Source organism: Pedococcus sp. P2_E5, from assembly GCF_056403895.1.
This window is the reverse complement of record NZ_JBFUEP010000027.1, coordinates 1-56952: the sequence shown is the minus strand read 5'-3', so window position 1 is coordinate 56952 and position 56952 is coordinate 1. Positions and strand designations below refer to the sequence as shown.

Here is a 56952-nt window from a genome sequence, read left to right as displayed (position 1 = left end):
CACCCGCACCGGCCTGTCCTCCAACCCGGTGCGACTCATCCTGCTCCTCAACGTCGCGATGTGGACGACGACCGTGGTCTTCCCAATGCGCAACTCGATCATCTGGCTGGCCGTCGGGATGGTCGTCTACATGGCACTGATCCCGTACGTCGAGGCCTCCGAGCAGACGGTGCTCCAGAAGGTCGTCCCCTACGAGCGGCAGGGGCGGGTCTTCGGGTTCGCCCAGAGCGTGGAGCAGTCCGCCTCGCCGCTGACGGCGTTCCTGATCAGCCCGCTGGCCCAGTTCGCCTTCATCCCGTTCATGACCGACGGGGTCGGAGCGGACTGGATCGGTTCGTGGTTCGGCACCGGGCCGACGCGCGGCATCGCCCTGGTCTTCGTCCTCGCCGGACTGCTGGGCCTGGCGCTGACGACCTACGCGCTCACCAGCCGCTTCTACCGCCAGCTGCGCGACCGGTATGCCGCGGCGCCGGCAGCCGTGCCACAGCAGGCTCCGGCGCCCTGAGTTTGAAGGATCCGCAGGACCAGGGCCCCGACGATCCTTCAGACTCGCGCGGTCAGGCGGTGCCGCCGCCGACGTCCCCGTGCGGGACGGGCTGACCCAGGCGGCCGGCCTGGTAGTCCTCGAAGGCCCTGCGGACCTCGGCCTCGGTGTTCATGACGAACGGGCCGGCCCACGCGACGGGTTCGCGGATCGGGAGGCCACCGAGCACGACGACGTCCAGTCCCGCGGCATACCGCTCCTGCTGGGTGCGGGCCGAGGACAGCTGGATCGCGTCGCCGGGTCCGAAGACGGCGAGCTGGCCGGGGCCGACCGGCGTCTGGTCGGGGCCCACGAAGCCGTCACCGCTCATGACGTAGACGAGGGCGTTGAAGTCCCGCCGCCACGGGAGGGACAGCTCGCCGCCGGGAGCCACGGTCGCGTGGACCATCGCCATGGGGGTGTGGGTGGAGCCGGGACCCTGCACTCCGCCGACCTCGCCGGCGATGACGCGCAGCAGCGAGCCGCCGTCCGCGGAGGTGAGCAGGCCCACCTCACTGGAGCGGAGGTCTTGGTAGGCCGGTGCCTTGAGCTTGTCGACCTTCGGCAGGTTGACCCACAGCTGGAACCCGTGGAAGAGGCCACCGCTGACCACGAGGTGCTCGGGCGGGGCCTCGATGTGCAGGATCCCGGATCCGGCGGTCATCCACTGGGTGTCGCCGTCGGTGATCGTGCCGCCGCCGCCGAACGAGTCGTGGTGGTCGAAGATGCCGTCGATGATGTAGGTGACCGTCTCGAAGCCACGGTGCGGGTGCCAGGGAGTTCCCTTGGGCTCGCCGGGCGCGTACTCGACCGCACCCATCTCGTCCATGTGGATGAACGGGTCGAGGTCGCGCAGGTCGACGCCGGCGAAAGCGCGCTTGACCGGGAATCCCTCCCCTTCGAGTCCGCTGGGGGCGCTGGTCACGGACCGGACGCGGCGCTGCTCGGCGATGGCGCCGGGCGCGGGGACGCGCGGCAGGACCGTGAGGTCGGCGACGGAGACAGCAGGCATGGTCACTCCCGATCTAGTTCGAATTTCAACTATCCCGTAGAACCAGCGCGGGCGTCAACCCATTCCCCCCACCGGTCGCCGACGACGAAGCCCGGCCGCAGGCGTGCTGCTGACCGGGCCTCGGGTGTCGTCAGACCTGCGGGCGACGGTCCCCGCGGTCGGCCTCCCCGCGGTCGGCCTCCTCGCGCTCGGCCTCCTCGCGCTCGGCCACCTCGCGGTCGGCCTCCTCGCGCTCGCCGATGCGGTCCTCGTCGGCCGCGTCGCGACGGGCGTCCCCCCGGCCGTCGCCACCGTCCGCCCGGCCGTCGCCAGCTCGGTCAGCCTCCACCGTCTCGGTCTCCGTCTCGGCTTTCCCCTCGGACACGTCGACGTCGGGGTCGCGCTCGTCCGCCCGCCGAAGCTGTTCGTCGCGGTTCTCGCGCGCCGCCTCGGCATCCTCGGCCCGTCGCTGGGCCTCCGACTCGAGCTGGACCGCCCGGGCCTGCTGCTCCTGCGCCTCGGCCCTGGCCTTCTGGGCCTGCGCCTGGGCCTCGGCGGCCGCGGCGTCCCGCTCGCGGTGGTCGCGGTCGTGCTGCCCCGCCTCGGTCCGCAGTTCCGCCGCTTCTTCGCGACGGGTTTCGAGCTGGCGGCTCCTGTTCATCATGACGAGCCAGGCGACGACAGCCACGACGACGACGATGACGATGATCCAGACGATGGGTTTCATGAGCCCTCCTGGGTTGGGCCGGAACGGGGTCCCCGGCACTGGCAACCTAGGGCAGGTCCGCTGCCACGTCCACCTCGCGCCCGCGCGTTTGCGCAGGTCAGCGCGCTGGAGGAGGTCTCAGCTCCGGTGTCGACCCTCCGTCGGGGCGGGGTCGGAACCGCCCTGACCACGCGGCTGGGTGGCCCGAGCAGTGGCATCGAGGACGTCGGTGAGGAACCGCAACACGAGCTCCTGGTCCGCCCGGCTGTACGCACCGATCGCGGCCTGCATCTCCCCCGCCAGCGGACCGAACACCTGGCGACCGACCGCCATCGCGTTGTCGGTCATCTCGATCGCCACCCGCCGACGGTCGCTGCTGGCGTGGGTGCGTTGCACGTGGCCGACGCCCTCGAGCCGGGTCAGGAGGGCCGAGGTCGCCGGAGCGCTGAGGTTGAGCGCGGCGGCCAGCTCGGTCGGCGTCAGGTGGACCCCCGCGCGCCCGGCCTCCATGACGTGCCCGAGCGCCACCAGGTCGGTCCGGTGCATCCCGACGGCGCCGCCATGGACATCGATGTAGCGGTCCATCGCGGTGGTGAAGGATCGGAGGGCGTCGATGATCGCCGAGGACACGGCGTCGCCGGCCGGGCCTCGCTCACGAGGACGCGGGTACCCGGGGTGGCGAGTGCTCATGGGGTGAGTGTAGTGTTTCCATCGTGGAACTATTCCAAGATGGACAGGATCGCCACCACGCCGCGTCCCGCGGCCTCGACCACGGCCTGTTCGGGCCGCTCGGGCGCGCGCTCGGACGGTTGAACGGACCGCGCTCGAAGTGGGTGGTCGTCGCGCTGGCCATCGTCGTGTCGGGAGCGGCCTTCGCGTTCGCCGGGGAGCCGGCGCCGGTCGCCACCACGGCTGCGTCGCTGCCGTCGAGCGCCGAGGCCGCCCGCGCCGCCGCTTTGCGCGAGAGCCTGCCGTCGAGCGGCGTCGCGTCCGCCGTCGTCGTCTACACGAGGCCTGGCGGCACTCTGAGCCAGGCCGATGCGCAGGCCCTCCAGGGGTCCCGAGCACGTGTCGTCGACGCCGTCACCCCATGGGCGCCGAACGCGCCGACCGGTGCCGGCGAAGGTGCCGGAGCAGGTTCCGGTGCAGCTGCGACTGCGCCCCAGCTCTCGCCGGACCGGTCTACCGCGCTGGTCGTGGTGCCGCTGCGCGCCGACCTGGCGGATGCCGAAGTGTCCGAAGCCGTGGCTGCCCTGCGGTCGGCGGTGGCGGCCGACCTGCCCGACGGGGTCACCGCCGTCGTCACCGGAGGTCCGGCCTTCGCCGCCGACATCGGCGCCGTCTTCGACGGTGCGGACATCCGACTCCTCGGGGCGACCGCAGCGGTGGTGGCCATCCTGCTGCTGCTCACCTACCGCAGCCCATGGCTGTGGCTCGTGCCGCTGACCGTGGTCGGCACCGGCGACCAGGTCGCGAGCAAGGTAATCGCCCTGCTGAGCCGAACCACCGACCTGCGCGCCGACGGCGCCGTCACCGGTATCACCTCCGTGCTGGTGTTCGGGGCCGGGACCAACTACGCCCTGCTGCTCATCGCCCGCTACCGCGAGGAGCTGCGCCGCACCGAGGACCGCCACGAGGCCATGCGTGCGGCCTTGCGCTCCGCCGCGCCGGCGATCCTCGCCAGCGGTGGCACCGTGATCCTCGCGCTCCTCAGCCTCGGCCTCGCCGACGACCCGTTCGCCCGGTCCCTCGGGTATGCCGGTGCCGTGGGCATCGCCATCGCCCTCACCTATGCACTCCTCGCCCTCCCGGCGACCATGGTGCTGTTCGGGCGCCGACTCTTTTGGCCGTTCGTGCCGCGGGTCGGCACGCTCGACCCCAGTCACGCGGGAGTGTGGAAGCGGCTCGGGGAGGCGGTGACCCGTCGACCGGTCGTCGTGGGCGTCGCCTCGGTCGCTGTGCTGGTGACCCTGGCGTTGGGCGGCACCAGCCTGTCGATCGGCCAGTCACCCCAGGAGCAGTTCCTCGACAAGCCCGAGGCCGTGGTGGGCCAGGAGCAGCTGGCGCGGGCCTTCCCAGCCGGCACGAGCGAGCCGGCTGTCGTCATCGCCGACCGGGCCGCCACCGACGCCGTGGTCAGCGCCGCCAGGACCGTGCCGGGAGTCCAGGACGTCCGCACCGCCGGCGGCGACTCCCGGCTGGTCCAGCTCGACGTGGTGCTGACCGCAGACCCGGGCACCACCGCTGCCTTCGACCAGGTGGGGGCCCTGCGTGCTGCGGTCCACGCCGTCCCGCGTGCCGACGCCGTGGTCGGCGGCGCGGACGCGGAGGCACTCGACGCCCGCACGACGACCGAAGGAGACCGGCTGCTGCTGTTCCCACTCATCCTCGGGATCGTCCTGGTCGTCCTGTTGCTGCTCCTGCGGTCGGTCGTGGCCGCCCTGGTGCTGGTGACGACGGTCGTGGCCACCTATGTCGCGAGCATGGGCGCGAGCTGGTTCGCCTTCCAGCACGTCCTGGGCTTCCCGCCGCTCGACGTCAGCACCCCCCTGTTGGCCTTCCTCTTCCTCGTGGCGCTGGGCGTGGACTACAACATCTTCCTGGCCACACGGGCTCGCGAGGAGGCCGCCGGAGGCGTGAGCGCGCGCGAGTCGATCGTTGCGGCCCTGGCCGTCACCGGCGGTGTGATCACCAGCGCGGGCGTCCTGCTCGCCGCCGTCTTCGCCGTGCTGGGCGTGCTGCCCCTGGTGCAGCTGGCTCAGATCGGCGTCATCGTCGGCTTCGGCGTCCTGCTCGACACCCTGCTCGTCCGATCGGTGCTGGTCCCGGCTGTCGTGAGCCTCCTCGGCGAGCGGTTCTGGTGGCCGAGCCACCCCTTGGCCGCACACCGCCGACCCGCCCTGTTGGAACCAGAACTGCCGGATCTCCGGTAGTTCCACTTCCAACAGAGGGGGAAGGTCAGGTCGAGAGGCCGAGGTCGGCGACGGACTTCTCGCGCATCTCGACCTTGCGCACCTTGCCGGTCACGGTCATCGGGAACTCGTCGACGATCGTGACGTAGCGCGGGATCTTGTAGTGCGCGAGCTTGCCGGTCGCAAAGGCCCGCACCGCGGCGGCATCGAGCGGCTCGGCGCCCTCCTTCATGCGGATCCACGCGCACAGCTCCTCGCCGTACTTCTCGTCAGGCACCCCGATCACCTGGGCATCGAGGATGTCGGGGTGGGTGTAGAGGAACTCCTCGATCTCGCGGGGGTAGACGTTCTCCCCACCGCGGATGACCATGTCCTTGATCCGGCCGGTGATCTGCACGTAGCCGTCGTCGTCCATCACCGCGATGTCCCCGGTGTGCATCCACCCGTCGACCAGCACCTCGTCGGTCTTGTCCTGCTGCTCCCAGTAGCCGAGCATCACCGAGTAGCCCTTGGTGCAGAACTCGCCGGCCTCACCACGCGGCAGCGTCTCCCCGGTCGCCGGCTCGACCACCTTGATCTCCAGGTGCGGTCCGACGCGGCCGACCGTGCCGACCTTCTGCTCGAACGTGTCGTCGGTGCGGTTCTGGGTCGACACCGGCGACGTCTCGGTCATCCCGTAGGCGATCGTCACCTCCGTGATCCCGGCGTCGATGAGCTTGGTCATCATCGTTGCAGGACACGGCGATCCAGCCATGATCCCGGTCCTCACCGAGGAGAGGTCGTATGCCGCGAAGTCGGGGAGCGACCACTCCGCGATGAACATCGTGGGCACGCCGTAGAGCGAGGTGCACTTCTCGTCGGCGGTCGCCCTGAGCGTCGCGGCAGGGTCGAACCCGGGGGCAGGGATAACCATCGCGGCGCCGTGGGTGGTGCACGCGAGGTTGCCCATGACCATGCCGAAGCAGTGGTAGAACGGCACCGGGATGCAGACCCGGTCGGCCTCGGTGTAGCGGCACAGCTCGCCCACGAAGAACCCGTTGTTGAGGATGTTGCGGTGCGACAGGGTGGCACCCTTGGGGAAGCCGGTGGTGCCCGACGTGTACTGGATGTTGATCGCGTCGTGCGGGTCCAGGCTCGACTGCACCTGCGCGACCTGCTCCGACGTGACCTCGTCGGACCGGGCCAGCAGGGCATCCCACGATGCCTGTCCGAAGACGTAGGAGTCACGCACGCCCGGGCAGCTCCCGCGCACCTCCTCGAGCATCGCGACGTAGTCGCTGGTCTTGAACGACTCGGCGAGGAAGACCGCCGAGATGCCGGCCTGCTTCAGGACGAACTCCAGCTCGTGCGTCCGGTAGCTGGGGTTGATGTTGACCAGGATCGCGCCGATCGTGGCCGTGGCGTACTGCACCACCGTCCACTGCGCGCAGTTCGGCGCCCAGATGCCGACCCTCTCGCCCTTGTTTACCCCGGTGGCGAGCAGCGCACGGGCGAGCCGGTCCACCTCGGCCGCGAAATCGGCATACGTCCAGCGGATCCCCTGGGCCACGTCCACCAGGGCGTCGCGCTCACCGAACCGGGCCACGGTCGCAGCCAGGTTGTCGGGGATCGTCTGCTCGAGCAGCGGGACGTCGGTCTCGCCCACGGTGTGCGACAGCGTTGTCATGCCTGTCATCCCACCGCGCACACCGACATCCCACAACCCCGTGCGTCCGTTCGTCGGCGAACGGCGGGGTCGGCCAACAGAAGCCGGTGTCGACGCGCGGTCGGCTGCGGGTACCGTCCGTCGGGACATGAGCGCAACCATCCAGGCCACCAACCTCGCCGCCGGGCACGGCGCTCGAGCGCTCTTCGCGGGGCTCGACCTCATCGTGGCGTCCGGGGACGTCATCGGTCTGGTCGGCGCGAACGGCGCGGGCAAGTCGACGCTGCTGCGGCTGCTCGCCGGCGACCTGGAGCCCGAGGAGGGCTCGGTCGCACTGACCCCCGCGAGCGCGACCGTCGGGCACCTGCCCCAGGAACCGGAGCGCCGACCCGGCGAGACCGTGGCCGGGTTCATCGCGCGCCGCACCGGCGTGAGCCACGCCGAGGACACCATGAACGCCGCCGCCGAGGCGCTCGCCGACCCGGCGCCGGGCGCCGACGACCGGTATGCCGCGGCGCTGGAGACGTGGTTGGCGCTGGGTGGCGCGGACCTCGAGCAGCGCGCCGCCACCACTGTCGCCTCGCTGGGCCTGGGGGTCGACCTCGAGATGCCGATGACCGCCCTGTCCGGCGGGCAGGCGGCCAGGGCGGGGCTGGCGGCACTGCTGCTCTCGCGCTACGACGTGCTCCTGCTGGACGAACCGACCAACGACCTCGACCTCGACGGGCTCGAGCGGCTGGAGCAGTTCGTCGCCGGCCTGCGCAGCCCGGCCGTCATCATCAGCCATGACCGGGAGTTCCTGGCCCGCACCGTCACCCGCGTCGTCGAGCTCGACCTGGCACAGCAGCAGGTGGGGGTCTACGAGGGTGGCTACGACAGCTACCTCGCCGAGCGGGAGGTCGCGCGACGGCACGCGCGCGAGGAGTACGAGGAGTACGCCGACACCCGGGGACGGCTGCAGCAGCGCGCGGTGACCCAGCGCAACTGGATGGCGGTCGGGGTCCGCAACGCCCGTCGCAAGGCCACCGACAACGACAAGTTCATCCCGGCCTTTCGCGCCGAGTCGGCGGAGAAGCAGGCCGCCAAGGCCAGGCAGACCGAGCGGATGATCGAGCGCCTCGAGGTGGTCGAGGAGCCGCGCAAGGAGTGGGACCTGCGCATGACCATCGCCGCTGCGCCCCGCTCCGGATCGATCGTGGCATCGGCAGCGGGTGCGGTCGTGCGACGAGGCGACTTCACGCTCGGGCCGATCGACGTCCAGGTGGACTGGGCCGACCGGATCGTCGTCACGGGCGCCAACGGCTCGGGCAAGACGACGCTGCTCGGGGTCCTGTTGGGCACGATCCCCGTCGATGCGGGAACCGCCGGCCTCGGGTCGTCGGTGAGGGTCGGCGAGGTGGACCAGGCACGCGGGCTCTTCCTCGGGCCGCAGCCGCTGGCCCGGGCGTTCGCGGACGCCCTCCCGACCTGGCCCGACGCCGACGTCCGCACGCTGCTCGCGAAGTTCGGGCTGGGCGCCGAGCACGTGCACCGACCGGCCGACTCGCTGTCACCGGGCGAGCGCACCCGGGCAGCGTTGGCACTGCTGCAGGCCCGCGAGGTCAACCTGCTGGTCCTCGACGAACCCACCAACCACCTCGACCTGCCCGCCATCGAACAGCTGGAACAGGCCCTCGACTCGTTCGGCGGGACCGTCCTGCTCGTCACCCACGACCGCCGGATGTTGGCTGACGTCACCGCCACTCGTCGCTGGCACGTCGAGGACGGCCGCATCCGCGAGCGCTAGGCGAGCGTCGCGGCATACGGTCAGTCGCTCAGCTGAGGAACAGGTCGGGCGCCAGGCCCTCGTCCTTGCCCGTCATCGAGTACGCCGCGAAGTCGGCGACGCCGCGCGCCCGCAGCAGGTCCTCGTCGATGATCGTCTGCCCGTTGAGGCCCTGGCCCTCGGTGGTGAGGATCTCCCAGGCGGCGTCCGCCACGATGTCGGGCTTGCGGCTGACCTTGACCATCTGGTCGCCGCCGGGGAGGTTGCCGATCGCGTCGGTCGCGACCAGGGTCGCCGGCCACAGACAGGTGGACGAGACGCCCTTCTGGCCCAGCTCGTGGGCGAAGCCCAGCGCTGCGAGCGTCATCCCATACTTCGCCATCGTGTATGCCGGGTGGCCGGCGAACCAGCGCGGGTCCAGGTTGATGGGCGGTGACAGGGTCAGGACCTTGGGGTCCGGCGAGGCCAGCAGGTGAGGGAGAGCCGCCTTGGTCAGCATGAAGGTGCCCCGGACGTTGACGTCCTGCATGAGGTCGTAGCGCTTGGGGTCGAGCGTGGCGGTGGGGCTGAGGTTGAGCACGCTCGCGTTGTTGACGACGATGTCGATCCCGCCGAACGCGGCTGCCGTCTGCTCGACGGCCGCCGCGAGGGTCTCGTCGTCGCGCACGTCGCCCACCACCGCGAGCGCCTTGCCGCCAGCCGCCTCGATCGCCTCGGCCGCCGTGTGGATGGTGCCGACGAGACGCGGGTCCGCCTTGTCGGTCTTGGCGATGAGCGTGATGTTCGCCCCGTCGCGGGCGGCCCGCACGGCGATCGCGAGGCCGATGCCACGGCTGCCGCCGGACATGATGATGGTCTTGCCGGAGAGCGTCGTCATGGTTGCGAGCCTAGTTACCGCGCGGTAGCCCCGGTACCGGGAAGCCCCGTGGCCCTCGTCACGGTGAGCAGACCCCGGCTGTCCTAGCTCGTGATGTCCTTGCCCGCGAACCGGGCCCAGGCTGCCAGCCAGAACACCACGGCATACCCGGCGGCGGTGAAGAGGCCGCGGCCGATCTCGCCACCGGCCATCGGGTCGCGCAGGAGGTCGCCGAACGCCAGCCAGTGGTCGACCAGCAACCACGGGTGCAGCCAGCCCAGCTGCGGCACCGCGTCGAGGATCCACGACACGATCGTGAACACCATCAGCGCGATCGCGGCCGCGATCGGCACCTCGGTCAGGGTCGAGATGAACAGGCCCACGGCGGCAAGTCCGGCGAGCCCGGCGGCGAGGTAGAGCATGACGAGCACCACGCGCCATACCGCTGCGCCGAAACCGATCTGCGTGCCCGACAGGGTGGTCAGCGGGCCGGTGCCGAAGAGCGCGATGCCGATCACTGCGCCGGGCAGGGCCACGGCGGCGATGCCCCACACGGCGCCGATGCACAGCGACGCGAACTTCACGAGGAGCAGGCGGGTGCGGTTCACCGGGACCGTGAGGAGGTAGCGCAGGGTGCCGAGGTTGGCCTCGCCCGCGATCGCGTCACCCGACAGCATCGACATGGCCAAGGGCAGGAACATCCCCATCTCGACACTCAGCGCCGCGAGGGGGACGAACAGGCCGTTGGCGGTGATCGACGAGAGGAAGTCGGGACCTTCTCCCGGCTGCGGCGCCGACACCTTGACGGCGATCGCCATGATGACGGGCACCGCGGCGAGAACGACGAGGCCGGCCTGGTTGCGGCGGCGGCCCGCGATGATGCGCAGCTCGGAGCGCAGCAGCCGCGTCGACAGTCGTCGTCCCCTCGGACGGGTGGGCACGTTGGCCGCGGCGGCGCCGACGCCCGCCACCTGCGCCTCAGCCGCTGACATCGAAGCCCTCCCCCGTGAGCGACACGAACAGGTCCTCGAGGCTCGGGGAGCTCGCGGTGAACGAGCGCACCCCGACACCGGCGCGAACGAGAGCGGCGACGATGGCCTCGGGTTCGAGCTCGCCCGGTATGCCGCGCACCTCACCCACGTGCGTGGTGACCGACTGGACGCCGAGACCGGTCAGCACCGCTGCGGCCTCCTCCGGCTGGGCGGTCACGAGGTGCAGCGTCACGATGCCCCCGCCACGCACCTCCGACGTGGTGCCCTGTGCGACCAGCCGCCCCTCGCGCATCACCCCCAGGTGGCTGCAGATCTGCTCGACCTCGGCCAGCAGGTGGCTGGAGACGAACACCGTCGTGCCGTCGGAGGCCAGGGACCCGATGAGCGAGCGCACCTCACGGGTGCCCTGCGGGTCCAGTCCGTTGGTGGGCTCGTCGAGCACGAGGAGGTCGCGAGGCGCGAGCAGCGCGGCGGCGATGGCCAGCCGCTGGCGCATGCCGAGCGAGTAGGCGCGGTAGCGCTTGCCGGCCGCGGCGGTCAGGCCCACCCGGTCGAGGGCGGTGCCGATGCGGGCCCGGGTCGTGCGGGGATCGGCCAGGACGTCGGCGGCGTCGAGCCGCACGAGGTTCGCCCACCCCGACAGGTAGGGGTGGAAGGCGGGGCCCTCGACGAGCGAGCCGACCCGGTGCAGGGCGATCGTGGCCTGCTGCGGGATGGCCATGCCCAGCAGGCTCCGGCTGCCCGCGGTGGGCTCGACCAGCCCGAGCAGCATCCGGATGGTCGTCGTCTTGCCGGAGCCGTTGGGCCCGAGGAAGCCGTAGACCGCACCGTGGGGGACGCGCAGGTCGACGTCGTCGACCGCGACCTGGGAGCCGAACCGCTTGGTCAGGCCTCGCGTCGAGATCGCGAGGCCCGTCTCGGGTGGGGCGCCCGGACCCGTGGAGGCCGTCGTCGCGGGCCGGGGCGAGCGGGTCGGTCGCCCCGCGGGCGCAGCCTGCTCGCCCGCCGCGGTGAGCTGGGTCATTTCGCCGCCAGCGCGGCATACACCCGCTCTGGGGCGACGGCGCCCACGGCGATCCGGCCGTCATCGGTGACCACCACGGTGAACAGGGTGCCCTGGAGGACTCGGCCGGCGCCCCACGAGCCGGACGCCTTCGGCAGCAGGCTCAGGACGCGCTGGAGCTGGCCCGCCATGTCGCCCTGGCTGGCCTTGGATCCAGAGGCCGAGGCGTCGGGCAGGCGCGACACCACGACGGCGGTCCAGCCGGTGCCCACGACCCTGGGCTTGTCACCCGCGGGGCTGGACCCCGGGGCGGTGGGCTTGGTCGCGGCTGCCCTGCCGGCGTCGCTGCCCAGGGTCGACTGCGTGACCTTGGTGCCGGGCGGCGGGTTGAAGACGAACTGACGGGCGGCCGGCTTGGCGAAGTCGACGTGGGTGAACCCGACCTCGAAGGCCGGGTTGGCCGTCTTGGTCGAGTACACCTGCACCCGCAGGGGCACGTGGTGGACGGCGTCGAGCGAGATCCGCACGGACGCGACCAGGCTGGCGGTGTCCTTGGGCTTGAGGACGAGGTCGTAGGCCTGCTGCCCCGCGACCACGGACGCGCCCGAGGTGGCGACGCTCGTGGTGGGCTCGATCGCGGACAGGGCCAGCTGGGCAGCCTCCTGCGGCGTCCTGGGCAGCTGCTCGGGGGTCGGGGCCCTGGTTCCCTCGGCCGGCTTGGCGCCCTCGCCCGTCTTGGTCCCCTCTGCGGGCAGCGTCGTGTGAGTGGCGGTCTTGTCCTTGCTGGACCACACCCACAGGTCACGACCGTTGCGGATCACGTCGGACTCGCCGAGGCTGCCCACGAGGGCCAGCCGCTGCTGCTGCGGCCCGGCGAGCCAGACCCGCCAGGTGTGGGTGCCCGAGACCAGTGAGGTCAGTGACGACGACCCGCCCTGCGTCGACCCGCCGAGGTTGATGTCGGGGAGTCCGAGGTTGGAGGTCTGGACCACGGTGCCGGACAGGCCCTTGAGGTTGGCCTGCTGCACGTCGACGAGCAGCTGCGCGGCCGACCGGGGCGGCAGGCTCGGGTCGGCACTGGCAACGTGGTTGGCCGTGAGCGCGACGGCACCGATGACGGCGAGTGCGGCGGCCGGCGCTGCCCAACGAGCGCCCGGGTGGTCCGTGAACAGGCTCATGGGTCCATCGTGCCGTGGGGGACCTGTGAGCTTTCTAAGGACCATGGGCTGGGGCTTGCGGGCTGGGGCGCGACTCTCGTGCCACAGTGGCGGGGTGCGGGTGCTGGTGGTGGAGGACGAGCCCCGGATGGCTGCTGCCCTGGCGAAGGGCCTTGCGGCAGAAGGGTTCGTGGTCGACACGGCGGCCGACGGCCCCAGTGGTCTCGAGGCGGCCCGCTTCGGCGGGTACGACGCGGTGCTGCTCGACATCATGCTGCCGCGGATGTCCGGCTACACCGTGGTCCAGACGCTGCGGGCCGAGGAGAACTGGGTGCCGGTCATGCTCCTGTCGGCCAAGGACGGCGAGTACGACCAGGCCGACGGGCTCGACTACGGAGCCGACGACTACCTCACCAAGCCGTTCTCCTTCGTCGTCCTGCTCGCGCGACTGCGGGCCCTGGTGCGGCGCGACCCGGTGCCGCGGGCCACGACGCTCGCGGTCGGGGCACTCCGGCTCGACCCCGCCTCGCACCGGGTCGAGCTCGCCGGTGAGGTCGTGGCCCTGTCACGGACGGAGTACCGCGTGCTCGAGCACCTGCTGCGCGCGCACCCGACGGTCGCCACCAAGGAGTCGCTGCTCGACAACGTGTGGGGATCCGCCGACACCGTCGATCCCAACGTGGTCGAGGTCTACATCGGCTACCTGCGGCGCAAGCTCGGCCGCGACCGCATCGAGACGGTGCGTGGCGTCGGGTACCGGTTGCGCGCATGACCGGTTGGTTCGGTCGGCGCAGCCTGCGTTCGCGGCTCATGGTCGTCGGCCTGGCCGGCGTCGCGGGAGCACTGCTCGTGGGCGGGATCGTCCTGTATGCCGCGATGGGCGCGGCACTGGACCGGGCCACCACCGCGGAGGCCAGGGCCAGTGCGCACGACGTGGCGATCCTCGTGGACGAGGGACGACTGCCCGAGCCGGTGCCCGCGAGCGGTGCCCAGCTGGTGCAGGTGCTCGACCCGCAGAACCGCGTCGTCGGCGCCTCCGTGACGGCCGACCGGTTGACCCCGCTCGTGGACCCGGCCGAGCGCCGGCTCGTCGCCCGCGGCTCGGGGCTTCGGGTGCCGGGCTCCCGGGCCGGCCTGTCGGGCGAGCTCCAGGTGGCCGGGGTCGAGGCCGGCCCGGCCACGGCCCGCGTGCTCGTCGTGGCGGCGGTGCCGACGGCTGACCTCGACAACAGCCGTCGGGTGCTGCGGACTCTCATGCTGGTGCTCCTCCCCCTCTTCCTCGCCCTGCTCGGCGTCGTGGCCTGGCGGGTGATCGGATCGGCCCTTCGTCCGGTGGAGTCCCTGCGCCAGGGCGCCCAGCGCATCGGCGCGGCCGCCGATCCGACCGAGCGGCTCCCCGTGCCCGACACCCGGGACGAGGTGAGCGCCCTCGCGACCACGCTCAACGACATGCTCGCCCGGCTCGCGTCGGCCGGTGCGCAGCAGCGCAGCTTCGTCGCCGACGCAGCCCACGAGCTGCGCAGCCCGCTGGCGAGCATGCGCACCCAGCTGGAGGTGGCCAGCCGGGTGGGCGAAGGCGGTGGCCTGCCGAGCGAGCTGCTGCCGGAGGTGGACCGTCTGTCCGCGCTGGTCGAGGACCTGCTGGTGCTGGCGCGCTCGGGCGCCGACGGCTCCCTCGCCGAGGCGAGCGAGCTGTCGGTTGCCCAGGTGGTGTCGGACACCGAGCGGCGTTACGCGTCAGCACGCGTGCCGGTCAGGGCCCACACCTCGGGCGGTTCCGGGGATGCGACGGTCGGGGCGCGGCCTGACGACCTGACGCGGGCCGTCGGCAACCTGGTCGACAACGCCGTACGCCACGCGGCCACCCGTGTGACCGTGTCCTGGGAGCGGCACGGCAACGCCGTGTGGCTCATCGTGACCGACGACGGGCACGGCATACCCGAAACCGACCGCGAGCGGGTCTTCGACCGGTTCGCCCGGCTGGACGAGGCTCGCGACCGGGACAGCGGCGGGAGTGGTCTCGGTCTTGCCATCACGCGAGAGCTGTTGCGGCGCAATGGCGCTCGCGTGTGGCTCGAAGACGCGGCCCCCGGGGTGCGCGCCGTCGTCGCATTCGACCACGTCGCCCCCGGCGACTCAACCGGCGACTCAACCGACGCCTGACTCGCGGACCCGACGTCGGGCTGGCCGGCGACGATAATCAGCTCAGGGAGCGGTGTCGTTCAGCAGGCGCAGGAGCCGGGCGAGGTCGGAGACGTCCTGCGCCTCCCAGTCGGCCAGGCGTGCGCGCAACCGCTCGCGCCGACCGGACACGGAGCGTTCCAGCGCCTCGGCGCCGGCGGTGGTGAGGCGCACCTGCCGGGCCCGGGCGTCGGCCGGGTCGGGGATCCGCTCGATCAGGCCGAGGTCTTCCAGCGTCGTGAGGTTCCGGCTGGTCGTCGACTTGTGCAGCCCGAGCAGGTCGGAGATGTCACCACCCCGGGCGCCACCCCCGGTGGCGGCCAGGTCGCGGATGGCGACCAGCACGGCATACCCGGCGGAGTCGAGGTCGGGGTGCACGTCGAGGGCGGTGCGCTGCTGCGCACTGCGGGCCCGGCGCAGCAGCCTGCTGAGCTCGATCTCGAGTTCGCCGAGGTCCGACGTGGGAGCCATGCAGGGAGCCTAGGGCAGCACGCGCTGGACCGGGGGGTGCCCGCGCTGGACCGGGAGTCGACCGCACCGGCCGGGGAGTCGGCCGCACCGGCCGGGGAGTCGGCCGCACCGGCCGGGGAGTTGACCGTCGCGCGGGGACGCGTCTATATTCCGCGTGGAATATTTCATGCGGAACGATTCCGAACGAGATCCCGAACCAGATCTCGAACCACCAGACGTGACCAGGACCCCCATGCCCCTCTCTCCGCTGGCCATCTCGGCGCTGGCGCTGCTCAACGAGCGCGCCATGCACCCGTACGAGATGTACCAGCTGCTGCTCGAACGCCACGAGGACCGCATCGTCCGGGTCACCCCCGGGTCGCTCTACCGCACCGTCGAACGCCTCACCCAGGACGGCCTGGCCGAGGCGACCGGCACCGCCCGCGCGGGCAACCGCCCCGAACGCACGACCTATGCCATCACCCAGCTCGGCCGCACGTCGCTGGTCGAGCGGATCCGGCAGATCCTGCGCGAGCCCGTCAACGAGTTCCCCAGCTTCGCCCTTGCCCTGGCCGAGGCGCACAACGCGCCGGCCAGTGCCGTCTGCGCCGACCTGCGCGACCACCTCAAGGTCATCGAGGGCGAGCTCGCCGACATCGACTGCCTGGTCGACAAGGCCAGGGCGCGTGAGGTCGCCGAGGCGTACTGGGTCACCGCCGACTACATCCGCCACATGACCGTCGCCCAGCAGGACTGGATCAACGGCTTCATCACCCGACTCGAGAAAGGCGACCTGTCATGGCCGCACCCACAACCCTGACCACCGACCTGCCCGCCGACTACCGCCCGTGGCCGGCCCTGTGGGCGATGGTGATCGGGTTCTTCATGATCCTGGTCGACTCGACCATCGTGTCCGTCGCGACGCCGGCGATCATGAAGGGCCTCGACGCCGACGTGAACTCCGTCATCTGGGTCACCTCTGCCTACCTGCTCGCGTATGCCGTGCCGTTGCTGATCACGGGCCGGCTCGGCGACCGCATCGGGCCGAAGTACGTCTACCTGAGTGGGCTGGCCCTGTTCACCCTCGCCTCCCTCTGGTGCGGTCTCACCGGGTCGATCGAGATGCTGATCATCGCCCGCATCGTCCAGGGGGTCGGTGCCTCGCTGATGACGCCCCAGACGATGGCGGTCATCACGCGCACCTTCCCGGCTGCCTCCCGCGGCCAGGCGATGTCCCTGTGGGGAGCCACCGCGGGCGTCGCGATCCTCGTCGGACCACTCGTGGGCGGCCTGCTCGTCGACGGCCCTGGCTGGGAATGGATCTTCTTCATCAACGTCCCGGTCGGCGTCGCCGCCTTCGTGCTCGCGGCCCGCCTGGTGCCCACGCTGCAGACGCACAGCCACTCGTTCGACTGGATCGGCGTGGCCCTCTCCGCCATCGGCATGTTCCTCATCGTCTTCGGGATCCAGGAGGGCGAGACCTACGACTGGGGCACCATCACCGGGATCATCTCCGTGCCGCTGCTCATCGCCGCGGGCATCGTGATCTTCGGCCTGTTCGTCTACTGGCAGAGCCGGATCCGCACCGAACCCCTGGTCCCCCTCGGCCTGTTCCGCGACCGCAACTTCTCGCTGTCCAACATCGCCATCACCTCGGTCGGCTTCGCCATCACGGCGATGGCCTTCCCGTTCATGCTCTACGCCCAGGTCGTCCGCGGCCTGACCCCGACCAAGTCGGCCCTGCTGCTCGTGCCGATGGCGATCCTGGCCGGCGCCCTGTCCCCGGTCGTGGGCCGGCTCATCGACCGCATGCACCCGCGGACCATCACGGCGTTCGGGCTGGCGCTGTGCTCGGTCGCGCTGTTCGTGCTCAGCCGGGTGACGACCACGGACAGCCCGACGTGGCTGCTGCTCGTGCCCATGGCGCTGATGGGTGTCGCCAACGCGTTCATGTGGGCACCCCTGGCCGCCACCGCCACGCGCAACCTGCCGATGTCCTCGGCGGGCGCCGGATCCGGCATCTACAACACGACCCGTCAGATCGGCGCGGTCCTCGGCAGCGCGGCCATCGCCGCCCTCATCGAGGCACGGCTGACGGCCAACCTGCCCGGCGTGCCCCAGGACATGTCGCAGCGCACCTCCGGCGTGAAGCTGCCTCCGCAGATCGCCGAGGGCTTCGCCAGCGCGATGTCGCAGGCCCTGCTGCTGCCGGCCGCCGTGCTGCTCGTCGGGTTCGTCGCGGCGCTGGCGTTCACCAAGCCGACCCACTCCTGACCGCGGTGGCGTCCGGGCAGCGACTGCGCTTCAGGGGCGCCATCGCGGGGGTCGGTTCGACCAGCGGCGTGCGTTTCGTCGTGGGTCGCTGGCTGGCGTCGCCGCTCGGGCCGTTCGCCGACGTGATGGTCGAGGACGCCGCGGGCCACCGCACGCTGCTCGCCCCGAGCGAGGCGGTGGCCCAGTTCGTCACGGAGACCTACGAGTTCGACGAGGTCTGCCCGACGCCGGTGTCGGTGACGGTGAGCGAGGCGGGCTGGGACGTGCGCGCGGGTGACCACCTCGCGGCATACCTGTCCGTGGGGAGGCGTATGCCGCTCGGCTGGCTGTTGCGCGCGGTGCCGCCTCCGGTGGCGACCAGCACTGCCTGGGCGAGCCTGGTCGACCCCGTGGCCCGGATCGCGCTGCGTGGGGTGCGCACCCGAGGAGTCGCGATGGAGGGTCGCCGCGAGTGGTACGGCGCCACGGACCTCCACGGCGTGACGGCGCTGTCCGGATACTGGCGTGGCGATGCCCTGGGCGACCTGGCCGAGGTCGAGCCGCCATGCCGGTTCGGGTTCAGCTCCACGCCGACTCGCCCGGGCGTGACCACCGTCGTCACCACGGTGGAAGTGCTGGGAGACTGAGCCCGTGCGCCGAATCACGCAGTCCCGCAAGCTCCACCAGGTCCGCTACGACGTCCGCGGGCCGATCCTCGAGGAGGCCCAGCGGCTCGAGGCCGAGGGACACAAGATCCTCAAGCTCAACATCGGCAACCCGGCGCCGTTCGGCTTCGAGGCACCCGAGGCGATCCTGCAGGACATGGTCCACCACCTGCCGAACTCACAGGGCTACAGCGACTCCCGCGGCATCTACTCCGCCCGCACCGCCGTCGCGCACTACTACCAGTCCCGCGGCCTGACCGACACGCACGTCGACGACGTCTACATCGGCAACGGCGTCTCCGAGCTCATCTCGATGGTGCTCACCGCCTTCGTCGACGAGGGCAACGAGATCCTCGTGCCGGCGCCCGACTACCCGCTGTGGACCGGCGCGGTGACGCTGGCCGGCGGCACCCCGGTCCACTACCGGTGCGACGAGTCGAACGGCTGGAACCCGGACCTCGCCGACATCGAGTCCAAGATCACCGAGAACACCCACGCCCTGGTCGTCATCAACCCCAACAACCCGACCGGCGCCGTCTACAGCGACGCGATCGTGCGCGGGATGGCCGACATCGCCCGCCGCCACAACCTGGTCCTGATGTCCGACGAGATCTACGAGAAGATCCTCTTCGCCGACGAGGTCAACCAGCCGGTCCACCACCACACCGCGACCTTCGCCGGCGACGACGTGCTGTGCCTGACGTTCAGCGGCCTGTCCAAGGCCTACCGGGTCTGCGGCTACCGCGCCGGCTGGGTGATGGTGTCGGGGCCCAAGGAGCTTGCCGCCGACTTCCTCGAGGGCCTGACCCTGCTGGCCAACATGCGCATGTGCGCCAACGTCCCCGGCCAGCACGCGATCCAGACCGCGCTCGGCGGCTACCAGTCGATCGAGGAGTACATCCACCCCGGCGGCCGGTTCTACGAGCAGAGCAAGACGGCCTGGCGGCTGCTCAACGAGATCCCGGGCGTCTCGTGCGTCGAACCCCACGGCGCCCTCTACTGCTTCCCGCGGCTGGATCCCGAGGTCTACGCCATCGAGGACGACCAGGCGTTCGTCATCGACCTGTTGCGCAGCAAGAAGATCCTGGTCACCCACGGCACCGGCTTCAACTGGTTCGAGCCCGACCACTTCCGCCTCGTGACGCTGCCCGACGTCGAGGTCCTCACCGAGGCGATCGGGCGGATCGCTGACTTCCTGGAGACCCAGCGCGACTGATGCGCGTCGTCCGGGCGGGTGACGCTGGGCTGCTCGGGGCTGTCGCCGCGGGCGGCGTGGTGGGCTCCCTCGGCCGGTATGCCGTGGGGCTGGCGCTGCCACCCGTGTCCGGCGCGTTTGCCTGGTCGACCTTCCTCGTCAACGTCACGGGGTCGCTCGCGATGGGCGTGCTGGTGGTGTGGGTGCTCTCGATGAGTGCACCTCACCCGTGGCTGCGGCCGTTCCTCGGGGTGGGCCTGCTCGGGGGCTGGACCACCTTCTCGTCCTACGCCCTGGACCTCCACGCGATGGCGCAGGCGGGGCACGGACTGGTCGCCGCGGCATACCTCGTGGGGTCGTTGGTCGTGGGCCTGGTGGCGGTGGGCCTGGGCATCAGCCTTGGCGAGCGGCTGTTCGGGAGGCGGGCGTGACGGGGTCGGGTGCGAGCGCGACATCGGTCCTGCTCGTCGTGGTGGGGGCTGCTGTCGGCGCGCCGCTGCGGTTCGTCGTCGACCGGTGGGCGCGCGAGCACACCCGAGCCGGGACCATCCTGGGGACGCTGGTCGTGAACGTCGTCGGTTCGTTCGTCCTCGGTCTCGTGGCGGGGGTCCCGCATCCTGCTGGGTGGCTGATGCCGTTGGTGGGCATCGGCTTCTGCGGGGCGCTGACGACGTTCTCCACGCTGGCGTTCGAGACGTGGGTGTTCTTCGAGGAGCGGGCCTGGCGGCCGTTCGTCGCCAACCTCGCCCTCACCCTCGGACTCGGCCTGCCCGCCCTCTGGCTCGGCTACGTCCTCACGTCCTGACCCGCGAGGGTACGGCGCTCAGAACAGGTGGCGGGCCGCTCCCGCACCGACCACACCCACCACGAACACGGCGACCGCGACCGCTCCCAGGCCCAATCGTCGGGTCGGGGTCGTGCCGCCACCACTGGCCTGGTCGACGAGTCCCCGCACCACCTCGGCAACCTCACGCACCCGCTCCAGTCGAACGCTCCGCGGGAACACGTCGGGGCATGGCTCGAACGTCAGCGCATCCTGGTCCGCCACGAGGACGACTGTCTCCCCGTCCAGCCGCACCCGGTCGACTGCTGCGAACGGCAGCACCCGGCGGAAGAAGCCGCTGTCCACGCGAGCACCCTGTGCCGTGATGAGCAGGCCGCCGGCCCACCACGCGACGCCTCGCTCCAGCGCCCCGCCTCCCAGCACCAGGACCGGCCAGAGGTCGGTGAACCGCTCGGTCCAGCTCCACGCCGCATACGGGCCGACGACGGCCACACCCACGACGATGGCCGCGCCGACGATGCGCAGCCACCGTGGTGGACCGTCGGTGATGGGGAGGAGACCCGTGGTGGCGTCCCTCCCCACCCTCACCTCGTCGCCCACGGCGTCGAGATCGACATCCTCCCCGTCGAGGTCGTCCTGCCAGCTCCGATCGAAGGGAGCAGGGTTGCGCATCGCCTTCAGCGGCGACTGGGGCAGGGCCAGGCCCTGGTCGGTCTGGACGGCCACCCAGCCGAGGTGCCGGAGGTCGCCGTAGACCACCGCGTCACGGATCTGCGGCTCCCACGACGGGTCGGGCGTGTCCATCGGCTGTGGGTGCGTGCGCATGGAGGCCACGACGACGTCACGGTCTGTCGGAAAGATGAGCACCTCTCCGTCGGGCAGCTGCGCCACGCGTGCGCTCAGCGCTGAGTGCGTGCTCGACGACAGGAAGAGGCTGGCGCGGCGCACCGACAGCTCACGACCGGCCAGCACCAACGCGATGAGGACGGCGAGGCCTGACAGGGTGGCCCACCAGGTCTGGTCGTCCGGCTCGGCCACCAGCCGCGCCCAGTCGGGGTCCGCGGGGTCGAGCTGGAGGGGCTGGATGCTGCCGTCCGGATACCACTCGAGCGGCACCAGCTCCACTGACTTCGGCCCCCCTGCCACGGACGACAACGGGGTGAACGTCTGGGCATCGTCAGGGCCGTCGCTGACCCGGGCGTCGACCCGAACGGCCCGGCTGAGGTGGTCCTGCTCGGCGTCCACCGCGTGCTGGTAGGCCAGGCCAGATCCGATCGCCGCCGCGACGAACAGCAGCGCGAAGAACAGCCGGGTCGACCGGTAGCCCACCAGTGCCCGGAGGGATTCGGCATCGACGGGAAACAGGTCGAAGACGTCGAGCCACCGCCAACGACCCTCGCGCTGCTCGAGCCCGGAGGGGGAGAACCGTCCCGGTGATCCACCTGCATCGCGGACGAGGTTGAGCTGCCGGCGCCGGCTGACCGAGACCCAGGCCGCCACCCCGAGGCACACCACGAGAAAGGCCGAGAAGGCGCGGGCAGCCACAGGCGTGTCGTACCTGATGTCGAGCACCGCGAAGGCGACCCCGAGGCCACAGGCAAGCAGTGGATGGCTCCACTGTAGGACCACACTTCCGGCCAGCAGGACGAGAGCCACGGAGAAGCCCATGTCCGGGCCACAGGCCGCCGGGTGGGCGGGGTCGCAGGGAGCGGTGCCCTCGCCGATGATGCCGAAGACGCACCCCACGACCGCCCCCGCGAGCACGACGAACGGAAGCACCCAGGGGGAGGTCGCGCGGGCCCATGCCCGAGCCCTCTCTGCCGACCAGGCAGGGGGAACCGAAATGCTGTGCACGGCCGGCAGCCTAGGGCGCTGGATCAGTCGCTGCCCTCGGATTTCGATTCACGACCCCGGGTGGGCCGACTCCTGGGTTCGATGTGAACACGCCGGGGTTTCGCGGGCGCGTTCACATCGAACCGGGGCGCATGGCGGGCAGCTGCCGCGCGACGACCGCCGCGACCAGCATGAGCCCGACCAGGACCGCGAGCGCGACCTCCATGGCTGGCCGGAACATCTCGACCGGCACCAACGCGTCCGCCTGCAACGCAGACCCGTGGGCGTCGACGACGGAGAAGAACAGCGAGCCCAGCACCGCGACCCCGGCGGCACCCGAGAGCTGGCCAGTCGTGCTGAACAGCCCGGACGCCGACCCTGCCTTGTCGACCGGCACGTCCGCGAGCGTGAAGACACCGATCGGCGAGACCATCAGCCCGAACCCAGCGCCCGCCACCACGAAGCCCGGGAGGAACGTCCAGACCGAGGTCGAGGCGTCTGCCCCGTGCACCGTGACGGCGAGGATGACAGCCCCGGCCGCCCAGGTCAGCGCCCCGATCTGCAGCACCCGCCGACCGATCTTCGGTGCGAGCACAGCCACCCCGACGCCGGCGAAGACCGTTGTCGTCAGCGCGAACGGCACTCCCGCGAGCCCTGCCTTGAGCACCGACCAGCCGAGGCCTGCCTGCAGGTAGATCGTCTGGCACAGGAAGTACGAGGCCATCGCCATGAACAGCAACGAGTTCATCGCCGAACCGGCCGCGAAGCCACGCCCCCGGTAGAGGCTGAGTGCCACCAGCGGCTCGCGACCCGAGCGCTCGGCCCGGACCTGGGACCGGGCGAAGAAGCCGAGCACGACCACTCCAGCCGCCATCGCGGCATACACCCAGGCGGGCCAACCCAGCTCGCGTCCCATGGTGAGGGGATAGAGCACGGCGAGCAGACCGACGGCAAGCACGCCCACACCACGCAGGTCGATGCGCGGGCGTTGCGTGGCAATGGATTCCGGCACCCACCGCAACGCGGCCACGATGGCCAGGACGCCGAACGGCACGTTGACGAGGAAGATCGAGCGCCAGCCCAGACCGCCGAGGTCGGCCTCGGTCAGGAGGGCGCCGATGACCGGCCCGAGGACGGCCGACAGCCCGGCCAGCCCGGTGAACAGCCCCATCGCCTTGGCCCGCTCGTGGGGTGCGTACATCACCTGCAGGCTCGACAGCACCTGCGGGATCATCGCGGCCGCCGCGACCCCCTGCAGGGCCCGGAAGCCCACCAGCGCCTCGGCGTTCGGCGCGAAGCCGCAGGCCGCCGACATGAGGGTGAAGCCGACGAGCCCACCGAGGAAGACGCGCTTGCGACCCCAGAGGTCCCCGAGCCGGGATCCGGTGATGAGGCCGACCGCGAACGCCAGCGGATAGGCCGCCACCATCCACTGCAGCTGCGCCGCGCTCGCCTGGAGCCCGGACTCGATGGTCGGCAGCGCGACGTTGACGATCGTGGTGTCGAGCAGCTCCATCGTGGACGCGAGGAACAGGCTGAGCAGCGCGATCGTCCGCGCCCGTCCCAGCGGCAGCGCGCCCCGCGCCACCGCCTGCGTCTCGGGCTGGGTGGCGACCTCGCCGGCCGTGCCCTCGTGGCTGTCGACCGGCGGGTATGCCGTGGGCTCACCCTCGCGCGGGACCTCGAGCGTGGTGGTCATGTCCTTCTCCTCACGTCATGGACTCTCGGATTCCTGTCACCTCCGACGCTAGGGAGGCTTCCGGCCACTTTCTGACCGCTATCTCGGGCATCCTGAGGCCATGGCCAACACCAGCTCCCGCACCCTGCGACTGCTCTCGCTGCTCCAGACCCACCGGTTCTGGGCCGGGCCCGAGCTCGCCGACCGGCTCGAGGTGTCCGAACGCACCCTGCGTCGCGACGTCGAGCGGCTGCGCGAGCTCGGCTACCCCGTCGACTCGGTGCGGGGCGTCGAGGGCGGCTACCAGCTCGGAGCCGGGGCGACCATGCCGCCGTTGACCGTCGACGAGGACGAGGCGATTGCCATGGTCGTGGCGCTCAACGGAGCGGCCCAGCTGACGTCCGGCGCGTTGTCGGAGGCGTCGGTCAGCGCCCTGTCCAAGGTTGTGCAGGTGCTGCCGCCCAAGCTTCGTCGGCGAGCCGAGGCCCTGCGGGCGGTCACCGACGACTCGCCCTTCTCCGAGGCTCCAGCGGTGCACGCCGAGGTCCTGGCTGCCGTCGCCCAGGCCACGCGTGACACCGAGCGCATCCGGTTCACCTACCGCGCGCGAGGCGGCCAGGTGGCCGGTGAGGAGGTCCGTCGCCACGTCGAACCGCACCGCCTGGTCACGGTCGGTCGGCGCTGGTACCTGCTGGGGTACGACCTGGACCGGCAGGACTGGCGCTCGTTCCGACTCGATCGTCTCAGCGAGCCGTTCGGCACCCGGTCACGGTTCCGAGCCCGCGAGATCCCGGGAGGCGACGCCGCGGCATACGTGCGCAAGGGACTGTCCCGCAACGAAACCCGCGTTGTCGTCCGCGCCACGGTGCAGGCATCGGCACAGGAGGTGGAGAAGCGCACCGGGCGCTGGGCGCGCGTCACCCCCATCGACGCCAACTCCTGCCGGCTGGAGATGGACGCAGTGCACCCGGGGTGGGCGGCGTTCGGGCTGGGCGTGGTCGACGCACCGTTCACCCTCGAGGAAGCCACTCCGGAGGTGATAGACGTGCTGCGCCTGTGGTCGTCGCGCTTCACCCAGGCGGCCGGCGCAGGCCAGAGCGGCTGACGGACCCCGGTGCGACACTGCCCCCATGACCGCGAACTGGCACCTCACCGTCGACTGCGCCGACACCTCCCGACTCGTGACCTTCTGGTGCGAGGCGCTCGGCTACATCCCCGAACCCGCCCCCGACGGCTGGGACTCGTGGCTCGCCTACTGGCGTGCCGCCGGCATACCCGAGGAAGAGCTCGTGGGCGCCGAGAACGGCAGTGGGGCGATCGTCGACCCCGAGGGAGTGCGAGCCCGCATCTGGTTCCAGGAGGTGCCCGAGCCCAAGTCGGTGAAGAACCGGCTGCACATCGACGTCAAGCACACCCCGGGTCGAGAGGCGATGCCGTATGCCGCGCGGCGGGCGAGCGTGGACGCGGAGGTCGAGCGGTTGGTCGCCCTCGGCGCGACGGTGGCCTACGTCAACGCGCCTGAGGGCGCCGACTACTACGCCACGACGCTGCGCGACCCCGAGGGCAACGAGTTCTGCGTGGTGTGACCGCACGGGCGCGGCCACCTGAGAGGCTGGCCCGGTGCTGACGACCAACGACATCGCCAAGTGCGAGAACTGGTTCGAGGACCACGGCCTGCCCTACTTCGTCGAGTCCGGCCACGAAACGATCCAGCGGGCGCTGGCCCCTCGCATCGTGGGTCTGTGGGCGCTGGCAGCCATCGTCCCTGCCGTGGTCGTCACCGTCCTCGCCCTCAACCTCGACCTCTCGGGCGGCGAGGCCGTGGCTGCCGGTCTGCTCGTGGCGGCCCTCATCGCGCTCGGCCGGGCCGTCCGGGTCTTCCGCGTCGGACGGATCGGCCGCTGGGCGCTCGCCCACGCCTGGGAGAACCGTTCGCTCATCGGACCCCTCGCGACGCGGGCGCTGCCGTTCCTGCTGCTGTTCATCACCTTCCTGTTCATCAACACCGAGGTGTGGCAGGTCTCCTCGGCACTGCCCCGGCCGCTGCTGTGGACCTGCGTCGGCATCTTCGCGCTGCTCGCCGTGGCGTTCCTCGCCCCGTCGTTCGCGAGTGAGATCGAGCGGGTCGGCGTCGAGGTCGAGGGTGAGCGACTGGCGTCCACGTGCCAGGGGACCCCCGTGGCGTCGGCGGCGCGGGAGATCCTGAGCGAGCCGCACCTCGCCACGGAGGTCGCGGGCATCCGGCTGCCCAAGCTCCAGCGCCGCAACCTCATGCTGATGCTCTTCATCGCGCAGGCGATCCAGATGCTGTCGCTGGTGGTGATCGTGTTCGGGTTCTTCGTGGTGTTCGGGTCGATCGCGATCCGACCCAGCGTGATCGAGGCCTGGGTAGGCGAGAAGCCCCACTACACGGGCCCGTTCCACCTGATCAGCGACGAGCTGTTCTCCGTGGCGGTCTTCCTGTCGGCGTTCGCCGGCCTCTACTTCACGGTCCAGGCCGTCATCGACCAGAACTACCGCCGCGAGTTCTTCTCCAGGATCCAGGACGACCTGCAGCGCGCCATCGGCGTGCGCAAGGTCTACGTGGCGCTGCGTGCCCACCTCGCCACACCGCGGACCGACTGATCTGACGCCCGACTGATCCGACGCCCGCCACGACGTAGGCTCACGCTGTGAACCGTCGCGTCTCGCTGGTCATCGGTGTCGTGCTCGTCGTCATCGGAATCGTCTGGACCCTGCAGGGCCTCGACATCCTCGGCGGGAGCGGCATGAGCGGGGTCGGCATCTGGGCGGTCATCGGTCCGTTCGTCGCCCTGATCGGGGTCGTCGTCGCCCTCGGCGCGCGTCGCCAACGCTGACGGCTTCGGTATGCCGGTCGGCACCAGCCGCGACGCGGCTCACCGCCCGCGCGTGGCGCCCCTCAGGCCATGCCCTGCTCGATGATCCGCCACGGGTGGGCGTCGTCCTGCCGGACCAGGATGTAGCCCCAGGGCATCTCCTCACCCTCGGAGATGGATACGTCGGGAGCGTGGGTGGTCCGGAACGTGACGGGCACTCGCACGGCCTGGGCCCACCCCTCGGCTGCGGACCCGGTGACGGACTCCGGCGTCGCGCTGTCGATACTGATGCCGCTGACGGTCCAGCGGCTGTCGAACCTGGACCGCCTGAGGTGGTCCCCCACCACCAGGGCGTTGAGGGTTTCGACATCCCACGCGTTCATGGCCCGGAGGTAGGTCTGCACAACGTGTTCGGGACTCGCCCCGGCCGGTGGCATCGCAACGTGCTCGGCGGGATCGGTCGATCTCAGCCACAGGACTGCGACCAGCAGGAGCAGGACCACCAGCGCACCCGAGAACGAGCGCGCGCGGAACTTTCGGCCTGCGACGGGACGCATCCGCGTCCGCGTTCCGGGCTCCCCGTCAAGCACCATGCCAGCAGTGTGACAGCCCACAGCCGGCCGGTCAGTCAGTCGCCTCCGGCGACGGAGCTCGAGTCAACGCAGACCCGCCCCAGGTCTGGGCGGGTCTGCGTTGGAAGGTCGCCTCAGCGACGTAGAAGACGGACTCCGGTCCCGAGCAACCAGATCGCCAGCCCCGCCTGGAACGGAAACAGCACTGTGTATGCCGTGTTGCCGGTCGCGACGAGAAGGGGCGCCGACGCGGCATACCCGAGTCCGCCGACGACGGCGACGACTGCCAGGACCCAGGCCGGTAGGGTGCGGGCCGCACGGGCCACGAGCACGGCGACCACCGCGCCCGAGATCCCGACCAAGGGCGCGGAGACGACCTGCAGCAGCTCGTGGAGGTCGAGCACCGGCGTGGCCTCGTGGTGCTCCAGCGCGTGGGCCTCGCCGGCGGCCAGGAGGTGCGGGAGGACTTCGACCGCGCCGACGACCCAGGCGACCGACGCAGCCAGAAGCCAGCGTTGGACGGAGCGGCCGAAGGTGTGGCGGCGCCATGCCACGACGAGACCCGCGGCGCTGAGGGCGCTTCCGGCGAGCAGGACCCAGTGCGCCAGCGTCCACGTCGGGCTCTCGAACATCGACAGCAGATGTGCGTCGATGGTGTCGCCGTGGCCGTGCGGGTGGAGCTGACCGCCCAGTGCGATCCCCAGACCGCCCGTGGCGAAGAGGATCGCGACGAGACGGCGACTGGCCGGTGCCGGCTGGTCCGCCTCGGTCCCCCCAGCCACGCTCGCCGAGGTTGCCTCGGTCGCGGGGTTCGCCGCGATCGCTGGCGTACCCATCTCAGGCCACCACGAGGGTGTTGTGGGTGGAGACGATGCGCCACGCCCCGTCGGCCTGCCGGACGATGACGCTGGTCGACATCGCCTGGTGCACGCCCGCGAGGGGACCTGCCGGGCTGTCGAGCGTGTTGGCCGAGATGGCCAGGACGACGTCGGGGGCGAGCGACTCGGCGCGGACCAGCTCCATCCGGTTGACGCTGCCGGCATAGATGGTCGCGAAGATCCCGGCGTGGCCGGCACCGATGGCATCGGACCCCGCGAGGCGGTCGCCGCGGATGGTGACGAACGAGGCGTCACTGGCGTAGCCGGCGCCGAAGGCCGCTCCGTCCCCAGCGTTCCAAGCGGACTCGAGGCGGGCGAGCGCCTCGGTCGCCACCGTCACGGCGTCGGTGGGAGCCTCGGTGGTCAGGGTGGGTGCGTTCATGGTCGTGCTTCCTTTCGCTGAGTTGATATTGAATCATTAGTGACTCACTCAGTGAATATAGAGGAACTCAGCGAACCTGTACAGTGGTTGTCGTGACGACTTCTCGCACCTACCGATCCGAGCTCCGGGAGCAGCAGGCAGAGCGCACTCGCGAGCTCATCGCCGCGGCGGCCCGCGAGCGGTTCCTGGAGGGCGGCTGGTCAGGGACGAGCGTCCGGTCAGTGGCGCAGCTGGCCGGGGTGTCCGAGGCGACGGTCTACAACGCGTACGGCAGCAAGGCCGGCCTCGCGAGCTCGCTCATCGACGCCGCCGAGCAGAGCGCGGACGTCCGCCGTGTCGTCGCCGAGCTGAAGGAACACGAGGGCCGCCCCGTCGAGCAGCTGAGGGCGTTCGTGGCCTTCGACCGCCGACTCTTCGAGCTGGGTGGCGACGTGCTGCGCCTCCTCGCCGAGGCACGTCGCCAGCACCCCGAGCTCGGCGCGGCCTACGAGGAGGGTCGCGCTCGGGGCGAGACCGAACGCACGAAGCTCTTCGGCTCCTGGCCCAAGTCGTTGTGGCGCAGCGAGATCGACCTCGCCGCCGCTCTCGACATCTACGCCATGGTGGTCTCGGTGGAGAGCTTCGTCATCGCGACGGAGGAACGCGGCTGGACCGGCGACCAGGTCGAGCAGTGGTGGCACGCCGCCCTCGTCGAGCTCCTGTTCAAGCCCGTCCGCGCCTAGTCCGACACGGCCCGTGCCGAGTCTTTGAGGGAAATGACGCACCTGGACCCGTCAAATCGCTCAAAGACTCGGGAGGGGGCGGGCGCCAAGGCTGACGGGGGACGAGTAAGGCCCCCKTCGCGTTTCCGCGAGCGGGGGCCCCATCGTCTGTCTCAACTCAGAGTGCGCCCGAAGGGATTCGAACCCCTAACCTTCTGATCCGTAGTCAGATGCTCTATCCGTTGAGCTACGGGCGCAGATGCTGCCCTGAGGTTCCTTGTGGGATCTCCCAGAGCAACGACGGGCAAGACTACCGGCTAATCCCCACCCCCACGAAATCGGTATGCCGCCCGCCCCGGGCGCGCACGCGGCATACCCTCGCGCAGGTGGTCGGGAGGGTGACCGGGACGGTGGCCAGGGCGGCTTCCACCGCACCCGGGGCCCGCCCGGGCCCCGGCCTCGAAAGGCAAGAAACGCAACGGATTTCGAGGGTTTCTTGCAACGCTTGCAAGAACTCTGCAAGCGGCGACGACCTACCCGTCGGTTGTGAGGCTTTTCACGAGCGATCTACGACCCTCGCGGTATCTACTGGCGCGTAGCCGGGCGTACGGTGACCAGATCAGAAGCGTTCACCATGTGGACACGGCGTCGTCGGACCCGTGTCGGTGGACGCATCACCTCATTGATCCGGGCGGTACACACCCGGGCGAAAGGGACGGCCGATCACATGACGACCGAGGCGACGCAGACTGACCAGCGCGCAGGCGGCACCACGCACGCCCGCCTGCAGGCATGGGTCGACGAGGTGGCCGCGCTGACCACCCCTGACCACATCGAGTGGGTCACCGGCTCCGACGCCGAGTGGACCCGACTGACCGAGAAGCTCGTCGAGGCCGGCACCTTCGTGCGCCTCAACGAGGAGAAGAAGCCCAACAGCTTCTACGCCGCCTCCGACCCGACCGACGTCGCCCGGGTCGAGGACCGCACCTACATATGCTCCGTGGACGAGAAGGACTCCGGGCCCACCAACAACTGGATGGACCCGAACGAGATGAAGGACCTCATGCGCGGGCTCTACGCCGGCTGCATGAAGGGCCGCACGATGTACGTCATCCCGTTCGTCATGGGCCACGTCGAGGCCGAGAACCCGATGTTCGGCGTCGAGATCACCGACTCCGAGTACGTCGTGGTCTCCATGCGCGTGATGGCCCGCACCGGCGTCAACGTGCTGCGCCGCATCGAGGAGCTCGGTGAGAACGCCAAGTACGTCCCCGCCCTGCACTCCGTCGGCGCCCCGCTCGAGCCCGGCCAGCAGGACGTCAAGTGGCCCTGCAACCCCGAGAAGTACATCGTCCAGTTCCCCGAGGAGCGGATGATCTGGTCGTTCGGCTCCGGCTACGGCGGCAACGCCCTCCTGGGCAAGAAGTGCTACTCACTGCGCATCGCGAGCGTCATGGCCCGCGACGAGGGCTGGCTGGCCGAGCACATGCTCATCCTCAAGCTCATCTCGCCCGAGCAGCAGGTCTACTACATCGCCGCGGCCTTCCCGAGCGCCTGCGGCAAGACCAACCTCGCGATGCTCGCCCCGACCATCCCGGGCTGGAAGGTCGAGACCCTCGGCGACGACATCGCCTGGATGCGCTTCGGCGAGGACGGCCGCCTGTACGCCGTGAACCCCGAGTTCGGGTTCTTCGGCGTCGCCCCCGGCACCAACGAGCACACCAACCCCAACGCGATGAAGACCATCAACAAGGGCAACTCCGTCTTCACCAACGTCGCGCTCACCGACGAGAACGACATCTGGTGGGAGGGCCTGGAGAACACCCCGGCCCACGCCACCAGCTGGAAGGGCCAGGACTGGACGCCCGACTCCGCCGAGCTGTCCAGCCACGCCAACAGCCGCTACTGCACCCCGATCGAGCAGTGCGACATCCTCGCGGACGAGTACTACGACCCCAAGGGCGTGCCGATCTCGGCGATCTTCTTCGGTGGCCGCCGCAAGACGACCGTGCCGCTGGTGACCGAGTCGCGCGACTGGATCCACGGCACCTTCATGGGCGCCACGCTCTCGTCCGAGACGACCGCTGCCGCAACCGGTGCCGTCGGTGTCGTGCGCCGCGACCCGATGGCGATGCTGCCGTTCATCGGCTACAACGCCGGTGACTACTTCCAGCACTGGGTCAACCTCGGCAAGGACGCCGACGCCTCCAAGCTGCCGAAGATCTTCTACGTCAACTGGTTCCGTCGTGACGAAGAGGGTGGCTTCCTCTGGCCGGGCTTCGGCGAGAACAGCCGCGTCCTCAAGTGGGCCATCGAGCGCATCGAGGGCAAGGCAGCCGCTGTCGAGACCCCGATCGGCCACGTGCCCACCCCGGACTCGCTCGACACCGACGGCCTCGACATGAGCGACGCCGACATCGTTGCGGCACTCAAGGTCGACCCCGAGGAGTGGAAGGCCGAGATCCCGCAGATCGAGGAGTGGTTCGCCAAGTTCGGCGACACCCTTCCCACCGCACTCCAGGTCGAGCTCGACGGCCTCAAGGCCCGCCTCGGCGTCGAGTAGCGAGTCGAGAGTGCACGACACGTTGGGCGTCAGGGGGTCGCGTCAGCGCGTCGTGCACTCTCGAGGGTGGTCAGGTCACGGATGGCGTACTGGTGGTGGTACCACTCCTCGTTGACGATGCAGCCGACCACGTCGGCGACCAGGAAGTCCGACGGCTCGGGGTAGCCCGGCTCGGTGACCGGGATCGTCCGTCCCAGGAGCTTCTCCTCGGTCAGGCCGTCCACCACGGCGCGCATGCTGGCCATCCGGTCGCGCCGCAGCGCCATCACCTCGTCGAGCGACGGTCGCGCCGACCGGTCGCGAGGCACCGCGGGGATGTCGCCCATGTCGTCGTGGGGGAGGTCGAGCGGACTCCAGGGAGACGGGTCACCGAGCAGTGCGCGACGGATCCAGGCATCCGTGGCGAAGACGAGATGGCGCAGCGTCTCGATGAAGGACCACTCGCCGTCGACGCGCTGGTGCAGCAGCTCGGGGTCGAGTCTGCGTGCCCGCTCGACCGTCTCGGCCCACCGGCTCTCGAGGATGTCCCAGGCCTCGCGGAACTCCCCCGGGGTGTGAGGACGCATCCTCGCGCGGTCGGGCTCACGGCGGTCGAGCTCGGCCTCGACGAAGCCGGTGACGTCGACGCCGTTGACCGTGAGCCGCTCCACCTCGCCGGAGATCTCGACGTCGACGAGCTGCGACCCACTGATCTTCGCGCCCTTCAGGGCGACGTTCCTGAACCGCGCGTCGACCAGGTAGGTGTCGTCGAACACCGCGCCGGTGAAGTCGAACCGCCTGAAGGTCGCACCGCGGTGGGCACTGTCGAACCCGGGGTGCTCGTCGTGGTCGGTCATCGCGTCGGCCACGTCCAGGCACCCGACACCGGATGCCAGCCGGGTGGTGGATCCTCGCCCACCCGGCCGTCGACGGCCTCACGCAGCAGGTCGGCGTGACCGGTGTGGCGGCCGTACTCCTCGACCATGTCGAAGAGCAGGCGACGGAGGTTGGCGTGGTTTCCCTCGTCGTCGTGCGCCTCGACCAACCGGTCCACCCCACCGTCGGCCAACGCCTCGGCCACCCTCGCCCTGGCCCGCGCCACCGCACCGTCGTACAGCGCGTAGAGGACCTCGGGTGAGTCGGTGGCCGCCGACTCGAACTCCCAGTCGTCGTTGCCGTCCCAGCCGTTGTCGTCCCACGCGGGATCCATGGGGGCGCCCGTCAGCTGCACGGTGAACTTGTAGTCCTCGTTGGAGGCCAGATGTTTGAGCAGTCCGCCGAGGGTCAGCGTCGAGGCGCCGATGCGTCCGCCCAGCCCTGCGGAGTCGAGCCCGTCCACCTTGTAGCGGAAGGTGGCGCGGAGCCGGTCGAGCGCGCCCAGCAGCGCACCCGTCTCGGTGCCGGCCAACGGCGGCTCCCAGGGGGTGTCGGTCGCGGTGTCTGTCGTTGCCATGCCTGCACGCTAGGACGGGTTCCGGACGTTCGGCTACCGCATCCAGCCCTACCCTGTCGTCATGTCGTCCTCCGACACCAGCCCCACCGCCCGGGCCCTGCTCACCCTCGAGCTCGTCCAGGGCAGTCCCGGCATCACCGCCGGGCGCCTCGCCGAGCGTCTGGGAGTGACCGAGCGCGCGGCCCGCCGCTACGTCGCGATCCTGCGGGAGGCCGGCATACCCCTGGAGTCCGAACGCGGTCCCTATGGGGGCTACCGCGTCGGGCGCGGACTGCGGCTGCCCCCGCTGATGTTCGAGGCGAGTGAGGCCCTGGCCCTGGTCATGGCGGTGCTGGACGGCCACCACCAGGCCGCGGACCCCTCCGACCCCGCGGGGAGTGCGCTCGGCAAGATCATCCGGGCCCTCCCGGAACCCGTGGCCGCACAGGCGGAGGCCGTCCGCCGGGCGACCGCGCCCGCCCCGGACCGCTCCGCTGCCCGGCCGAACCCGCAGACGACGACCGCCCTCGTGCAGGCCGGCATCGACCGGGCGCGGGTGCGGATCGGCTACCGCACCGAGGCGGGGCGCGAGTGGTCACAGGACGTCGACCCGTGGGCAGTGGTGGTCCGCCACGGACGCTGGTACCTGCTCTGCTGGAGCCACGCGGCGACGGCCCTGCGGGCCTTCCGGATCGACCGGGTCACGGCCGTCGCGACCCTCGTGGAGTCGTTCGTACCGCCGTCGGACCTCGACCCGGTCGCGGAGCTCGAGGCCCACATGGCGGCCGGCTGGGAGTACGACACCGAGGTCCTCGTGGACGCCCCGCTCGAGACGGTGAGCCGCATCCTCCCCCGCGGACTAGGCCGGCTCGAGGAGACTTCCGAGGGCGGCACCCGGCTGGTCGGGAGCACGAGCAACCCCACCTGGTATGCCGAGCAGCTGGCCGTCCTGCCCGTCCCCTTCCGCATCGTGGGGGGTTCCGAGCTGCGCGCTGCCGCGCGGCAGATCGCCCAGCGGATGGCAGCGGCCGCCGGAGACTGACTGGGGCGGATCGTGTTCGCCCACAACACGGCATACTCGCCGCATGGCGCAAAGTGGTTCCCCACGCAGTGACTCCCACCAACCGCACGGGGTGGTCTTTCCCGAGGTGGACGGCAAGCGCAGCACGTCGGCGCTCGGGCGAAACGTCGTCGCGGACGCCTTGCGCGGCGTGGACCCGGTCGGGGCGCAGGCGGCGGAGCGGGAGACCAACTGGCGCCAGGGCTACCTGACCCACTTCAAGCGCCTGGTCGAGGCCGGGCTGCTGCGCGACGGCGAGGCGGCGGTCGACGTCGCGCGCGCCGGGCTCGACTCCCTGCACGCCCGGATGCGGGCCACGACACCGGGCGGGGAGGTGCCGCTGGACGGGGCGTTCGCGACGGGCGGGGGCCCGGCCCTCGGCACCGCGACGGTGCGGGGCACTGGCGAGCGCGCGACCGAGCTGAGCCTCCCGATGCACGGACAGCGGCTGCGCGGCGACGTCCTGCGCAGGCAGCTCGACGACTGGACCACGCGCGGCATCATCGAACCCTCGGCGGCCGAGGCGGTTCGGACCGTGATGGCCAACCCGGAGTGGCTCGACCTGAGCGACCAGCGGGTCGTCGTGCTGGGGGCGGGTGCCGAGATGGGACCCCTGCGCTCGATCCTGTCGTGGGGCGGAGAGGTCGTCGGCGTCGACCTGCCCCGCCCGGAGATCTGGAAGCGAGTCCTGGACGTCGCTGCCTCGTCGGCGGGGACGCTGCACCTTCCGGTGCCCTCCGACGCCCGCTGGTCGGCCGGCGACCTCGCGACGCACGCCGGGGCCGACCTGCTGCACGGGCTGCCCGCCATCGCCGACTGGCTCACCGAGGTGGACGGCCCCATGGTGCTCGGCAACTACGTCTATGCCGACGGTGCCACGAACGTCCGGGTGTCCACGGCCGTGGACGCCCTCAGCACCGAGCTGATGAGCCGCCGGGCCGATGTCGCGCTGGCCTTCCTCGCCACCCCGACCGATGTCTTCGCCGTGCCGGGTGAGGCCGTGGAGCACTCCACGCGGAGCTATCGCGGACCGTCCACACCGATGCGGCTGGTCCGCCCTGCGCTGCGGACGGTGAGCGGCGGACGGCTGCTGCGACGCAACTACGCGCCGGGCACCGACCCCGGTCTCAACGACAGCCTGGTCCCCCAACAGGGGCCGAACTACGCTCTCGCCAAACGACTTCAGCGGTGGCGGGCCACCGTGGCCCGCCGCGACGGACGCACCGTGTCGCTCAACGTCGCGCCTCCCACCCGGACCCGCTCGGTCCTGAAGAACCGTGCCCTGGCCAGTGCCTACGCCGGTGCCCACCGGTTCGGGATCGAGGTCTTCGAACCGGCCACGAGCAACACGCTCATGGCCGCCCTCCTCGTCCACGACCTGCGAACCGCGCCCCACACGCCGACCACCCCGTGGCGCGAGGAAGCCGCGGGCGCCGTGCACGGCGGGCTGTGGCGCACTGCCTACGACCCACGCAGCGCCCTCGGGATCGCCGTGGTGCTCGGCCTGGGTTCAGCCAGGACCTGAGCCCACTGCGGGCGATCAGGTCGAGCCGGCACTCGGGTCAGCCGGCGCCTGCTGCATGGTCCCGGGCGCCTGCTGCCTGAACCCGGGGCCACCCTGGCCCGGCTGGCCGAAGCCGGGTCGCTGGCCGCCTCCCGGGCCGAAGCCGCCCTGCTGGACCTGACCACCGCCCAGTGAGGTACCCGGCGGCACAGCGGCGGCAGCGGCCGCCGCACCCATCGACGAGATGCCGATGGCGAGGGCTGCGGCGATCGCCGTCTTGCGGCCGGTCCAGGTGGGTGGGTTGAGCGCTGGCGCCGTGGCCGGCGGAGAAGCGGTCACGGTGGGTTCAGTGGGCCCAGCGGGCTCGGAAGCCGGCGGCGCGGCATACGGGATGGTCTGGGTCTGGGCCCACGGGAGCTCGGTGGTGTCGTCCGTGCGTGGGGTCGTCATCGGGGTCTCCGAACGTTCGAAGGTGAGGCGGTCGACTCCGAGACTCGGCCGGTCGGCTGTGGCGATCCTGTGGGTCGGGTGTCGAAGGACTGAGGCTTCGGAACAGTGGGCGCCTTCGCGACGGAGCGGCCTCACGCGGCACAGAGGGCTCACAGGATTCGCACAGGAGTTACGGGGGCGCCGCACATGGTTGCGGTGTTTCCTAGAGCCATGAACACGAAGCAGTCCGCCTCCGCCAAGCTCCAGCGCCTCGACGGCTCCCCCGTCCGCGTGCTCGTCGTCGACGACGAGAACAACCTGACCGAGCTGCTGAGCATGGCGCTGCGCTACGAGGGCTGGGAGGTCCGCACCGCGGCCACCGGCGTGGCGGCCGTCCGGGCGGCCCGCGAGTTCCAGCCGGACGCGGTCGCCCTCGACATGATGCTGCCGGACTTCGACGGCCTCGAGGTGCTGCGCCGGATGCGCGGCGACAACCCCAGCGTGCCGGTGCTCTTCCTGACCGCCAAGGACGCGGTCGAGGACAGGGTCGCCGGTCTGACCGCCGGCGGCGACGACTACGTGACGAAGCCGTTCAGCCTCGAGGAGGTCGTCGCCCGGTTGCGCGCCCTGATGCGGCGCACCGCCGTCGTGACCGACGACTCCGCGTCAGTGCTGGCCGTCGGCGACCTCACCATGGACGAGGACAGCCACGAGGTGATGCGCGGGGGCGAGCAGATCAACCTCACCGCCACGGAGTTCGAGCTGCTCAGGTACCTCATGCGCAACCCCAAGCGGGTGCTGTCCAAGGCCCAGATCCTCGACCGGGTCTGGAACTACGACTTCGGCGGCCAGGCCAACGTCGTCGAGCTCTACATCTCCTACCTGCGCAAGAAGGTCGACGCCGGTCGCGAGCCGATGATCCACACGATGCGCGGCGTCGGGTACGTCCTCAAGCCCGCGACATGAGCCCCGCCGCTGCCGTCGGTGCGGCACGGTCGCACCTCAACCCGGCCACCTGGACGCTCAGCCGCAAGCTGATCGCCACGGTCGTCGGGCTGTTCCTCGCCATCACCATGGCCACGTCCACCCTGACGGTGCTGCTGCTGCACGACTACCTCGTCAGCCGCCTCGACGGGGACCTCCAGTCGACCCTCGTCCGCGCCGGCGGCCCGCGGGCCAACGACGGCCGCGGGCCCGGGCCGGGTGGAGGGGGCGGCCCGATCCCCGGCGGCAGCGGTCAGTCCCTCGTCCTGGTGATCCGCGACGGCGTCGCCAGCGTCAACAGGGTCGAGCACGACGAGACCACCGGCGCCCTCACCGACGCGCAGGTCAGCTCGCTGCTGGCCGCGGGGATCGGCACCACCCCCAGGACCGTCGAGATCGAGGGGCTCGGCAGCTACCGGGTGGCCTCGGCTCATGAGGCCGACGGTGACACGGTCATCTCGGGGCTTCCGGCCGGTGGCGTCACCGAGGTCATCAACAAGGTGATCACCCTCATGGTGGGTGGCACCATCGTCGGCTTCGTCCTCGTGACGGCCGGCGGGCTGTGGCTGGTGCGCCGCAACCTCGCGCCACTGCAACGGGTGGCGCACACCGCGACGCAGGTCTCCAACCTCAAGCTCGACTCCGGCGCCGTCGCCCTGGCCGAACGCATCCCCGCAGCCGACACGGACCCCCACACCGAGGTGGGACAGGTGGGGCTCGCCCTCAACAACATGCTCGACAACGTCGAGGGAGCCTTGCAGTCCCGCCACGAGAGCGAGCAGCGTGTGCGCCAGTTCGTCGCCGACGCCTCGCACGAGCTGCGGACGCCCTTGGCGTCCATCCGCGGGTATGCCGAGCTGTCCCGTCGCGAGCGCGAGCCCGTGCCCGCGTCGGTCACCCACGCGTTGTCGCGCGTCGAGTCCGAAGCCCTGCGCATGCAGGGACTCGTCGAGGACCTGCTCCTGCTGGCCCGGCTCGATGCGGGGCGGCCGCTCGACCGCGAACCGGTCGACCTGTCGCTGCTCGCGATGGACGCGGTCAGCGATGCGCACGCCGCCTCCCCCGACCACCGCTGGGAGCTGGACCTGCCCGACCAGCCCGTCGAGGTGACCGGGGACCACGCGCGGCTGCACCAGGTCGTGGCCAACCTGCTCGCCAACGCCCGCACCCACACGCCCGCCGGCACACGGGTCGTCACGTCGGTCAAGCCGGATGGCCAGTGGATCCGGGTGAGCGTCTCCGATGACGGACCCGGGGTGCCGAAGTCGTTGCAGGGCAACGTGTTCAACAGGTTCACCCGAGGGGACGACTCCCGCAACCGAGCCGCTGGGTCGACCGGACTCGGCCTGTCGATCGTCGACGCCGTGGCGAAGTCGCACGGCGGCAACGTCGAGCTCTCCTCGACCCCCGGCGACACGACCTTCACCGTCCTGCTCCCCGCCTGACCCTGCGCGCCACCGCCGACTGGCGTCCTGGGCTGGCGGACGCGACGGGCTCATCACCCGGGCTCAGGAGTGGCACAGGAACCGCACAGCGGCCCACCCGACGGTAGGGACATGGACACCATGACCCTCCACCCCGACACGGTCCATGCGACCGGCGCGGCCGGCACGACCCGCGTGCCGCGCACCCCCACTCCAGTGCAGGCGGACCCCGCCGCGCCCACGACGCCCAGCCGGATCCAACGCCTGTGGCGTGGTCCGGAGGACGACCCGACGTGGGCCCGGCCCGCACTGCTCGGCCTGCTCCTCGCGACGGCCCTCTTCTACTTCTACAACCTCACCTCGAGCGGCTACGCGAACTCGTTCTACTCCGCCGCGGTCCAGGCCGGCAGCGACAGCTGGAAGGCGTTCTTCTTCGGCTCCTCCGACGCGGGCAACTCGATCACCGTCGACAAGCCGCCCGCGTCGCTGTGGGCGATGGCCCTGTCCGTGCGGCTGTTCGGGCTGAGCTCGTTCAGCATCCTCATGCCCGAGGTGCTGATGGGTGTCGCCACCGTCGGCGTGGTCCACGCGACGGTCAGGCGCCACTTCGGCACCGCGGCCGGCCTGATCGGCGGGGCCGTGATGGCGCTGACCCCCGTGGCCGTCCTGATGTTCCGGTTCAACAACCCCGACGCGCTCCTCGTGCTGCTCATGGCGCTCGGCGCCTGGGCCACGATGAAGTCGATCGAACAGGGCTCTGCCAAGTGGTTCGCGATCGTGGGCGTCTTCATCGGGCTCGGCTTCCTCACCAAGGCGCTCCAGGTCCTCCTCGTCGTGCCGGCCTTCGGCCTCGCCTACGTGCTCTTCGCGAACACGACCCTGCGCAGGAGGATCATCGGCGCGCTCGTCGGCACCGCCGCCATGGTGCTGTCTGCCGGCTGGTGGGTCGCAATCGTCGAACTGGTGCCGGCCAGCATGCGTCCCTACATCGGCGGCTCGCAGGACAACTCGTTCCTCTCGGTCACCTTCGGCTACAACGGAATCGGCCGGATCAGCGGCAACGAGACCGGCTCGGTCGGTGGCGGGAACGGTTGGGGCACCACGGGACTCGGGCGCATGTTCAGCTCGAGCATCGGCGGCCAGATCTCCTGGCTCATCCCCTCGGCGTTCATCCTGCTCGCCGTGGGACTGCTCCTGCGCGGCCGCGCGCCGCGCACGGACGCCCGCCGCGCGGCATACGTCGTCTGGGGTGGCTGGCTGCTCGTCACGATGGTGACGTTCTCGCTGATGGCCGGCATCTTCCACGAGTACTACACCGTCGCCCTCGCCCCGGCCATCGCGGCCCTGGTCGGCATGGGAGCGGCGGAAGCCTGGGAGCACCGCGCCGAGGCCATCGGCTCGATCACGCTCTCGGCCGCCACGGCTGCCGCCGCCACGTGGTCGTTCGTCCTCCTGTCGCGGACCGACTGGCAGAACTGGCTGCGGATCGGTGTCCTCGTCCTCGGTCTGGCGAGCGCCCTCCTTCTCCTCGCGATCACCCAGCTGCACCGGCGCTTCGTGCCCGTCGTCATCGCCGGCGCCCTCGTGGCGGCACTCGCCGGCCCCGCGGCCTACAGCGTCCAGACCGTGAGAACGGCGCACACCGGCTCGATCGTGACCGCGGGACCGGCCACGGCAGGTGGTGGTCCCGGCGGTGGCGGTATGCCGGGTGGTGCCCGCGGCACCATGGGCGCACCTCCCCAGCAGGGCACCACCGGCGGCACCACTGGCGCCCCGGGCGGCACCCGCACCGGCGGTGGGATGGGCGGACTGCTCAACGCCTCCACCCCCGACACCGAGGTGGTCTCGGCGCTGTCGGCGGACGCCAGCGCGTACCGCTGGGTCGCCGCCGCGATCGGCTCGCAGAACGCGGCCGGACTGCAGCTCGGCACCGGGCTGCCCGTGATGGCCATCGGTGGCTTCAACGGCAGCGACCCCAGCCCGACCCTGGCGCAGTTCCAGCAGTACGTCGCCGACGGTGACATCCACTACCTCGTCGCCAGCGGGAACGGCGGCGGGGCCGGCGGACCCGGCGGCGGGATGGGCGGCTCGGGGACCGGCTCGCAGATCTCGGAGTGGGTGGCGGCGAACTTCACCCAGGTCACGATCAGCGGGTCGACGTTCTACGACCTGACCCAGCCGCTGTCGTCCGCCACCGGCACCACGGGCTCCGCCACGACCCAGACCACCTGAGGAGCGCCGCGATGACCACCACCGTCCTCGACATCGTCATCCCCGTCCACAACGAGCAGCACACGGTCGCAGCCAGCGTCCGACGGCTGCACCACCACCTGGTCCAGACCTTCCCGTACCCGTTCCGGATCACGGTGGCCGACAACGCCAGCACCGACGCGACGGCAGCCGTCGCGTCGGGGCTGGTGGCCGAGCTGCCGGGCGTGGCGCTCGTGCGGCTGCCCGAGAAGGGCCGGGGCCGGGCGTTGAAGCGGGTGTGGTCGGCCTCGGACGCGCCGATCCTCGCCTACATGGACGTCGACCTCTCCACCGACCTCGACGCCCTGTGGCCCCTCGTGGCTCCGCTCATCTCGGGTCACTCGGACCTGGCCATCGGTTCGCGCCTGGCGCGTGGCGCGCGGGTGGTCCGCGGGGCCAAGCGCGAGGTCATCTCGCGCTGCTACAACCTGGTCCTGCGAGGCGCGCTGGGTGCCCGGTTCACGGACGCGCAGTGCGGTTTCAAGGCGATCCGGGCAGACGTCGCCGCCGAGCTGCTGCCGATGGTCGAGGACCACACCTGGTTCTTCGACACCGAGCTGCTCGTCCTGGCCCAGCGCTGCGGCCTGAGGATCCACGAGGTGCCAGTCGACTGGTTCGACGACCCCGACTCCCGCGTCGACGTGGTCGCCACGGCGCTGGACGACCTGCGCGGAGTCGTGAGGGTCCGCCGCGCGCTGGCCTCAGGGCGACTCCCTGTCGCCGAGGTCGCCGCTCGCATCGGCCGGCACGCCCCGGGGCCACTGGGCGYGTGGCACCAGCTGACGCGGTTCGCCGCGGTCGGTGTCGCCTCCACGGTCGTGCACCTCGGTCTGTTCGCGGCGCTCGTGCCGGCCGTCGGATCGACCCAAGCCGCCAACCTGGTGGCGCTGCTGGTCGCGACCGTCGCGAACACCGCCCTGAACCGCCGCTGGACCTTTGGGGTGCAGGGCGCCGGCGCCGTCCGGCACCAGCTGCAGGGCCTGTCGATCTTCGCGCTCACCTGGCTGGTGACCGCCGGGGCCCTGGCAGTGCTGCACGCCGTCGTCGCCACCCCCAGCACCACGGTGGCGACCCTCGTCGTCGCGAGCGCCACGGCAGCCTCGACAGGCCTGCGTTTCGTGGCCATGCGCAGCTGGATCTTCCGCCGGGACCCTCGATACCCGGTCACGCCGAACGAGCTGGTCGCGACCGGTCAGGGGTCCATAACCACCATCTGCGAGCGAACGTACAGTCGCACCTGACAGTTTCGCTCGCAGGCCTGGATCGCCACCGCGAGAAGGACCCGACGATGATGCGTGTCGGGTCCTTCTTTCGCGTGGCGGAGGCGGAGGGATTTGAACCCTCGATGGGTGTTAAACCCAAACCGCATTAGCAGTGCGGCGCCATAAACCGGGCTAGGCGACGCCTCCATGCCTGGCCGACCAGCAACCAAGCCCGCACAGGCTATCCGCACCCCTGCGACCGGAGCAAAATCGCCGCTCTCGGCGCAGCGGTCAGGTGCAGATGTCCTGGGCCGCGGTGCGTGCCTTCACGGTCTCGGTGGAGGCCGGCGTGGTCGCGGTGACGGTCTCCTTCGGCAGGGGCTTGGTGCCGAGACGGTTCGGGATCTCCACCGCCTTCGGCGAGCCGGTGCCCATGCTGAGCTCGATGGTCGAGCCGAGCAGGGCATCCTCGCGGATCTCAGCGCCCGGGTAGACCGCCGCGACCGTGCGGGCAGCCTCCTTCATGTTCGGGCCGTAACGGACCACGACACCTTCGGTGGGCGCGCCACTGCCGGTGAGGTAGGACGAGATCGTGAAGCCCTGGACCTCGAGCTCGCCGGCTGCCTGCTTGGCCAGGCCGGCCACCCCCGAGTTGTTGGTGACCCGCACCTTGATGTCGCCGGGGCTCACGGTCAGAGCCGGCTCGGTGGTCGGCGACGCGGTCGCCGTGGTGGTGGACGACGGCACCTTCGTGCCCGGCAGGGGTTCGTCCTTGCGGATCGACTTCCAGATGGTCTCGGCTCCCGAGGCCCACTGGACGCGGTTGGGGTCGGGCACATAGGCCTCGGTCGGGAGCTTCACGAACCGGATCTGGTCGGTGCCGATCCTGGAGACGCTCCCGGCGATGTCCTTCATCTCCCCGACGTCGAGGGCCTTGTCGGTGGTCATCGCCGAGGTCGTGGCGTTGAGGAAGCGGAACAGCTTGTCCGGGCGCAGCAGGAGCGAGGACTTGGTGGCTTCTTGGATCACCGAGGAGAGGAAGGCCTGCTGGCGGTCGATCCGGCCCAGGTCGGACCCGTCGCCGATGTTGTGGCGCAACCGCACGTAGGCGAGGGCGTTCTTGCCATTGACCTTGGTCCGGCCGGCGGGGAGGTCGAGGTGGCTCTGGCGATCCTTGACGGCTTCGGGCAGGCAGAYGGTCACACCGCCGAGGGCGTTGACCATGTCCTGGAACCCGCGGAAGTCGATCACCACGAAGTGGTCGATGAAGACACCGGTCAGACCCTCGAACGTGCGGATGGTGCAGGCCGGTCCACCCAGGGTGAAGTTCTGGTTCCACTGCCGGACGACGCCGTCCTGCACCTTGTCTGCCTTGTTCTTGCAGTCCCGGGGCGCCTTCGTCATGGAGTCCCGGGGGATCGACACGACGATCGCCGACTTCCGGTCCGCGGACAGGTGCACGATGAGGTTGGTGTCGGAGCGGCTGCCTTCCATGCCGTACTCCGTCTGCCCACTGCCGAGGTTGGTGCCCTCCCGGCTGTCCGAACCCATCACGAAGATGTTGAGCGGAGCCAGGTTGGTCTGGGCATCCGTCGTGGCTTCCTGCTTGGGTCGATCGCCCAGCGCGCTGCTGATGTCGAGCCGCGTGATGTTGCCGTTGAGCTTCACGTAGGCGGCGACACCGAGGACCAGGGCAACCACGAGCACCCCGGCCACGCCGAAGGCGGCTCGTCGCATCCACGGATGGCGGTGGGTCTTGCCCACGTGGCGGTCGGACCGACGCCGGGACGTACTGGTGTTCTGCTGCGTGCCGTCCCCCGTGGCACCCGTGCTCTGGCCGGACTCGTCGTCGTCCCGCGCAGAGCCGTTGGTGGGCTCGCTCACGTGTACCTCTCTGATTCCGAAAAGCCACGCCGTGCTGGTGGCTCGGGCGACGGATCGCCTCCGTGAGTGTACGGGCGCATCCTGAGTGTTCTGCCCGATGCGCCTCCCACCTCCCGACGCCGCACAGGGCCTCGGGGTTGGCTCCGGACGACAAATGGGACGAACACAGTCACGCGTGGGGTTGGATGGACCGATGACGAAACGTGCAGTCGTGGGGGGAGTCGTCGCGGCCGTTCTCGTCGCCGGAGCGGTCGGCGCGGGGTTGTGGTGGCGGCACGCCGAGGCGGAGAAGGAGCTCGACGCCGCCGCCAAGGAGGAGGTGGCAGCGTTCGCCTCGTCCTGGACGGGGCGCTCGTTCAGCACGCCGGGCATCCTCTTCACCGGCTCCAACAGTGACGTCGTCCAGGCCGAGTTCGTCAAGGCGACGGCCGGGCTGGGCTCGGGTCCGGTGAAGGTCACGGCCGACGGGGTCCGACGGACGGGCGACCGGGCCACGGCCACTGCGCACGTCACCTGGACCCTCGCGGGGGGAGTCGCCTGGTCCTATGACGTGCCGGTCGCCGTCGAGCGGGCCGAGACCGGCGGGAGCCGGTGGGCCGTCACCCCCCCGAAGGACCACTCGCAGTGGCACCCCCGGCTCAAGACCGGCGCCACCTTGACGGCCACGCGCACGTGGGGCGACCGAGGCACCCTGCTCGACCGTGACGGCGGCGCGCTCACGCCGATCGGCAAGGTCTACCCGGTGCAGATCGACCCGGCCCGGGCCACGGCTGCCACCGTCCGCCAGCTGGAGAAGGTCGTCGACGAACCCGCCGGCTCCCTCGTGGCCAAGCTCGCCGCTGCCACCAAGGCCGAGAGCAAGGCGCCGATCCCCGTCATCACCTACCGGCAGGCCGACTTCGACGAACGCAAGGCCGCGCTCGACGCCCTCAAGGGCGTCATCTACCCGGCCCGTGAACAACCGCTGGCCAAGTCCCGCACGTTCGCGCAGCCGCTGCTCGGGGCGTTCGGCTCCGTCAGCGCCGAGCTCGTCGCCAGGAGCAAGGGCCGGTATGCCGCGGGCGACTACGCCGGCGTGAGTGGACTCCAAGGGCAGTACGACGCGGTGCTCGGTGGCACGGCGGGCGTAGAGGTCACCTCGAGTGCGGCTCCGGACACGCCGCTGTTCTCCAAGGACGCGGTCGCGGGCAAGGACGTGTCGACGACCCTGTCGCCGCGCGTCCAGGACGCTGCGGAGAGCGCCCTCAAGGCGACCGGCGCGGTGCCGTCCGCCCTCGTGGCGGTCGACGTCAAGACCGGTGACGTGCTGGCTTCGGCGAACTCACCGGCCCTGGGCTTCGACCGTGCGATGACCGGTCACTATCCACCGGGTTCGGCGTTCAAGATCGCGACGACCTATGCGCTGCTCACGTCGGGCACGGTGACCCCGACGACGTCGGTGTCCTGCCCCAAGACCTTCGTGGTCGACGGCCGGTCCTACAAGAACTACGAAGGTGAGTCGCTCGGCACCCCGGACTTCACCACCGACTTCGCGCACTCCTGCAACACGGCCTTCGTCCAGCTCTCGACCAAGCTCGGCGACGACGACCTGTCCAAGGCGGCTGCCGCGCTGGGGCTGACCGGGTGGGCCAAGGACCTCGGGGTGACGAACGCCTTCGACGCCAGCGTCCCCGTGAACAACGGCAAGACGGACAAGGCGGCGGCCGCGATCGGGCAGGGCCGCAACGTCACCTCCCCCGTCGCCCTGGCGGTACTCGCGGCCAACGTCGCGCGCGGCTCTGCCGTCGCTCCGGCACTGGTCACCGAGCCTGCCGTGGCAGGAGCCGACCGCACTCCGAAGCCGTTGGACGCCAAGGCCATCGGCCAGCTGCGGACCCTCATGGGTCAGGTGGTCAGCCAGGGCACCGCCACGGCGCTGAAGGGCACGCCGGGTGGCACGGTCCGGGGCAAGACCGGCACGGCGGAGTTCGGCACGAAGAACCCACCCGAGACGCACGCGTGGTTCGTCGGCTACCAGGGCGACGTCGCCTTCGCGGTGCTGGTCGAGAAGGGGAAGAGCGGCGGCACTGTCGCCGCCCCGATCGCCAAGGACTTCCTCACGGCGCTCGCCGCCGGCTGAGCCGACGGAGGCAGCCACACGGCATACCTGCACGCGACGAGGCCCCCACCGCGTGCGGTGAGGGCCTCGTCGGAAGACTGTTGGTCGAGCAGTCCTCGGTCAGATCGGGCGAACGGCGTCAGCCTGGGGACCCTTGGGTCCCTGGGTGACCTCGAACTCCACGCGCTGCGCCTCGTCCAGCGAGCGGTAGCCCGAGGAGTCGATCGCCGAATAGTGGACGAACACGTCCGGGCCGCCGCCGTCCTGGGCGATGAAGCCGAAGCCCTTTTCAGCGTTGAACCACTTAACGGTTCCCTGTGCCATGGGGTAACTCTTTCTTTCGTAGCCATTGGGAATCCCGCACTTTGCGAAGCCCCAGGCTGCCGTTCACACACCCCCACCGACGAGCCATGCCCGCCCTCGGATGACGCCTTCGTCGGAAAGCCTGCTCTCATCAGACTGCCGGCCTTCGCCAGAAAGCCAGCTCTCGTCAGAGAACAAATGCCCGCTCTGATGGTGCTAGGGCGGGCACTTCATCGAACTTGCGAGGAACTGCTTGTTGCAACCGTGAGAAACGCTAGCACGCAGCATGGCGGGCGCGTGAGGTCCGCAGAGGTCAAATTCTCGTCAACTCCCCAACCCACGGTAACTCTCCGAACCACGGTGCGACGGCGCGCTGACAGGGCCAGCCACACCCAAACCAAGGCCAAAAAGAGCCACCCCAACGAACGTGTCAACCGTTAGGACTAATCAGTCACGCGGGTATTTCCGCAGGTCAGCAGTGGTGTCATCGTTTCGCTCACCACTACTGCTCTGGGGGACGTCCATGTCACTGTCCGCATCGTCACGTCTGCTCGCGGCCTTCGCCGCCGCGACACTGACCATCTTCTCGGCCGGGTCGGCCTTCGCCGACCAGGTCATCGCCGACGGCGACACCGTCGCCGCTGCGACCACCGACCTGGTCGCCACCGCCTGCACACTGCCGGTCACCCGGTCCGGCCTGGTCGAGGTCAGGCGGACCGGCCAGGCGAACACGCCCCACTACCTTCCGGGCGAGACGCTGAGCATCGCGATCACCGACGGCAGCACCCAGGTCGCGACCACCCTCGTGGGTGGCCCGGTCGTGGTCCCGAGCGAGTACACCGCGAACGGTGCGAAGCAGTCCTTCACGTTCCCCATCAGCACGACCATCTCGTCGGGGGCAGCGACCGGCAGCACCACGGTGGCCGTCAAGGTCACCTCGGCTGCCTACCCCGGCGGCGACACCGCCACGTTCGGGGTCTCCTGGGGCTGCACCAGCAACACCGCACCGGTGATGACCCTGCAGGGCGTCGCGAGCGCGAGCTATGAGTTCGGCTCCGCGCCGACGCCGACCTGCTCGTGGACGGACGACCACGACGGTTCGGGCAGCGTCACGCCCACCGTGTCGGCCCTCAGCGGACCTCGCGCCGCCGACGGACTCGGCAGCCGGACGGTCTCCTGCTCCTACACCGATGCGGGCGGCCTGACCGGCAGCGCGTCAGCGACCTACTCCATCGTCGACACGACCGCACCGGCGCTCTCCTCGGTCTCCAACGTGGCGGTCGACGCGGTCAACGCCGCGGGCGCTCCGGCCTCCTACACCGCCCCCACTGCCACGGACGCGGTCGACGGCAGCCGTCCGGTCACCTGCCTGCCCGCGTCGGGCTCCACCTTCCCGATCGGCACCACGACAGTCAGCTGCTCGGCCAGCGACCTGAGCGGCCACAGCGCCAGCACCACCTTCACGGTCTCGGTGGCCGATCACACGGCACCAGTGGTCACGGTCCCGGCCGACGTGACGATCAACGCGACCGGCCCCGCCGGCGCCTCGCACTCCTTCACCGCGAGCGCGACCGACAACGTCGACGGCTCGCTCCCGGCGACCTGCACGCCTGTCTCCGGAAGCGTCTTCGCCTTCGGCCCGACGACGGTCACGTGCACGGCCAAGGACGTGGCCGGCAACACCGGCTCGGGTTCGTTCGTGGTGACGGTCCAGGACATCACGGCCCCCGTGGTGACCGTGCACGAGCCGGAGGCCGTCGAAGCCACCGGACCGTCCGGAGCCGTCGTCAGCTGGACCGCGGCCACCGCACTCGACGACGTCGACGGTGCCCGCCCGGTCGACTGCGACCACGCGTCCGGGGCGACCTACCCGGTGGGTGACACCACGGTGACGTGCACTGCCAAGGACACCCGCGACAACAAGGGGTCTGCGACGTTCACCGTCACGGTCCTGGACACCACGGCTCCGGCCATCACCGTCCCGGACGACATCACCGCCGAGGCCACCAGCCCTGCGGGTGCTCTCGTCTCGTGGTCGGCACACGCCACGGACCTCGTCGACGGAAGCGTCGACCTGAGCTGCACCCCCGCCTCGGGCACGCAGTTCGCCCTGGACCTGAGCACCACGGTCAGCTGCACCGCCTCCGATGCCCACGGCAACAGCGACTCGAAGTCGTTCAAGGTCTCGGTCGTCGACACGAAGGCGCCTGCGCTGCCCGACCTCGCGCCAGTCACGGAGGAGGCCACCGGACCTGACGGTGCAACCGTCACCTACGCAGTCGGGCTTGCTGCCGACCTCGTCGATGGTGACGTCGGCATCACCTGTGCACCCTCCAGCGGCACGACCTTCGCCCTCGGTGGCACCACGGTCAACTGCACCGCCACCGACTCCCACGGCAACGAGGGCACGGGCCACTTCACCGTGACGGTGAGGGACACGACGGCCCCGGTGTTCAACGACATCTCGGTCGCCACGGTCGAGGCCACCGGGCCGAACGGCGCACCGGTGTCCTTCGCCCCGACGGCCACCGACCTCGTCGACCCGTCGCCTGCCGTCGTCTGCAACCCGGTGTCCGGTTCGGTCTTCCCCCTGGGCGCGACCCAGGTGACCTGCACCGCGACCGACTTCACGGGCAACTCGGTCGACAAGACCATCACGGTGAACGTCGCCGACACGACCGCCCCGGTCGTCGGAGCGGTCGCGAGCCAGACCATCGAGGCCACCTCGGCGGCGGGCGCAGCACACAGCTGGGTGGTGCCGACCGCGACGGACCTCGTCGACGGCACCCGCCCGGTGACGTGCGACCACGCGCAGGGGTCCACCTTCGCCCTCGGTGACACCATCGTCACCTGCTCGGCGACGGACCTGAGTGGCAACACGGGCGAGGCCGCCTTCACCGTCACGGTGGCGGACCGTACGGCGCCCAGCTTCGGCAGCGTCTCGAACCGGACCGTGACGGCGACGTCGGCCAGCGGCGCGGTCGTGACCTACCCGACGCCCCAGGCCACCGACCTGGTGGACGGTCCCACCGCGGTGACCTGCACCCCGCCGAGCGGGAGCACCTTCCCGCTCGGGACGACCAACGTCACGTGCAGCTCGACCGACCACGCCGGCAACACGTCCTCGGTGTCCTTCACGGTCACCGTGGCGGTCAGCTGGAGCGGAGTGCTGGCACCGGTCACCGACGGAGGCACCTACAAGCAGGGCAGCACCATCCCGGTGAAGTTCGCGCTGACCGGCGCCTCGGCCGGCGTGACCAACCTGCAGGCCACGCTGTGGGTCCGCAAGGTCTCTGCCCCCGCGGCGGGCCAGGCGGCGGTGGCGGTGTCGACCTCGGCAGCCACCACCGGCAACCTGTTCCGCTACACCGATGGTCAGTACCTGTTCAACCTCAACACCAAGCCGCTCCAGGTCGGAACCTACGAGCTGCGGATCGACCTCGGCGACGGAGTGCCGCACACGGTGATCATCACGCTCCGGTGACCTGAGGGACGTGCGACGGCCGGAAGCCAGCAGGGGGCTTCCGGCCGTTGTCGTGCGTGCGGGGGTCTGGTCGGGCGTCAGACCCCTCGCAGGGCGCTGACCGGCGGGCGGTCCCCGCGGATGGTGGCCACCATGTCGACGACGCGCCGGGTGGCGCGCACGTCGTGGGCGCGGAACACCGTGGCGCCGAGCCAGGCCGCGATCGCCGTCGAGGCGAGCGTCCCCTCGAGCCGGTCGTCCGCCTCGAGGCCCAGGGACTCGCCCACGAAGTCCTTGCGTGACAGGGCCTGCAGGATCGGGAATCCCAGGGCTGCCACGTCGGCGGTGTGCCGCAGCACCTCCAGCGAGTGGACGGTGGTCTTGCCGAAGTCCAGGGTCGGGTCGACGAGGATGCGGTCCTCGGGTATGCCGGCCTCCCGGGCGGCGCGGGCACCCTCGGCCAGGGTGCGGAGCACGTCGCGGACGACGTCGAGCGGATCAGGCCCGTAGGTCACCTTGACGGGGTCGGTGCGCGGCGGGAGGCCACCCGTGTGGGAGCAGACCACTCCCGCCCCGATCCGGGCGGCGACGTGGACGAGCTCGGGGTCGTGGCCGGCCCAGGTGTCGTTGACGAGGTCCAGGCCGTGCCGACCCGCCTCCGTCGCCACCTCCGAGCGCCAGGTGTCGAGGCTGAGGGCGAGGTCCGGGTAGGTCTCGCGGGCATGCGCGAGGAACGGGACGACCCGCTCGATCTCCTCCTCGGCGCCGACGACCTCGCCCTCCTGCCCTGCCCGGACGCCGCCGATGTCGACGATGTCGGCGCCGGCGGACACGGCAGCCTCGAGAGCCCGCTTCGCCGACTCGAGGTCGGCGTGGCGGTTGCCGGCGAAGAAGGAGTCGTTGGTGCGGTTGATGATTCCCATCACCGCGGGAGTTGACGCGTCGAAGGTCCGACCACGCAGCCGCAGTGGCGGGGTGCGTGGCAGGTCGAGGGCGTGCGGCTCTGGGAGGCTCACCGCGCCATCCTGTCATCCGGGACCGGGCCGGACGGAAACCTGGGTCAAAGTACTCAGGCGCAGGCGGCCCGGTCGGGTGAGGATGGACCATGACCACTCCGAGCACGGCACCGGTCCGCCGGTGGATCGTCCGCATCACGATCGGCTCCTTCTCTGTCGCGGCACTGATGGGCATCGCGGCCCTCCTCGGAGGAGGCGACTTCGGGGAGACCGAGGGCCAGGTCCTGATGACCACCCTGCTCGTCGGGGTCGTCAGCATCGCCGTGCTCTGCTACCTCGCGACGGCCGGGCGAGGATCCCAGCCCGTCGGCATCGCCGGAGGCGTCACCGTCCTGGTCCCCCTCGTCACCGGTCTCGTCCTGATCTGGATCGACTTCGGCAACGGCACGGACGAGACGGTGGTCAAGTCCTTCGGCGTCGGCGCCATCGTGGCGGCCACCCTGGCCCAGGCGAGCCTGCTGCTCACACTCGGCGACAAGGCGAACCTCCGCGCACGCCGTCTCCTGCTGGGCACGATCGTGCTGGYGGCACTGCTGGCCGTCATGACCAGCATCCTCGTGCTCGGTTACAACCCCCCGGGCGACGGGTTCTACCGGGCGCTCGGCGTGATCGCGATCCTGGACGTGCTCGGCACGGTCGTCGGAGCAGCCCTGATGAAGTTCGGGTCCAGTGGGTCCGGCGCGCGGGTCGGGGACGCCGCGGGCGTCATCCTGCCCGGAGACGTGGCCGCGGCGCTGGCCGAGCACGCAGCCAGGACCGGTCGGTCCCGCGACGAGGTGGCGGCAGACGCGCTGCGGGAGTACCTCGAGCAGGCGGACCGGGCCGCGAGCTCGCGACGGGTCCAGGAGTCGAGTTCGCGGCAGCTCTAGGAGTCGAAGCCGAGCCCGGCCCGGTCCAGACCCTGGAGCCAGAGGTTGCGGCGCCCCTCCCGCTCATCGGCCCGCGCCAGCGACCACCGGGTGAGCTGGATCCCGGTGTAGGCCAACGGTTCCGGCGGGAACGGCAACGGCTTCTCGCGCACCATCCGCAGTCGGGTGCGTTCGGTGTCGCGGCCGTCGAGCAGGTCGAGCATGACCTGCGCGCCGAAGCGGGTGGCACCCACGCCGAGCCCGGTGAACCCGACGGCGTACGCGACGCGGTCGCGGTGGGCGGTGCCGTAGAAGGCGCAGAACCGGGTGCAGGTGTCGATCGCGCCGCCCCACTGGTGGCTGAACCGCAGGCCCTCGAGCTGGGGGAACGTGTCGAAGAAGTGGCCGGCCAGCCGGTCGAACGTCGCAGGTCGCTGGTCCAGGCTGGACGTCAGCCGCCGGCCGTAGTGGTAGATCGCGTCGTAGCCGCCCCAGAGGATCCTGTTGTCGGCGGACAGCCGGTAGTAGTGGAACTGGTTGGCCAGGTCGCCCACACCAGCACGACTGGCCCAGCCCAGGGAGTCGAGCTGGTCATCGGTCAGTGGCTCGGTCATCAGGGCGTAGTCGTAGACAGGCACGGTGTGCAACCGCGTGCGACGCACGAGGGAGGGAAACGCGTTGGTGCCCAAGGCAACTCGACCCGCGCGGATGACCGCACCGTCGGCCGTGGTGACCTCGACGCCCGAGCCCGCCGTCGACAGCCCGGCGACCCGCACCCCCTCGGCGATGCGCACGCCCAACGACTCGGCAGCCCGCGCCAGCCCCCAGGCCAGCCTTGCGGGGTCGACCATCGCCGTCTCGTCGGGCTCGTGGACACCGGCCAGGTACGTGGGCGAGGCCAGGTGAGCCCGCACCGCGTCGCGATCCAGGAACTGTCCCGGCTCCTCCCTCAGCCACTCCACCTGGTGCGGCTGGGTCGCCACGGTGAGCGAGCCGGTTCGCCTGAAATCGCAGTCGATCCCGTACCTCCGCACGGTCTCCTCGATCGCGTCGAGGTTCTCGCGCCCGAGGCGGCGCAACGCGGCATACTCCTGCGGCCAGCGCGCCATCCCGTTGGGTTCGCCGTGGGTCAGGCTCGCCGCACAGAACCCGCCGTTGCGTCCCGAGGCGGCCCACCCGACCGACCCTGCCTCGAGGACGAGGACGTCACGGGAAGGGTCGGCCTCCTTGGCCAGCAGCGCGGTCCACAGTCCCGAGTAGCCGGCGCCGACCACCACCAGGTCCGCCGACCGAACGCCCTCCAACCCCGGGCGACCAGCAGGTCGGTCGGGTTGGTCCAGCCAGAAGACGGCCGGCGCGGCGTCGGCGAGCGCGGGATGGCCCACCGGAGTCAGGCGTCGGCGCCGGTGTAGAAGCCGTCGGCGACGGTGAGCGCCTCGTCGAGGATCGCCAACCCCTCGCGCACCTCGTCGACCGAGGTGGTGCAGGGCGGCACGACGTGGGTCCGGTTGAAGTGGATGAACGGCCAGAGCCCGCCCTGCTTGCAGGCCGCGGCGAAGTCGTTCATCGGCTTGGCGTCCGCGCCCCCGGCGTTGAACGGCACCAACGGCTCGCGGGTATGCCGGTCGCGCACCAGCTCGAGCGCCCAGAAGACTCCCAGCCCGCGCACCTCCCCGATGCTCGGGTGACGGTCGGCCAGCTCGCGCAGGCCCGGCCCGATGACGTCCTCGCCGAGGTCGCGGGCGTGCTCGACGATGCCCTCCTCCTTGAAGATGTTGATGGAGGCGACGGCGGACGCGCACGCGAGGGGGTGGCCCGAGTAGGTCAGTCCGCCCGGGAAGGGCCGCTGGTCGAAGGTCGCCGCGATGCGCTCGGAGATGATGACGCCACCCAGGGGGACGTAGCCGCTGTTGACGCCCTTGGCGAAGGTGATGAGGTCGGGCGCCACGCCCCAGTGGTCGACGGCGAACCACTCGCCACAGCGGGCGAACCCGGCCATCACCTCGTCGGCGATCATGACGATGCCGAACTCGTCGCAGAGGTCGCGGACGCCCTGGAGGTAGCCCGGCGGCGGGACGAGGATGCCGTTGGTGCCGACCACGCTCTCCAGGATGATCGCGGCAATCGTCGCGGGTCCCTCGACCATGACCAGGTCGCGCAGGTGCTGCAGTGCGCGGACACCCTCCTCCTGCTCGGTCTCGGCGTGGAAGGCCGAGCGGTAGGGGTAGGGACCCCAGTACCGCACGATGCCCGGCATACCCGGCTCTGACGGCCACCGACGCGGATCACCGGTCAGGGCAATGGCTCCCGCGGTCGCACCGTGGTAGCTGCGGTAGGCCGCCATCACCTTGTGGCGGCCCGTGTGGAGGCGTGCCATGCGCAGGGCGTTCTCGGTGGCCTCGGCGCCACCGTTGGTGAAGAACACCTTGGTGAGGTCGCCGGGGGCCAGCTCGGTGATCAGCCGGGCCGCCTCGGAGCGCGCGTCGTTGGCGAAGGCCGGGCTGATCGTCGTGAGCCGCGCGGCCTGCTCCTGGATCGCGGCGACCAGCTTGGGGTGCTGGTAACCGATGTTGACGTTGACCAGCTGGCTGGAGAAGTCGAGGTAGCGCTTGCCGGCGTAGTCGGTGAAGTAGGAGCCCTGGGCCGACGCGATCGGCAGGGGGTCGATGAGGCCCTGCGCCGACCACGAGTGGAAGACGTGGGCGCGGTCGTCGCGCCGCACCTGGTCCTCGGTGGCGGCAGTCACGCCGTCGAGCGCCATCAGCGGGTCCGGGGGAAGCCGAGGTCGACCGACGAGGTGGCCGGGTCGGGCCAGCGCTGGGTGACCACCTTGCCGCGTGTGTAGAAGTTCACGCCCTCCGGTCCGTACATGTGGGTGTCGCCGAAGAGCGAGTCCTTCCAGCCGCCGAAGGAGTAGTAGGCGACGGGGACCGGGATGGGGACGTTGATCCCGACCATGCCGACCTCGACGTCGTACTGGAACTGGCGGGCCACGCCACCGTCACGCGTGAAGATCGCGGTGCCGTTGGCGTACTGGTTGGCATTGATGAGGGCGATGCCCTCCTCGTAGGTCTCGACGCGGACGACCGACAGGACCGGTCCGAAGATCTCGTCGGTGTAGACGGTCATCTCGGGGGTCACGTGGTCGAGCAGTGTGGTGCCGAGGAAGAACCCCTCTGTGGGGAGCTCGCCGGTCCGGCCGTCGACGACGACGGCGGCGCCCGCGGCCTCGCCGGCGTCGACGTAGCCCGCGACCTTGTCACGGTGCTCGGCGGTGATGAGCGGACCCATGTCGGTGTCGGGGTCGGCACCGTTGCCCACCGTGAGCTTGGGCAGCCGCGCGGCGATGGCGTCGACGAGGGGCTGGGCCACCTCACCCACGGCGACCGCGACGGACAGGGCCATGCAGCGCTCGCCGGCCGCGCCGTAGGCGGCGGAGACCACGGCGTCGGCCGCCATGTCGATGTCGGCGTCGGGGAGGACGAGGGCGTGGTTCTTGGCGCCACCGAGGGCCTGGACCCGCTTGCCGTTGGCCGTGCCGCGCTCGTAGATGTACTTCGCGATCGGCGTCGAGCCCACGAAGCTGACTGCGGCGATGTCCGGGTGGTCGAGGATCGCGTCGACGGCGACCTTGTCACCGTGCACCACGGTGAAGACGCCGTCGGGCAGGCCGGCTTCCTTCCACAGCTGGGCGAGGAACAGCGCCGCCGACGGGTCCTTCTCGCTCGGCTTGAGGATGAACGCGTTGCCACACGCGATGGCGTTGGCGCACATCCACAGCGGCACCATCGCCGGGAAGTTGAAGGGCGTGATGCCCGCGACCACCCCGAGCGGCTGGCGGATGTTGTAGACGTCCACGCCCGTCGAGACCTGCTCACTGAAGCCGCCCTTGAGCAGGTTCGGGACGCCGGTGGCGAACTCGACGTTCTCCAGGCCGCGGGCGATCTCGCCGCCGGCGTCGGAGAGGACCTTGCCGTGCTCGGCGGTGATGATCGCGGCCAGCTCGGGAGCGCGGTTGTGCAACAGCTCTCGGAAGGCGAAGAGCACTCCGGCTCGTTGCGACAGCGACGCGTGCCGCCACTCCCGCGCGGCCGCGGTCGCGCTGGCCACCGCGGCGTCGAGCTCCTCGACGGAGGCGAGGTCGACCTCGCCGGTCACCCGACCCGTGGCGGGGTTGTGGACGGGGGCAGAGCGTCCGGAGGTGCCCTCGCGGGGGCGGCCGTCGATCCAGTGGGAGATGCGCGTCGTCATGCCCACACCATACGATCCACCCACTAGTAACACAATACAAGCATTGCTATGGTACAAACATGACCGCCACCCTCTCCGCGCTGGAGCAGCGCCTCGACCAGCCCACCGCGAAGGGGCTGGCCCACGCGGTCTCCGCCGCGATCCGCGACGGCGTCCTCGTCGCGGGAGACCGGCTGCCCCCCATCCGCACCGTCGCCGCGCAGCTCACCCTGTCCCCCACGACGGTCAGCGCCGCGTGGGGGCTGCTCGCACGCTCCGGCGCGGTCAGCACCGACGGCCGGCGCGGCACCACGGTCCGCGACCAGCGTGGGCCGACCGGCGGCCGCTACCGCCAGGCGCTGCGCCACGAGTCCGACTTCGCCCTCGACCTGTCCACCGGGGTCCCGGACCCCCAGCTGCTCCCGTCGCTCGGCCCCGTCCTGGCGCAGCTGACGTCCGCACCGACCACGGGCAGCTATCTGGACGACCCGGTCCTGCCCGACCTCGCCGACGCGCTCCGCGCCGACTGGCCGTATGCCGCGCCCGACCTTGCCGTCGTCGACGGCGCCATGGACGCGATGGACCTCATCGTGCGCACCTCGCTGCGCTTCGGCGACCGCGTCGTGGTCGAGGACCCGGGCTTCCCACCCCTGGTCGACCTCCTCGAGTCCGTGGGCGTGCAGCTCGTGGGGGTGCCGGTGGACGACGAGGGGCTCGACCTCGCCGCACTGGAGTCAGCCCTGACCGAGCCGGTCGCCGCCATCTTCCTGCAGCCACGCGCCCAGAACCCTGTCGGCGTCACGATGACGGCTCGCCGCGCCAAGGCAATCGCCGACCTGCTCGACGGATCCGAAACCCTTGTCGTGGAAGACGATTCAGCTGCCGGCCTGTCCTCAGCCACGCTGGCGAGCATCGGCCGGTGGCGACCCGGCCACACGGCATACATCAGGTCGTTCTCCAAGTCGCACGGACCGGACCTGCGCCTCGCCGCGCTGAGCGCACCCCCGGACTTGCACCGAGCCATCACGGCCCGCCGCGAGCTCGGTCAGGGATGGTCGAGCCGGTTGCTCCAACAGGTGCTGCTGGGCCTGCTCACCAGTGACGCCGCCCGCGCCCAGGTCGCCAGGGCGACCGTGACGTATGCCGCGCGGCGGGCCCACGTGGTCGACGCACTGGCCGGGCGGGGCATCACGGTGCCGGGGACCGAGGGCATCAACATCTGGGTGCCCGTGCACGACGAGACGGCGGCGGTCGTGCGGTTGGCCAGCCAGGGGATCGGCGTTGCGCCGGGTGCACCCTTCCGGCTCGGCCCCCCGGACGGCGC

Annotated in this window: 50 protein-coding genes and 2 tRNA genes (1 of these 52 only partly in view); 27 read left to right on the top strand and 25 right to left on the bottom strand. The window is 70.9% G+C overall.

The window, feature by feature from the left end; all coding sequences use genetic code 11:
- Positions 1–505, top strand: partial view of an MFS transporter gene (locus AC1DVZ_RS10875; protein ID WP_477618210.1) — the 3' end only. 821 nt of this gene lie to the left of the window's left edge; 505 of the gene's 1326 nt are visible here — the last part of the coding sequence; the start codon falls outside the window, past its left edge; it ends in the stop codon at positions 503–505.
- 52 nt (positions 506–557) lie between these two features.
- On the opposite strand, the gene AC1DVZ_RS10870 is transcribed toward AC1DVZ_RS10875, so the two are convergent.
- The 3 genes from AC1DVZ_RS10870 to AC1DVZ_RS10860 form a co-directional block, all read right to left on the bottom strand.
- Entirely contained in the window at positions 558–1535 is a 978-nt protein-coding gene (locus AC1DVZ_RS10870; protein WP_477618209.1) for a pirin family protein, read from the bottom strand.
- 130 nt (positions 1536–1665) lie between these two features.
- Positions 1666–2241 carry a hypothetical protein gene (locus AC1DVZ_RS10865; protein WP_477618208.1) on the bottom strand — a complete coding sequence of 192 codons (576 nt, stop codon included), beginning with the start codon at positions 2239–2241 and terminating at the stop codon, positions 1666–1668.
- Positions 2242–2358: 117 nt separating this feature from the next.
- Complete coding sequence (locus AC1DVZ_RS10860) at positions 2359–2910, bottom strand: MarR family winged helix-turn-helix transcriptional regulator (protein ID WP_477618207.1); 552 nt, start codon at positions 2908–2910, stop codon at positions 2359–2361.
- A 23-nt stretch (positions 2911–2933) separates the two neighbouring features.
- Here AC1DVZ_RS10860 and AC1DVZ_RS10855 point away from each other — a divergent pair, with 23 nt between their 5' ends.
- Positions 2934–5153, top strand: coding sequence for an MMPL family transporter (locus AC1DVZ_RS10855; RefSeq protein WP_477618206.1), 2220 nt, complete (start codon positions 2934–2936; stop codon positions 5151–5153).
- A 25-nt stretch (positions 5154–5178) separates the two neighbouring features.
- Here the strand turns inward: AC1DVZ_RS10855 and AC1DVZ_RS10850 are convergent, their stop codons facing one another.
- Positions 5179–6807, bottom strand: coding sequence for an AMP-binding protein (locus AC1DVZ_RS10850; protein WP_477618205.1), 1629 nt, complete (start codon positions 6805–6807; stop codon positions 5179–5181).
- A 118-nt stretch (positions 6808–6925) separates the two neighbouring features.
- Between AC1DVZ_RS10850 and AC1DVZ_RS10845 the strand changes: the two genes are divergently transcribed.
- Complete coding sequence (locus AC1DVZ_RS10845) at positions 6926–8563, top strand: ABC-F family ATP-binding cassette domain-containing protein (RefSeq protein ID WP_477618204.1); 1638 nt, start codon at positions 6926–6928, stop codon at positions 8561–8563.
- Positions 8564–8591: 28 nt separating this feature from the next.
- On the opposite strand, the gene AC1DVZ_RS10840 is transcribed toward AC1DVZ_RS10845, so the two are convergent.
- The 4 genes from AC1DVZ_RS10840 to AC1DVZ_RS10825 all read right to left on the bottom strand — a co-directional run bounded on the left by AC1DVZ_RS10840 (position 8592) and on the right by AC1DVZ_RS10825 (position 12571).
- Positions 8592–9419: an SDR family oxidoreductase gene (locus AC1DVZ_RS10840; protein WP_477618203.1), complete on the bottom strand. Its 828-nt coding sequence runs from the start codon at positions 9417–9419 to the stop codon at positions 8592–8594.
- 83 nt (positions 9420–9502) lie between these two features.
- Positions 9503–10390, bottom strand: coding sequence for an ABC transporter permease (locus tag AC1DVZ_RS10835; RefSeq protein ID WP_477618202.1), 888 nt, complete (start codon positions 10388–10390; stop codon positions 9503–9505).
- Positions 10377–11414 (bottom strand): ABC transporter ATP-binding protein, encoded by a 1038-nt coding sequence (locus tag AC1DVZ_RS10830; RefSeq protein ID WP_477618201.1) that lies wholly within the window; start codon positions 11412–11414, stop codon positions 10377–10379. Before AC1DVZ_RS10830 ends, AC1DVZ_RS10835 begins: the two co-directional genes overlap by 14 nt.
- Positions 11411–12571, bottom strand: coding sequence for a LolA family protein (locus tag AC1DVZ_RS10825; RefSeq protein ID WP_477618200.1), 1161 nt, complete (start codon positions 12569–12571; stop codon positions 11411–11413). Before AC1DVZ_RS10825 ends, AC1DVZ_RS10830 begins: the two co-directional genes overlap by 4 nt.
- Positions 12572–12665: 94 nt before the next feature.
- On the opposite strand from AC1DVZ_RS10825, the gene AC1DVZ_RS10820 reads away from it, so the two are divergent.
- The gene (locus tag AC1DVZ_RS10820) at positions 12666–13322 is read left to right on the top strand and encodes a response regulator transcription factor (RefSeq protein ID WP_477618199.1); all 657 of its coding nucleotides are present in this window, start codon (positions 12666–12668) and stop codon (positions 13320–13322) included.
- Positions 13319–14713 (top strand): sensor histidine kinase, encoded by a 1395-nt coding sequence (locus AC1DVZ_RS10815; RefSeq protein ID WP_477618198.1) that lies wholly within the window; start codon positions 13319–13321, stop codon positions 14711–14713. The genes AC1DVZ_RS10820 and AC1DVZ_RS10815 overlap by 4 nt, the downstream gene beginning before the upstream one ends.
- A 42-nt stretch (positions 14714–14755) precedes the next feature.
- Here AC1DVZ_RS10815 and AC1DVZ_RS10810 read toward each other — a convergent pair whose 3' ends face one another.
- Positions 14756–15202, bottom strand: a complete 447-nt coding sequence (locus AC1DVZ_RS10810) for a MarR family winged helix-turn-helix transcriptional regulator (protein ID WP_477618197.1) — start codon at positions 15200–15202, stop codon at positions 14756–14758.
- A 232-nt stretch (positions 15203–15434) separates the two neighbouring features.
- Between AC1DVZ_RS10810 and AC1DVZ_RS10805 the strand changes: the two genes are divergently transcribed.
- From AC1DVZ_RS10805 to AC1DVZ_RS10780, 6 genes are read left to right on the top strand one after another with little or no spacing between them, the layout of a single operon-like run.
- Positions 15435–16001: a PadR family transcriptional regulator gene (locus tag AC1DVZ_RS10805; RefSeq protein ID WP_477618196.1), complete on the top strand. Its 567-nt coding sequence runs from the start codon at positions 15435–15437 to the stop codon at positions 15999–16001.
- Positions 15980–17455 carry a DHA2 family efflux MFS transporter permease subunit gene (locus AC1DVZ_RS10800; RefSeq protein WP_477618195.1) on the top strand — a complete coding sequence of 492 codons (1476 nt, stop codon included), beginning with the start codon at positions 15980–15982 and terminating at the stop codon, positions 17453–17455. The genes AC1DVZ_RS10805 and AC1DVZ_RS10800 overlap by 22 nt, the downstream gene beginning before the upstream one ends.
- Positions 17456–17460: 5 nt before the next feature.
- A complete protein-coding gene (locus tag AC1DVZ_RS10795; RefSeq protein WP_477618194.1) occupies positions 17461–18081 on the top strand; it encodes a hypothetical protein in 621 nt (206 codons plus the stop codon).
- Positions 18082–18085: 4 nt separating this feature from the next.
- Entirely contained in the window at positions 18086–19315 is a 1230-nt protein-coding gene (locus AC1DVZ_RS10790) for a pyridoxal phosphate-dependent aminotransferase (RefSeq protein WP_477618193.1), read from the top strand.
- Complete coding sequence (locus tag AC1DVZ_RS10785) at positions 19315–19725, top strand: fluoride efflux transporter FluC (RefSeq protein WP_477618192.1); 411 nt, start codon at positions 19315–19317, stop codon at positions 19723–19725. Before AC1DVZ_RS10790 ends, AC1DVZ_RS10785 begins: the two co-directional genes overlap by 1 nt.
- Complete coding sequence (locus AC1DVZ_RS10780; protein ID WP_477618191.1) at positions 19722–20099, top strand: fluoride efflux transporter FluC; 378 nt, start codon at positions 19722–19724, stop codon at positions 20097–20099. The genes AC1DVZ_RS10785 and AC1DVZ_RS10780 overlap by 4 nt, the downstream gene beginning before the upstream one ends.
- An 18-nt stretch (positions 20100–20117) precedes the next feature.
- Here the strand turns inward: AC1DVZ_RS10780 and AC1DVZ_RS10775 are convergent, their stop codons facing one another.
- Together AC1DVZ_RS10775 and AC1DVZ_RS10770 are read right to left on the bottom strand one after the other, a co-directional pair.
- Positions 20118–21932 carry a hypothetical protein gene (locus AC1DVZ_RS10775; protein ID WP_477618190.1) on the bottom strand — a complete coding sequence of 605 codons (1815 nt, stop codon included), beginning with the start codon at positions 21930–21932 and terminating at the stop codon, positions 20118–20120.
- 112 nt (positions 21933–22044) lie between these two features.
- A complete protein-coding gene (locus AC1DVZ_RS10770) occupies positions 22045–23610 on the bottom strand; it encodes an MFS transporter (RefSeq protein ID WP_477618189.1) in 1566 nt (521 codons plus the stop codon).
- Between the two features lie 100 nt (positions 23611–23710).
- On the opposite strand from AC1DVZ_RS10770, the gene AC1DVZ_RS10765 reads away from it, so the two are divergent.
- The 4 genes from AC1DVZ_RS10765 to AC1DVZ_RS10750 are packed head-to-tail and all read left to right on the top strand — an operon-like array spanning position 23711 to position 26447.
- On the top strand, positions 23711–24694 hold the full coding sequence (locus tag AC1DVZ_RS10765; RefSeq protein WP_477618188.1) for a helix-turn-helix transcriptional regulator: 984 nt from the start codon (positions 23711–23713) through the stop codon (positions 24692–24694).
- Positions 24695–24719: 25 nt separating this feature from the next.
- Positions 24720–25175 (top strand): VOC family protein, encoded by a 456-nt coding sequence (locus AC1DVZ_RS10760; RefSeq protein ID WP_477618187.1) that lies wholly within the window; start codon positions 24720–24722, stop codon positions 25173–25175.
- Positions 25176–25209: 34 nt separating this feature from the next.
- The gene (locus tag AC1DVZ_RS10755) at positions 25210–26214 is read left to right on the top strand and encodes a hypothetical protein (RefSeq protein WP_477618186.1); all 1005 of its coding nucleotides are present in this window, start codon (positions 25210–25212) and stop codon (positions 26212–26214) included.
- Between the two features lie 47 nt (positions 26215–26261).
- Positions 26262–26447, top strand: a complete 186-nt coding sequence (locus AC1DVZ_RS10750) for a hypothetical protein (RefSeq protein ID WP_477618185.1) — start codon at positions 26262–26264, stop codon at positions 26445–26447.
- Between the two features lie 62 nt (positions 26448–26509).
- On the opposite strand, the gene AC1DVZ_RS10745 is transcribed toward AC1DVZ_RS10750, so the two are convergent.
- The 3 genes from AC1DVZ_RS10745 to AC1DVZ_RS10735 all read right to left on the bottom strand — a co-directional run bounded on the left by AC1DVZ_RS10745 (position 26510) and on the right by AC1DVZ_RS10735 (position 28258).
- Positions 26510–27019 carry a hypothetical protein gene (locus AC1DVZ_RS10745; RefSeq protein WP_477618184.1) on the bottom strand — a complete coding sequence of 170 codons (510 nt, stop codon included), beginning with the start codon at positions 27017–27019 and terminating at the stop codon, positions 26510–26512.
- A 113-nt stretch (positions 27020–27132) separates the two neighbouring features.
- Entirely contained in the window at positions 27133–27834 is a 702-nt protein-coding gene (locus AC1DVZ_RS10740) for a hypothetical protein (RefSeq protein ID WP_477618183.1), read from the bottom strand.
- Position 27835: 1 nt separating this feature from the next.
- Positions 27836–28258, bottom strand: a complete 423-nt coding sequence (locus AC1DVZ_RS10735) for an SgcJ/EcaC family oxidoreductase (RefSeq protein WP_477618182.1) — start codon at positions 28256–28258, stop codon at positions 27836–27838.
- A gap of 92 nt (positions 28259–28350) precedes the next feature.
- Between AC1DVZ_RS10735 and AC1DVZ_RS10730 the strand changes: the two genes are divergently transcribed.
- Positions 28351–28980, top strand: coding sequence for a TetR/AcrR family transcriptional regulator (locus AC1DVZ_RS10730; RefSeq protein WP_477618181.1), 630 nt, complete (start codon positions 28351–28353; stop codon positions 28978–28980).
- A gap of 163 nt (positions 28981–29143) precedes the next feature.
- Here the strand turns inward: AC1DVZ_RS10730 and AC1DVZ_RS10725 are convergent.
- Positions 29144–29216, bottom strand: a tRNA-Arg gene (locus AC1DVZ_RS10725).
- 470 nt (positions 29217–29686) lie between these two features.
- Between AC1DVZ_RS10725 and AC1DVZ_RS10720 the strand changes: the two genes are divergently transcribed.
- Positions 29687–31522, top strand: coding sequence for a phosphoenolpyruvate carboxykinase (GTP) (locus AC1DVZ_RS10720; protein ID WP_477618180.1), 1836 nt, complete (start codon positions 29687–29689; stop codon positions 31520–31522).
- Between the two features lie 29 nt (positions 31523–31551).
- On the opposite strand, the gene AC1DVZ_RS10715 is transcribed toward AC1DVZ_RS10720, so the two are convergent.
- Together AC1DVZ_RS10715 and AC1DVZ_RS10710 are read right to left on the bottom strand one after the other, a co-directional pair.
- Complete coding sequence (locus AC1DVZ_RS10715) at positions 31552–32358, bottom strand: DinB family protein (protein WP_477618179.1); 807 nt, start codon at positions 32356–32358, stop codon at positions 31552–31554.
- Complete coding sequence (locus AC1DVZ_RS10710; protein ID WP_477618178.1) at positions 32355–32954, bottom strand: mycothiol transferase; 600 nt, start codon at positions 32952–32954, stop codon at positions 32355–32357. The genes AC1DVZ_RS10715 and AC1DVZ_RS10710 overlap by 4 nt, the downstream gene beginning before the upstream one ends.
- A gap of 61 nt (positions 32955–33015) precedes the next feature.
- On the opposite strand from AC1DVZ_RS10710, the gene AC1DVZ_RS10705 reads away from it, so the two are divergent.
- Together AC1DVZ_RS10705 and AC1DVZ_RS10700 are read left to right on the top strand one after the other, a co-directional pair.
- Positions 33016–33975 (top strand): helix-turn-helix transcriptional regulator, encoded by a 960-nt coding sequence (locus AC1DVZ_RS10705; RefSeq protein WP_477618177.1) that lies wholly within the window; start codon positions 33016–33018, stop codon positions 33973–33975.
- 43 nt (positions 33976–34018) lie between these two features.
- Positions 34019–35518 carry a hypothetical protein gene (locus tag AC1DVZ_RS10700; protein ID WP_477618176.1) on the top strand — a complete coding sequence of 500 codons (1500 nt, stop codon included), beginning with the start codon at positions 34019–34021 and terminating at the stop codon, positions 35516–35518.
- Between the two features lie 15 nt (positions 35519–35533).
- Here the strand turns inward: AC1DVZ_RS10700 and AC1DVZ_RS10695 are convergent, their stop codons facing one another.
- Positions 35534–35947 carry a hypothetical protein gene (locus AC1DVZ_RS10695; protein WP_477618175.1) on the bottom strand — a complete coding sequence of 138 codons (414 nt, stop codon included), beginning with the start codon at positions 35945–35947 and terminating at the stop codon, positions 35534–35536.
- A 210-nt stretch (positions 35948–36157) separates the two neighbouring features.
- On the opposite strand from AC1DVZ_RS10695, the gene AC1DVZ_RS10690 reads away from it, so the two are divergent.
- The 4 genes from AC1DVZ_RS10690 (at position 36158) to AC1DVZ_RS10675 (ending at position 41825) form a co-directional block, all read left to right on the top strand.
- On the top strand, positions 36158–36892 hold the full coding sequence (locus tag AC1DVZ_RS10690) for a response regulator transcription factor (protein WP_477618174.1): 735 nt from the start codon (positions 36158–36160) through the stop codon (positions 36890–36892).
- Positions 36889–38355: a sensor histidine kinase gene (locus AC1DVZ_RS10685; protein WP_477618173.1), complete on the top strand. Its 1467-nt coding sequence runs from the start codon at positions 36889–36891 to the stop codon at positions 38353–38355. The genes AC1DVZ_RS10690 and AC1DVZ_RS10685 overlap by 4 nt, the downstream gene beginning before the upstream one ends.
- 111 nt (positions 38356–38466) lie before the next feature.
- The gene (locus AC1DVZ_RS10680) at positions 38467–40566 is read left to right on the top strand and encodes an ArnT family glycosyltransferase (RefSeq protein WP_477618172.1); all 2100 of its coding nucleotides are present in this window, start codon (positions 38467–38469) and stop codon (positions 40564–40566) included.
- Positions 40567–40577: 11 nt separating this feature from the next.
- Positions 40578–41825, top strand: a complete 1248-nt coding sequence (locus tag AC1DVZ_RS10675) for a bifunctional glycosyltransferase family 2/GtrA family protein (RefSeq protein WP_477618171.1) — start codon at positions 40578–40580, stop codon at positions 41823–41825.
- A gap of 75 nt (positions 41826–41900) precedes the next feature.
- On the opposite strand, the gene AC1DVZ_RS10670 is transcribed toward AC1DVZ_RS10675, so the two are convergent.
- Both AC1DVZ_RS10670 and AC1DVZ_RS10665 read right to left on the bottom strand, forming a co-directional pair.
- Positions 41901–41993 (bottom strand) — tRNA-Ser (locus tag AC1DVZ_RS10670).
- A gap of 84 nt (positions 41994–42077) precedes the next feature.
- Complete coding sequence (locus tag AC1DVZ_RS10665; RefSeq protein ID WP_477618170.1) at positions 42078–43670, bottom strand: LCP family protein; 1593 nt, start codon at positions 43668–43670, stop codon at positions 42078–42080.
- Positions 43671–43863: 193 nt separating this feature from the next.
- Between AC1DVZ_RS10665 and AC1DVZ_RS10660 the strand changes: the two genes are divergently transcribed.
- Complete coding sequence (locus tag AC1DVZ_RS10660) at positions 43864–45789, top strand: penicillin-binding transpeptidase domain-containing protein (protein ID WP_477618169.1); 1926 nt, start codon at positions 43864–43866, stop codon at positions 45787–45789.
- 99 nt (positions 45790–45888) lie between these two features.
- Here the strand turns inward: AC1DVZ_RS10660 and AC1DVZ_RS10655 are convergent, their stop codons facing one another.
- On the bottom strand, positions 45889–46092 hold the full coding sequence (locus AC1DVZ_RS10655; protein WP_056915917.1) for a cold-shock protein: 204 nt from the start codon (positions 46090–46092) through the stop codon (positions 45889–45891).
- 502 nt (positions 46093–46594) lie between these two features.
- Here AC1DVZ_RS10655 and AC1DVZ_RS10650 point away from each other — a divergent pair.
- Complete coding sequence (locus tag AC1DVZ_RS10650; RefSeq protein ID WP_477618168.1) at positions 46595–49555, top strand: HYR domain-containing protein; 2961 nt, start codon at positions 46595–46597, stop codon at positions 49553–49555.
- A 77-nt stretch (positions 49556–49632) separates the two neighbouring features.
- Here AC1DVZ_RS10650 and folP read toward each other — a convergent pair whose 3' ends face one another.
- Positions 49633–50550 (bottom strand): dihydropteroate synthase, encoded by a 918-nt coding sequence (gene folP, locus AC1DVZ_RS10645; protein ID WP_477618167.1) that lies wholly within the window; start codon positions 50548–50550, stop codon positions 49633–49635.
- 89 nt (positions 50551–50639) lie between these two features.
- Between folP and AC1DVZ_RS10640 the strand changes: the two genes are divergently transcribed.
- Complete coding sequence (locus AC1DVZ_RS10640) at positions 50640–51419, top strand: hypothetical protein (protein WP_477618166.1); 780 nt, start codon at positions 50640–50642, stop codon at positions 51417–51419.
- Here AC1DVZ_RS10640 and AC1DVZ_RS10635 read toward each other — a convergent pair.
- From AC1DVZ_RS10635 to AC1DVZ_RS10625, 3 genes are read right to left on the bottom strand one after another with little or no spacing between them, the layout of a single operon-like run.
- On the bottom strand, positions 51416–52783 hold the full coding sequence (locus tag AC1DVZ_RS10635) for an NAD(P)/FAD-dependent oxidoreductase (protein WP_477618165.1): 1368 nt from the start codon (positions 52781–52783) through the stop codon (positions 51416–51418). The genes AC1DVZ_RS10640 and AC1DVZ_RS10635 overlap by 4 nt on opposite strands.
- Before the next feature lie 5 nt (positions 52784–52788).
- Positions 52789–54159, bottom strand: coding sequence for an aminotransferase class III-fold pyridoxal phosphate-dependent enzyme (locus AC1DVZ_RS10630; RefSeq protein ID WP_477618164.1), 1371 nt, complete (start codon positions 54157–54159; stop codon positions 52789–52791).
- Entirely contained in the window at positions 54159–55649 is a 1491-nt protein-coding gene (locus tag AC1DVZ_RS10625) for a CoA-acylating methylmalonate-semialdehyde dehydrogenase (RefSeq protein WP_477618163.1), read from the bottom strand. Before AC1DVZ_RS10625 ends, AC1DVZ_RS10630 begins: the two co-directional genes overlap by 1 nt.
- Before the next feature lie 59 nt (positions 55650–55708).
- Between AC1DVZ_RS10625 and AC1DVZ_RS10620 the strand changes: the two genes are divergently transcribed.
- Positions 55709–56952 (top strand): aminotransferase-like domain-containing protein (locus AC1DVZ_RS10620; RefSeq protein WP_477618162.1); only part of this gene is annotated, 1244 nt, incomplete at its 3' end.

Bases quoted from the DNA above. Each gene is read 5' to 3' on its own strand.
- AC1DVZ_RS10715 (WP_477618179.1), bottom strand. From the start codon at position 32,358: ATGACCGACCACGACGAGCACCCCGGGTTCGACAGTGCCCACCGCGGT.
- AC1DVZ_RS10770 (WP_477618189.1), bottom strand. From the start codon at position 23,610: ATGACCACCACGCTCGAGGTCCCGCGCGAGGGTGAGCCCACGGCATAC.
- AC1DVZ_RS10865 (WP_477618208.1), bottom strand. From the start codon at position 2,241: ATGAAACCCATCGTCTGGATCATCGTCATCGTCGTCGTCGTGGCTGTC.
- AC1DVZ_RS10705 (WP_477618177.1), top strand. From the start codon at position 33,016: ATGTCGTCCTCCGACACCAGCCCCACCGCCCGGGCCCTGCTCACCCTC.
- AC1DVZ_RS10740 (WP_477618183.1), bottom strand. From the start codon at position 27,834: ATGGGTACGCCAGCGATCGCGGCGAACCCCGCGACCGAGGCAACCTCG.
- AC1DVZ_RS10765 (WP_477618188.1), top strand. From the start codon at position 23,711: ATGGCCAACACCAGCTCCCGCACCCTGCGACTGCTCTCGCTGCTCCAG.
- AC1DVZ_RS10860 (WP_477618207.1), bottom strand. From the start codon at position 2,910: ATGAGCACTCGCCACCCCGGGTACCCGCGTCCTCGTGAGCGAGGCCCG.
- AC1DVZ_RS10625 (WP_477618163.1), bottom strand. From the start codon at position 55,649: ATGACGACGCGCATCTCCCACTGGATCGACGGCCGCCCCCGCGAGGGC.
- AC1DVZ_RS10835 (WP_477618202.1), bottom strand. From the start codon at position 10,390: ATGTCAGCGGCTGAGGCGCAGGTGGCGGGCGTCGGCGCCGCCGCGGCC.
- AC1DVZ_RS10800 (WP_477618195.1), top strand. From the start codon at position 15,980: ATGGCCGCACCCACAACCCTGACCACCGACCTGCCCGCCGACTACCGC.
- AC1DVZ_RS10660 (WP_477618169.1), top strand. From the start codon at position 43,864: ATGACGAAACGTGCAGTCGTGGGGGGAGTCGTCGCGGCCGTTCTCGTC.
- AC1DVZ_RS10680 (WP_477618172.1), top strand. From the start codon at position 38,467: ATGGACACCATGACCCTCCACCCCGACACGGTCCATGCGACCGGCGCG.
- AC1DVZ_RS10760 (WP_477618187.1), top strand. From the start codon at position 24,720: ATGACCGCGAACTGGCACCTCACCGTCGACTGCGCCGACACCTCCCGA.
- AC1DVZ_RS10850 (WP_477618205.1), bottom strand. From the start codon at position 6,807: ATGACAGGCATGACAACGCTGTCGCACACCGTGGGCGAGACCGACGTC.
- AC1DVZ_RS10685 (WP_477618173.1), top strand. From the start codon at position 36,889: ATGAGCCCCGCCGCTGCCGTCGGTGCGGCACGGTCGCACCTCAACCCG.
- AC1DVZ_RS10805 (WP_477618196.1), top strand. From the start codon at position 15,435: ATGCCCCTCTCTCCGCTGGCCATCTCGGCGCTGGCGCTGCTCAACGAG.
- AC1DVZ_RS10825 (WP_477618200.1), bottom strand. From the start codon at position 12,571: ATGAGCCTGTTCACGGACCACCCGGGCGCTCGTTGGGCAGCGCCGGCC.
- AC1DVZ_RS10710 (WP_477618178.1), bottom strand. From the start codon at position 32,954: ATGGCAACGACAGACACCGCGACCGACACCCCCTGGGAGCCGCCGTTG.
- AC1DVZ_RS10690 (WP_477618174.1), top strand. From the start codon at position 36,158: ATGAACACGAAGCAGTCCGCCTCCGCCAAGCTCCAGCGCCTCGACGGC.
- AC1DVZ_RS10840 (WP_477618203.1), bottom strand. From the start codon at position 9,419: ATGACGACGCTCTCCGGCAAGACCATCATCATGTCCGGCGGCAGCCGT.
- AC1DVZ_RS10815 (WP_477618198.1), top strand. From the start codon at position 13,319: ATGACCGGTTGGTTCGGTCGGCGCAGCCTGCGTTCGCGGCTCATGGTC.
- AC1DVZ_RS10700 (WP_477618176.1), top strand. From the start codon at position 34,019: ATGGCGCAAAGTGGTTCCCCACGCAGTGACTCCCACCAACCGCACGGG.
- AC1DVZ_RS10745 (WP_477618184.1), bottom strand. From the start codon at position 27,019: ATGGTGCTTGACGGGGAGCCCGGAACGCGGACGCGGATGCGTCCCGTC.
- AC1DVZ_RS10785 (WP_477618192.1), top strand. From the start codon at position 19,315: ATGCGCGTCGTCCGGGCGGGTGACGCTGGGCTGCTCGGGGCTGTCGCC.
- AC1DVZ_RS10845 (WP_477618204.1), top strand. From the start codon at position 6,926: ATGAGCGCAACCATCCAGGCCACCAACCTCGCCGCCGGGCACGGCGCT.
- AC1DVZ_RS10655 (WP_056915917.1), bottom strand. From the start codon at position 46,092: ATGGCACAGGGAACCGTTAAGTGGTTCAACGCTGAAAAGGGCTTCGGC.
- AC1DVZ_RS10695 (WP_477618175.1), bottom strand. From the start codon at position 35,947: ATGACGACCCCACGCACGGACGACACCACCGAGCTCCCGTGGGCCCAG.
- AC1DVZ_RS10650 (WP_477618168.1), top strand. From the start codon at position 46,595: ATGTCACTGTCCGCATCGTCACGTCTGCTCGCGGCCTTCGCCGCCGCG.
- AC1DVZ_RS10830 (WP_477618201.1), bottom strand. From the start codon at position 11,414: ATGACCCAGCTCACCGCGGCGGGCGAGCAGGCTGCGCCCGCGGGGCGA.
- AC1DVZ_RS10810 (WP_477618197.1), bottom strand. From the start codon at position 15,202: ATGGCTCCCACGTCGGACCTCGGCGAACTCGAGATCGAGCTCAGCAGG.
- AC1DVZ_RS10720 (WP_477618180.1), top strand. From the start codon at position 29,687: ATGACGACCGAGGCGACGCAGACTGACCAGCGCGCAGGCGGCACCACG.
- AC1DVZ_RS10735 (WP_477618182.1), bottom strand. From the start codon at position 28,258: ATGAACGCACCCACCCTGACCACCGAGGCTCCCACCGACGCCGTGACG.
- AC1DVZ_RS10630 (WP_477618164.1), bottom strand. From the start codon at position 54,159: ATGGCGCTCGACGGCGTGACTGCCGCCACCGAGGACCAGGTGCGGCGC.
- AC1DVZ_RS10870 (WP_477618209.1), bottom strand. From the start codon at position 1,535: ATGCCTGCTGTCTCCGTCGCCGACCTCACGGTCCTGCCGCGCGTCCCC.